General features: G+C 60.9%; 53 protein-coding genes, 4 tRNA genes and 1 riboswitch (1 of these 58 running past the window's edge). Of the genes, 43 read left to right on the forward strand and 14 right to left on the reverse strand.

Annotated elements, in window-relative coordinates; all coding sequences use genetic code 11:
- From VE092_RS14605 to VE092_RS14630, 6 genes are all read left to right on the forward strand, one after another.
- A protein-coding gene (locus VE092_RS14605) for a GGDEF domain-containing protein (protein ID WP_324877905.1) crosses the window boundary here: on the forward strand, positions 1–148 show its final stretch. It extends 815 nt beyond the left edge of the window; the window shows 148 of its 963 coding nt (coding positions 816–963); its start codon lies beyond the left edge, outside the window; it ends in the stop codon at positions 146–148.
- A gap of 288 nt (positions 149–436) precedes the next feature.
- Entirely contained in the window at positions 437–883 is a 447-nt protein-coding gene (locus tag VE092_RS14610) for a hypothetical protein (RefSeq protein WP_324877907.1), read from the forward strand.
- Positions 884–1,034: 151 nt separating this feature from the next.
- Positions 1,035–1,913, forward strand: a complete 879-nt coding sequence (gene htpX, locus VE092_RS14615) for a protease HtpX (RefSeq protein WP_324877909.1) — start codon at positions 1,035–1,037, stop codon at positions 1,911–1,913.
- A gap of 170 nt (positions 1,914–2,083) precedes the next feature.
- Positions 2,084–3,724 carry a YbaL family putative K(+) efflux transporter gene (ybaL, locus tag VE092_RS14620; RefSeq protein WP_324877911.1) on the forward strand — a complete coding sequence of 547 codons (1,641 nt, stop codon included), beginning with the start codon at positions 2,084–2,086 and terminating at the stop codon, positions 3,722–3,724.
- Between the two features lie 95 nt (positions 3,725–3,819).
- Positions 3,820–3,988, forward strand: a riboswitch (FMN riboswitch).
- A gap of 88 nt (positions 3,989–4,076) precedes the next feature.
- A complete protein-coding gene (locus VE092_RS14625; RefSeq protein ID WP_324877913.1) occupies positions 4,077–4,592 on the forward strand; it encodes a 6,7-dimethyl-8-ribityllumazine synthase in 516 nt (171 codons plus the stop codon).
- 162 nt (positions 4,593–4,754) lie between these two features.
- Positions 4,755–5,063 (forward strand): hypothetical protein, encoded by a 309-nt coding sequence (locus tag VE092_RS14630; protein WP_324877915.1) that lies wholly within the window; start codon positions 4,755–4,757, stop codon positions 5,061–5,063.
- Between the two features lie 134 nt (positions 5,064–5,197).
- On the opposite strand, the gene VE092_RS14635 is transcribed toward VE092_RS14630, so the two are convergent.
- Positions 5,198–5,761 carry a DUF2242 domain-containing protein gene (locus tag VE092_RS14635; protein ID WP_324877917.1) on the reverse strand — a complete coding sequence of 188 codons (564 nt, stop codon included), beginning with the start codon at positions 5,759–5,761 and terminating at the stop codon, positions 5,198–5,200.
- A gap of 357 nt (positions 5,762–6,118) precedes the next feature.
- Here VE092_RS14635 and VE092_RS14640 point away from each other — a divergent pair, with 357 nt between their 5' ends.
- The gene (locus tag VE092_RS14640; protein ID WP_233207655.1) at positions 6,119–6,262 is read left to right on the forward strand and encodes a hypothetical protein; all 144 of its coding nucleotides are present in this window, start codon (positions 6,119–6,121) and stop codon (positions 6,260–6,262) included.
- Between the two features lie 151 nt (positions 6,263–6,413).
- On the opposite strand, the gene VE092_RS14645 is transcribed toward VE092_RS14640, so the two are convergent.
- Positions 6,414–6,506 (reverse strand) — tRNA-Leu (locus VE092_RS14645).
- A 241-nt stretch (positions 6,507–6,747) separates the two neighbouring features.
- Here VE092_RS14645 and VE092_RS14650 point away from each other — a divergent pair.
- The 7 genes from VE092_RS14650 (at position 6,748) to VE092_RS14680 (ending at position 11,390) form a co-directional block, all read left to right on the forward strand.
- The gene (locus VE092_RS14650) at positions 6,748–7,614 is read left to right on the forward strand and encodes an alpha/beta hydrolase (protein WP_324877920.1); all 867 of its coding nucleotides are present in this window, start codon (positions 6,748–6,750) and stop codon (positions 7,612–7,614) included.
- Between the two features lie 77 nt (positions 7,615–7,691).
- Positions 7,692–8,042: a RidA family protein gene (locus VE092_RS14655; RefSeq protein ID WP_008328017.1), complete on the forward strand. Its 351-nt coding sequence runs from the start codon at positions 7,692–7,694 to the stop codon at positions 8,040–8,042.
- A 6-nt stretch (positions 8,043–8,048) separates the two neighbouring features.
- Positions 8,049–10,301: a bifunctional (p)ppGpp synthetase/guanosine-3',5'-bis(diphosphate) 3'-pyrophosphohydrolase gene (locus VE092_RS14660; protein ID WP_324877923.1), complete on the forward strand. Its 2,253-nt coding sequence runs from the start codon at positions 8,049–8,051 to the stop codon at positions 10,299–10,301.
- Between the two features lie 111 nt (positions 10,302–10,412).
- Positions 10,413–10,489: transfer RNA gene (locus VE092_RS14665), tRNA-Val, on the forward strand.
- A 102-nt stretch (positions 10,490–10,591) separates the two neighbouring features.
- Positions 10,592–10,668: transfer RNA gene (locus VE092_RS14670), tRNA-Val, on the forward strand.
- On the forward strand, positions 10,659–10,970 hold the full coding sequence (locus VE092_RS14675; protein WP_324877925.1) for a hypothetical protein: 312 nt from the start codon (positions 10,659–10,661) through the stop codon (positions 10,968–10,970). The genes VE092_RS14670 and VE092_RS14675 overlap by 10 nt, the downstream gene beginning before the upstream one ends.
- A 12-nt stretch (positions 10,971–10,982) precedes the next feature.
- Positions 10,983–11,390 carry a response regulator gene (locus tag VE092_RS14680; protein WP_324877927.1) on the forward strand — a complete coding sequence of 136 codons (408 nt, stop codon included), beginning with the start codon at positions 10,983–10,985 and terminating at the stop codon, positions 11,388–11,390.
- A gap of 81 nt (positions 11,391–11,471) precedes the next feature.
- Here the strand turns inward: VE092_RS14680 and VE092_RS14685 are convergent, their stop codons facing one another.
- Entirely contained in the window at positions 11,472–11,657 is a 186-nt protein-coding gene (locus tag VE092_RS14685) for a hypothetical protein (RefSeq protein ID WP_324877929.1), read from the reverse strand.
- A 367-nt stretch (positions 11,658–12,024) separates the two neighbouring features.
- Here VE092_RS14685 and thrS point away from each other — a divergent pair, with 367 nt between their 5' ends.
- From thrS to VE092_RS14735, 10 genes are all read left to right on the forward strand, one after another.
- Positions 12,025–13,932: a threonine--tRNA ligase gene (gene thrS / locus VE092_RS14690; RefSeq protein WP_039786292.1), complete on the forward strand. Its 1,908-nt coding sequence runs from the start codon at positions 12,025–12,027 to the stop codon at positions 13,930–13,932.
- Between the two features lie 73 nt (positions 13,933–14,005).
- Complete coding sequence (gene infC, locus VE092_RS14695; RefSeq protein WP_081584533.1) at positions 14,006–14,527, forward strand: translation initiation factor IF-3; 522 nt, start codon at positions 14,006–14,008, stop codon at positions 14,525–14,527.
- Between the two features lie 261 nt (positions 14,528–14,788).
- Positions 14,789–14,986, forward strand: a complete 198-nt coding sequence (gene rpmI, locus VE092_RS14700; RefSeq protein ID WP_006712688.1) for a 50S ribosomal protein L35 — start codon at positions 14,789–14,791, stop codon at positions 14,984–14,986.
- A gap of 24 nt (positions 14,987–15,010) precedes the next feature.
- A complete protein-coding gene (gene rplT / locus VE092_RS14705) occupies positions 15,011–15,373 on the forward strand; it encodes a 50S ribosomal protein L20 (protein WP_006712690.1) in 363 nt (120 codons plus the stop codon).
- A 184-nt stretch (positions 15,374–15,557) separates the two neighbouring features.
- The gene (gene pheS, locus VE092_RS14710) at positions 15,558–16,586 is read left to right on the forward strand and encodes a phenylalanine--tRNA ligase subunit alpha (protein WP_006712692.1); all 1,029 of its coding nucleotides are present in this window, start codon (positions 15,558–15,560) and stop codon (positions 16,584–16,586) included.
- 66 nt (positions 16,587–16,652) lie between these two features.
- The gene (gene pheT / locus VE092_RS14715; RefSeq protein WP_324877933.1) at positions 16,653–19,079 is read left to right on the forward strand and encodes a phenylalanine--tRNA ligase subunit beta; all 2,427 of its coding nucleotides are present in this window, start codon (positions 16,653–16,655) and stop codon (positions 19,077–19,079) included.
- 64 nt (positions 19,080–19,143) lie between these two features.
- Complete coding sequence (locus VE092_RS14720) at positions 19,144–19,557, forward strand: integration host factor subunit alpha (RefSeq protein ID WP_077237224.1); 414 nt, start codon at positions 19,144–19,146, stop codon at positions 19,555–19,557.
- Between the two features lie 3 nt (positions 19,558–19,560).
- Entirely contained in the window at positions 19,561–19,962 is a 402-nt protein-coding gene (locus VE092_RS14725) for a MerR family transcriptional regulator (protein WP_324877936.1), read from the forward strand.
- 167 nt (positions 19,963–20,129) lie between these two features.
- A complete protein-coding gene (locus tag VE092_RS14730; RefSeq protein ID WP_324877938.1) occupies positions 20,130–20,651 on the forward strand; it encodes a GNAT family N-acetyltransferase in 522 nt (173 codons plus the stop codon).
- Positions 20,652–20,884: 233 nt separating this feature from the next.
- Positions 20,885–21,967: a choice-of-anchor A family protein gene (locus VE092_RS14735; protein WP_324877940.1), complete on the forward strand. Its 1,083-nt coding sequence runs from the start codon at positions 20,885–20,887 to the stop codon at positions 21,965–21,967.
- Positions 21,968–22,068: 101 nt separating this feature from the next.
- Here VE092_RS14735 and VE092_RS14740 read toward each other — a convergent pair whose 3' ends face one another.
- Both VE092_RS14740 and VE092_RS14745 read right to left on the reverse strand, forming a co-directional pair.
- On the reverse strand, positions 22,069–22,671 hold the full coding sequence (locus tag VE092_RS14740; RefSeq protein WP_324877942.1) for a phosphatase PAP2 family protein: 603 nt from the start codon (positions 22,669–22,671) through the stop codon (positions 22,069–22,071).
- A gap of 230 nt (positions 22,672–22,901) precedes the next feature.
- Positions 22,902–23,141, reverse strand: coding sequence for a hypothetical protein (locus tag VE092_RS14745; RefSeq protein ID WP_324877944.1), 240 nt, complete (start codon positions 23,139–23,141; stop codon positions 22,902–22,904).
- 37 nt (positions 23,142–23,178) lie between these two features.
- Between VE092_RS14745 and epsL the strand changes: the two genes are divergently transcribed.
- From epsL to VE092_RS14785, 8 genes are all read left to right on the forward strand, one after another.
- On the forward strand, positions 23,179–24,309 hold the full coding sequence (gene epsL, locus VE092_RS14750; protein ID WP_324877946.1) for an XrtB/PEP-CTERM-associated polysaccharide biosynthesis outer membrane protein EpsL: 1,131 nt from the start codon (positions 23,179–23,181) through the stop codon (positions 24,307–24,309).
- 10 nt (positions 24,310–24,319) lie between these two features.
- Positions 24,320–25,729, forward strand: coding sequence for an undecaprenyl-phosphate glucose phosphotransferase (locus VE092_RS14755; RefSeq protein ID WP_324877948.1), 1,410 nt, complete (start codon positions 24,320–24,322; stop codon positions 25,727–25,729).
- Positions 25,730–25,810: 81 nt separating this feature from the next.
- A complete protein-coding gene (locus VE092_RS14760; protein WP_324877950.1) occupies positions 25,811–26,776 on the forward strand; it encodes an EpsD family peptidyl-prolyl cis-trans isomerase in 966 nt (321 codons plus the stop codon).
- Positions 26,777–26,846: 70 nt separating this feature from the next.
- Entirely contained in the window at positions 26,847–27,638 is a 792-nt protein-coding gene (epsE, locus tag VE092_RS14765) for a polysaccharide export protein EpsE (protein ID WP_414653498.1), read from the forward strand.
- 75 nt (positions 27,639–27,713) lie between these two features.
- Entirely contained in the window at positions 27,714–29,108 is a 1,395-nt protein-coding gene (epsF, locus tag VE092_RS14770; protein WP_324877952.1) for a chain length determinant protein EpsF, read from the forward strand.
- Positions 29,109–29,157: 49 nt separating this feature from the next.
- Positions 29,158–30,036, forward strand: coding sequence for a chain length determinant protein tyrosine kinase EpsG (gene epsG, locus VE092_RS14775; protein WP_324877954.1), 879 nt, complete (start codon positions 29,158–29,160; stop codon positions 30,034–30,036).
- Between the two features lie 27 nt (positions 30,037–30,063).
- A complete protein-coding gene (xrtB, locus tag VE092_RS14780) occupies positions 30,064–31,710 on the forward strand; it encodes an exosortase B (protein WP_324877956.1) in 1,647 nt (548 codons plus the stop codon).
- Positions 31,711–31,791: 81 nt separating this feature from the next.
- The gene (locus tag VE092_RS14785) at positions 31,792–33,204 is read left to right on the forward strand and encodes an O-antigen ligase family protein (protein ID WP_324877958.1); all 1,413 of its coding nucleotides are present in this window, start codon (positions 31,792–31,794) and stop codon (positions 33,202–33,204) included.
- A 67-nt stretch (positions 33,205–33,271) separates the two neighbouring features.
- On the opposite strand, the gene VE092_RS14790 is transcribed toward VE092_RS14785, so the two are convergent.
- A complete protein-coding gene (locus VE092_RS14790; protein ID WP_324877960.1) occupies positions 33,272–34,795 on the reverse strand; it encodes an Atrophin-1 multi-domain protein in 1,524 nt (507 codons plus the stop codon).
- A 312-nt stretch (positions 34,796–35,107) separates the two neighbouring features.
- On the opposite strand from VE092_RS14790, the gene VE092_RS14795 reads away from it, so the two are divergent.
- The 4 genes from VE092_RS14795 to VE092_RS14810 all read left to right on the forward strand — a co-directional run bounded on the left by VE092_RS14795 (position 35,108) and on the right by VE092_RS14810 (position 40,173).
- Positions 35,108–36,298, forward strand: a complete 1,191-nt coding sequence (locus VE092_RS14795; RefSeq protein ID WP_324878032.1) for a glycosyltransferase family 2 protein — start codon at positions 35,108–35,110, stop codon at positions 36,296–36,298.
- The gene (locus tag VE092_RS14800) at positions 36,285–37,481 is read left to right on the forward strand and encodes a WecB/TagA/CpsF family glycosyltransferase (protein ID WP_414653499.1); all 1,197 of its coding nucleotides are present in this window, start codon (positions 36,285–36,287) and stop codon (positions 37,479–37,481) included. Before VE092_RS14795 ends, VE092_RS14800 begins: the two co-directional genes overlap by 14 nt.
- A 128-nt stretch (positions 37,482–37,609) precedes the next feature.
- A complete protein-coding gene (locus VE092_RS14805) occupies positions 37,610–38,746 on the forward strand; it encodes an NDP-sugar synthase (protein WP_324878037.1) in 1,137 nt (378 codons plus the stop codon).
- Positions 38,746–40,173 carry a mannose-1-phosphate guanylyltransferase/mannose-6-phosphate isomerase gene (locus tag VE092_RS14810; RefSeq protein ID WP_324877962.1) on the forward strand — a complete coding sequence of 476 codons (1,428 nt, stop codon included), beginning with the start codon at positions 38,746–38,748 and terminating at the stop codon, positions 40,171–40,173. Before VE092_RS14805 ends, VE092_RS14810 begins: the two co-directional genes overlap by 1 nt.
- Before the next feature lie 86 nt (positions 40,174–40,259).
- Here the strand turns inward: VE092_RS14810 and VE092_RS14815 are convergent, their stop codons facing one another.
- From VE092_RS14815 to kdsB, 5 genes are all read right to left on the reverse strand, one after another.
- Positions 40,260–41,624 (reverse strand): capsular biosynthesis protein, encoded by a 1,365-nt coding sequence (locus tag VE092_RS14815; protein ID WP_324877964.1) that lies wholly within the window; start codon positions 41,622–41,624, stop codon positions 40,260–40,262.
- A gap of 25 nt (positions 41,625–41,649) precedes the next feature.
- Positions 41,650–43,080 carry a lipopolysaccharide biosynthesis protein gene (locus tag VE092_RS14820; RefSeq protein WP_324877966.1) on the reverse strand — a complete coding sequence of 477 codons (1,431 nt, stop codon included), beginning with the start codon at positions 43,078–43,080 and terminating at the stop codon, positions 41,650–41,652.
- 130 nt (positions 43,081–43,210) lie between these two features.
- A complete protein-coding gene (gene kdsA, locus VE092_RS14825) occupies positions 43,211–44,050 on the reverse strand; it encodes a 3-deoxy-8-phosphooctulonate synthase (RefSeq protein WP_324877968.1) in 840 nt (279 codons plus the stop codon).
- Positions 44,051–44,142: 92 nt separating this feature from the next.
- The gene (locus VE092_RS14830) at positions 44,143–45,090 is read right to left on the reverse strand and encodes a KpsF/GutQ family sugar-phosphate isomerase (protein ID WP_324877970.1); all 948 of its coding nucleotides are present in this window, start codon (positions 45,088–45,090) and stop codon (positions 44,143–44,145) included.
- A gap of 32 nt (positions 45,091–45,122) precedes the next feature.
- Complete coding sequence (gene kdsB / locus VE092_RS14835) at positions 45,123–46,403, reverse strand: 3-deoxy-manno-octulosonate cytidylyltransferase (protein WP_324877972.1); 1,281 nt, start codon at positions 46,401–46,403, stop codon at positions 45,123–45,125.
- A 639-nt stretch (positions 46,404–47,042) separates the two neighbouring features.
- On the opposite strand from kdsB, the gene VE092_RS14840 reads away from it, so the two are divergent.
- A complete protein-coding gene (locus VE092_RS14840; protein ID WP_324878039.1) occupies positions 47,043–47,573 on the forward strand; it encodes a serine acetyltransferase in 531 nt (176 codons plus the stop codon).
- A gap of 167 nt (positions 47,574–47,740) precedes the next feature.
- Here the strand turns inward: VE092_RS14840 and VE092_RS14845 are convergent, their stop codons facing one another.
- Positions 47,741–48,286 carry an FxDxF family PEP-CTERM protein gene (locus tag VE092_RS14845; protein ID WP_324877974.1) on the reverse strand — a complete coding sequence of 182 codons (546 nt, stop codon included), beginning with the start codon at positions 48,284–48,286 and terminating at the stop codon, positions 47,741–47,743.
- 1,087 nt (positions 48,287–49,373) lie between these two features.
- Here VE092_RS14845 and VE092_RS14850 point away from each other — a divergent pair.
- Entirely contained in the window at positions 49,374–50,456 is a 1,083-nt protein-coding gene (locus VE092_RS14850) for an acyltransferase (RefSeq protein WP_324877976.1), read from the forward strand.
- Positions 50,457–50,486: 30 nt separating this feature from the next.
- On the opposite strand, the gene VE092_RS14855 is transcribed toward VE092_RS14850, so the two are convergent.
- Complete coding sequence (locus VE092_RS14855) at positions 50,487–51,647, reverse strand: glycerate kinase (protein ID WP_324878041.1); 1,161 nt, start codon at positions 51,645–51,647, stop codon at positions 50,487–50,489.
- Between the two features lie 292 nt (positions 51,648–51,939).
- On the opposite strand from VE092_RS14855, the gene VE092_RS14860 reads away from it, so the two are divergent.
- From VE092_RS14860 to VE092_RS14870, 3 genes are all read left to right on the forward strand, one after another.
- The gene (locus VE092_RS14860; RefSeq protein ID WP_324877978.1) at positions 51,940–52,170 is read left to right on the forward strand and encodes a hypothetical protein; all 231 of its coding nucleotides are present in this window, start codon (positions 51,940–51,942) and stop codon (positions 52,168–52,170) included.
- A 209-nt stretch (positions 52,171–52,379) separates the two neighbouring features.
- Complete coding sequence (locus VE092_RS14865; protein WP_324877980.1) at positions 52,380–53,231, forward strand: hypothetical protein; 852 nt, start codon at positions 52,380–52,382, stop codon at positions 53,229–53,231.
- Between the two features lie 95 nt (positions 53,232–53,326).
- Positions 53,327–53,403, forward strand: a tRNA-Pro gene (locus VE092_RS14870).
- A 129-nt stretch (positions 53,404–53,532) separates the two neighbouring features.
- Here VE092_RS14870 and VE092_RS14875 read toward each other — a convergent pair.
- Positions 53,533–53,751 (reverse strand): hypothetical protein, encoded by a 219-nt coding sequence (locus VE092_RS14875; RefSeq protein WP_324877982.1) that lies wholly within the window; start codon positions 53,749–53,751, stop codon positions 53,533–53,535.
- Here VE092_RS14875 and VE092_RS14880 point away from each other — a divergent pair.
- Both VE092_RS14880 and VE092_RS14885 read left to right on the forward strand, forming a co-directional pair.
- Positions 53,746–54,837: an acyltransferase gene (locus tag VE092_RS14880; RefSeq protein ID WP_324877984.1), complete on the forward strand. Its 1,092-nt coding sequence runs from the start codon at positions 53,746–53,748 to the stop codon at positions 54,835–54,837. The two genes, VE092_RS14875 and VE092_RS14880, sit on opposite strands and share 6 nt — an antisense overlap.
- A gap of 262 nt (positions 54,838–55,099) precedes the next feature.
- On the forward strand, positions 55,100–56,098 hold the full coding sequence (locus VE092_RS14885; protein WP_324877986.1) for an NAD-dependent epimerase/dehydratase family protein: 999 nt from the start codon (positions 55,100–55,102) through the stop codon (positions 56,096–56,098).
- Positions 56,099–56,113: the final 15 nt, after the last annotated feature.

Consider the following 56,113-nt stretch of genomic DNA (forward strand, 5'->3'; position numbering starts at 1 on the left):
GGCCGAACGGCGCCTGACCGTCAGCGTCGGCGTCTGCACCCGCCAGGTGCATGAGGATCCCGACGGTCGCCTGTTGCTGGATACGGCCGATGCCGCGCTCTATCGCGCCAAGCTGGGTGGACGCAACAAGGTGGTGTCCAGCGCCTGAGCGGTGAGGCTGCAGCCAGGCAATTCCTTCACATTTGTGTAAAACAAGGGCAATTTATTGGAAACCCTTGCTCAGCAAGCATGTCAGAAATTGGCAGGATGTTTATCAACAGGCTTGTTCACAGCTTTTGTGGATAACTTCCGGCGCCGGGGCCATGCCGGGGAGGGCGGTCGCTGCGGGATGGCACCGATATTGCGTATAATGCCGGGCCGTCATGGCTGACAAAAGGCTGACGGTCGTTTCCGGTTTTCTCTGCTTCTTCTGCTTTTTCCATCCGACAAGGATTTGATGCGCCGCTTGCTGCTTCTGTTGCTGACTCTGCTGATCCCGCTGCAATTGCTGGCAGCCACGGGAGAGTCTCAACTGCGCGAGCAGCTGCGGGTCGAGCTGCAAGGCCCGGCGGCGGTGATCGGCGGGTCCTGCTCGCTGGCGGCATCAGGCCAGCCTGCCTGGCACGCCATGGCGGTAGGAGCGGTGGCCGAGGTGACCAAGGTGGCGGTGATGGCCGACCTGGCCGATAGCTTCAAGACGGTCGATCTTGACGCCGGTGATCCGCAGCAAGCGCCTGCCGATGACGATCGGACTTCGCTCCAAGGCGAGCTGGAAGACCCCACGCTGCCGACCCGCATCGCCACGCCGGAGCTGCACTGGTATCCGTTTCCCCACGCTTTCTCGGTCAGCCTGAACTGGTCCTCCTACCTGCGCGACCAGTTGCGTCCCCCACCATTGGTCTGAGCCGTCCGTGCGCCCGCTGTCAGGCCCTCCCGAGGGCCGTATCGCGGCGCGTAGCCTGGCCTTCATCCGAGCGCCCCGGGCGCTGCTTCCTTCTCTCAGTCTTGCCGGCCGGCCTGTCCGGGCGGTTCCATTTCGTTCCACAGGAAAAACCATGAAACGCATTGTTCTCTTCCTCGTTACCAACCTGGCCGTGATGCTGGTATTGAGCTTCACCGCCAGCCTGCTCGGCGTGAACCGTTACCTCACCGCCAATGGCCTTAACTTCGGCATGCTGCTCGTGTTCTGCGGCCTGATGGGCTTCGGGGGTTCCTTCATCTCGCTGTTCATGTCCAAGACCATCGCCAAGTGGTCCACCGGGGCCCGCGTGATCGAGCAGCCGCAGAATTCCACCGAACTGTGGCTGCTGCAGACCGTGCAGACCCTGGCGACCCGCGCCCAGCTGCCCATGCCCGAAGTGGCCGTGTATGACGGTCCGCCCAATGCCTTCGCCACGGGTGCAAGCAAGAGCAATTCGCTGGTGGCGGTGTCCACCGGCCTGCTGCAGGGCATGACCAAGGAAGAAGTGGAGGCCGTGCTGGCCCACGAGGTGGCGCACATTGCCAATGGCGACATGGTCACGCTGACCCTGATCCAGGGTGTGGTGAATACCTTTGTGATGTTCTTCGCCCGCATCGTCGGGTATTTCGTGGATTCCTTCCTGCGCCGTAACAACGAAGAAAATTCCGGCCCCGGGATCGGCTACATGGTCACCGTGTTCGTCTGCGAAATCGTGTTCGGCATCCTGGCCAGCGTGATCGTCATGTACTTCTCGCGGCAGCGTGAATATCGCGCCGATGCCGGTGCCGCCGCGCTCATGGGTTCCCGTGCGCCGATGATCAACGCCCTGCGCCGTCTGGGCGGCCTGCAATCCGACGGCCTGCCACAGAACCTGCAGGCGGCCGGCATCTCTGGTCGTGAGGCCTGGCTGGGGCTGTTCTCCAGCCACCCGCCGCTGGAGTCGCGTATCGCCGCCCTGCAGGCAGCACGCTGATTGTCCGTACCTCAAACCGGGGCCGGACCGGCGGCGTCGCGCCAAGCGCCGCGGTCCGCGCTCCCGGGCCGGCCGACGACCGTGTTAGTCTTGACCGATCGTCGGCGTGCTTCCTGCTTCATCTACAGTCATCTCCCACAGATCATCCACCTAGAAAGGAACCCTGACTGATGCCCCATCACACCCCCCTGATCGCCACCATTGTCGCAGGCCTGGTGCTGGCCTTTATCTTCGGCACCCTGGCCCATCGACTGAAGATGCCGCCGCTGATCGGTTACCTGGTCGCCGGTATCGCCATCGGCCCCTTTACGCCCGGTTTCGTCGGCGATGCCGACCTGGCCCAGGAACTGGCCGAGATCGGGGTGATCCTGCTGATGTTCGGCGTGGGGCTGCACTTCTCCCTCAAGGACCTGCTGTCGGTCAAGAATATCGCCATCCCCGGCGCGGTGGCGCAGATCGCCATCGCCACCTTGCTGGGCATGGGCCTGGGCTGGATACTGGGCTGGCCGGTGGGCGAAGGTTTCCTGTTCGGCCTGGCGCTGTCGGTGGCCAGTACCGTGGTGCTGCTCAAGGCCCTGCAGGAACGCCGCCTGGTGGAGACCCAGCGGGGGCGCATCGCGGTCGGCTGGCTGATCGTCGAGGATATCGCCATGGTGTTGGCCCTGGTGCTCATTCCGGCGCTCTCGGGCATCCTCGGCGGCAAGGGCGAGGCCCTGAGCGGCAATGCCGTGCTGCTCACCCTGGGCATCACGCTGGGCAAGGTAGTAGCCTTCGTGGCGGTGATGCTCATCGTCGGACGCCGGGTCATCCCCTGGATTCTCGAACGTATCGCCGATACCGGCTCGCGCGAGCTGTTCCGGCTGGCGGTGCTGGCCATCGCATTGGGCTTCGCGCTGGGTTCGGCCTATGTGTTCGGGGTTTCCTTCGCACTGGGCGCCTTCTTCGCCGGCATGATCCTGTCCGAATCGGAACTGAGCCATCGCGCCGCCGAGGAATCGCTGCCGCTGCGCGATGCGTTCTCGGTGCTGTTCTTCGTCTCGGTGGGGATGCTGTTCGATCCCTCCATTCTGGTACGGGAGCCGGTGCTGGTACTGGCCACGGTGCTCATCATCGTGGTCGGCAAGTCGCTGGCGGCCCTGATGATCGTGCGCGTCTTCGGTCACCCGAATTCCACGGCGCTGACGATCTCGGCCAGCCTGGCACAGATCGGTGAATTTTCCTTCATCCTGGCAACGCTGGGCCTGTCGCTGGATCTGCTCTCGCCGATGGCACGCGACCTCATCCTCGGCGGAGCCATCCTGTCCATCCTGCTCAATCCGCTGCTGTTCTCGTTGCTGGACCGCTACGAGGCGCGCCAGCCGCAGGAGCCGGACGCCGCCGATGTGCCGCCCACCGTCGATCTGCAGGATCACGTGGTGCTGGTCGGCTATGGTCGGGTGGGGCGCGGCATCGGCGAGCAGCTGCGCGCCGAGGGCCGGCCCTTCGTGGTCATTGAGGCGCAGCGCGACAATCTGGACGCGCTGCGCAGTGCAGGCGTTCCGGCCCTTTACGGCAATGCCGCCCAGAGCGAGCTGCTGAAGGCGGCGGCGGTGGAGCGCGCACGCTGGTTGCTGGTCGCCATTCCGGAAGTGTTCGAAGCCGGCCAGGTGATCGAAAATGCGCTGGAATTGAATGCTGGCCTGCAGGTGGTGGCGCGGGCGCATTCGGATGCCGAGATCGAGCATCTGGAAAAGCACGGTGCCCAGCGCGTCATCATGGGTGAGCGCGAGATTGCCCGCGGCATGCTGCAGATGGTGGGTGGGCGCGCATGATGAGGTGTGCGCCGGGGTGCCGGGCTGCAGCAATTTTCCGCGCGTGATAAAGTCCCGGCTGCTGTCGTAGCGGGCCAGGCGTTCGCTGCGCGGCAACACGTTCTCGGGGCGGGGTGCAATTCCCCACCGGCGGTAATCAGGCGGCGTCATCCGACGCCGCGTGTAGCCCGCGAGCGCCCGGCACGCCCTTGCGGCAGGCCGGGGTCAGCAGACCTGGTGCGATCCCGGGGCCGACGGTCACAGTCCGGATGAAAGAGAACGGCATGCAAGGCATTGCGCCGCTGTGCAGACAGCCGGCGCTCGGCCGCGCATGCCAACGCCCTGTTTATTCATCGAACAGGAGTCCTGAACCATGTCGCAAACGCATCTTTCCACAGTCCCTTCCCATCCCGCTCAACGTATCGCCTTCATCCAGGCCTGCTGGCACAAGGATATCGTCGACCAGTGCCGTATCGCCTTCACCGGGGAAATGAACCGTCTGGGCTGGCCGACTGCCAGCATCGACTTCTTCGAACTGCCCGGCGCCTTCGAAATTCCCCTGCATGCCAAGGTGCTGGCCAAGACCGGCAAGTATGCCGGTATCGTCGCCAGCGGCCTGGTGGTCGATGGTGGCATCTATCGTCACGACTTCGTGGCGCAATCGGTCATCTCGGCATTGATGCAGGTGCAGCTGGAGACCGAAGTGCCGGTCTTCTCCGCGGTCCTCACGCCGCATCACTTCCATTCCCACGACGAGCACCACAGCTACTTCCACGCGCATTTCCTGGTCAAGGGCAAGGAAGCCGCCCAGGCCTGCGCCACGACCGTGGCCAAGCTGGCCGAGCTGCGGGCGGGCGAGGCGGTGCAGCACAAGCGGAACGCCGCCTGAGCGGAGCAGCGCCGCCGGCCAGGGCCGGAATGGGATGTGCGCTTCACATTTGGCTTAACGATTGTGAAGCATTTGCTTACAACCCTTACGGCTTCGGCCTAGAGTTGTCAGGAAAGGCGGGCTATATTCACGCTACGTATTCCAGAACAACGAGGAGCTATCGTGAAGAAGTCGATTTCCATGATTGCCGGCATGGCCGTCTTTACCGCCGTCGCCGGTCTGTCGGCGGCCCCGGCGATGGCCGGACATGTCTCGATCGGTGTGAACATCGGCGTGCCGGGCGCATACGTGGCTCCGCAGCCGGTGTATGTGCAACCGGCGCCGGTGTACGCGCCGCCACCGGTGTATGTCCGACCTGCACCGGTGTATTACGGCCCGCCACCGGTCTATGTGGCGCCCAACTATTACCGCGGTCATCCCCACCGCCACTGGCATCGTCCGCCGCCGCCTCCGGGCTACTGGCGTCGTTGATGTGATGGTCTGGGGGGCGCGAGCGACGCACCGAATGCAGTAGTGAACAATGGCGGCCGAGGCCGCCATTGTTCATGGTTCATTGTTCATCGTTGCCAGGCAATTGCGCCGGAATCGGCCAGTCCGGCCAAGCGTCACTTCTTGGCCGGCGCGGTGTCGTCGTCGATATCGACCAGCAGGTAACGCTCGGCCGCACCGAAGAAGCGGTCGTAGAAGTCGGGGGAGCGGATGGTTTCGCTGGAGACCCGCACCATGGAGTCGTCGCTGGCGGCAAACGGCATCGAGACCGAACCCAGCACGCTCACGCCCAGGCTGGCCGAGCTGTTGCTCTTCTTGATGCCATAGCCATCCTGGGTGGCGCTGGCGAACATGGTCGAGCTCTTGCCGTTGCCGTTGGATGCGCACACCACATGGAAGGCGATTTCCATATGCTTGTCGCTGGCCGGCTGGAAGCTCTTGTTACCATCCAGGGTGTTGTCGGTAGCGCGGCTGATGACATAGCCCTGACCCAGCAAGGCCCGCCGCGCGGCCTCGCAGACCGCCTTTTCGCTACCGGGGAAGCTGCGCGAGAAGGCGCTGGTGTCGCTGAATTCCTCCTGGTGGTAGAACGCGGTCTTGCCGGTGGAGCAGGCCGCCAGGCCCAAGAGGCTGAGGGCGGTGATCAGGGTGAGCGGGACAGAAAGACTCGGGCGCGACATGCAGCGGATCTCCGGCGACAGAAAACGGTGGCCTGAATTGTAAAGGATTCACCCGTCGCAGGGTTTGGGCAGATGGTAAAGATCGGTAACAGAAGGCTTATCGTTGGGTGAGAACAGAGATGATCTCTGCCGCAACTCCGTTGCGGGAAGGTAAAATCACTTGTGAAATTGCCTGACTGAAAGTAATGTTAGACGATTCAAGGGAGTGGTCTTCCATCGGGACGATCATGAATCTGCGCAGCAAGCTGGGCAAATTCGTCTACGGCCTCGTCAAAGATAATGGATAAAAATCAAAAAGCGGAATTGGAGCGCATCCAGAAGGAACTGGTGGATGCACACAATAAGGCTGCGTGGCAGATGGCAGCCACGATCATCAAGGCCTCGCTGGTCAAGAATGGTATGGACCAGCCGCCCACGGCCGCCGAACTGGCCGACCTCAATGCCACCATCACCAACTTGCGCAGCGTGGCCGAGGATGCGCTGGAGTTGCTCAAGCGCTGACCGGTGACAGCCGCAGGAATGCCGCCCGCACGCAAGGCTGTCGCGCCAGGCTGATCACACGCATGACACAGCAATCGTTATTGGTTGCAGGAAATCGATGACTGAAGAGTGAGGTGAAGAACCGGCACGACGGGCTGTCGGCGCATTCTTCTGGTGCCTGAGGCCGGGGTCGAACCGGCACGCTCCCTTCCGGGTAGGCGGCGGATTTTAAGTCCGCTGTGTCTACCAATTTCACCACTCAGGCATGAGGATGCCGGCGAGGGTCGCCGGAAAAGGGACGCATTATAGCAGCGAGTTGCGCCGCGTCATCCGTTTTTCCTGCGGAAATTTGATGCACTTCCACGCTCTTTCCATGGGATGGCGCCGGCAAGCACCGTCGGGTTCCTCCTGAGAGCGTTTCAGCTCATCCTCGGGGTCTATTTCCGGCCGATATGCTGCCCCGAGATAGTAGAATGACGAATTCCTTCACCAGAAAAGCCGTCATCATGACTGAAGCCGTAGTCAAGACAGTGCAGTGCATCTCGCCCGCCGGGCTGCATACCATGGCCTACAAGGAGTGGGGCGATGCCCGCAATCCGAATGTGCTGGTGTGTGTGCACGGGGTGACCCGGGTCTCCGACGATTTCGACCGCATGGCCCGTGAGCTGTGCGACACCTATCGGGTGATCTGCCCTGATGTGGTGGGGCGTGGACGCTCGGGGCGCCTGGCCAATCCGCAGTTCTACACCGTGCCGCAATATGTCAGCGACATGGTCACGCTGCTGGCGCGCGCTGATGCCGAGATCGTGGACTGGTTCGGTACCTCCATGGGTGGCCTGATCGGCATGGCGCTGGCCTCCCTCCCGGGCAATCCGATCCGCCGCCTCGTGCTCAACGATATCGGGCCGTCCATCAATGCTGTCGCGCTGGCACGGATTGGTGACTATATTGGCCAGGACATGCGTTTCGACAGTTTCGAAGAAGCCGCGCAATACATCCGCACCATCTCCGCCAGTTTCGGACAGCACAGCGAGGAAGAGTGGCACAAGCTGGCGCGCGATGTGCTGCGCCAGAACGAGGACGGGCAGTGGGTGCGCCATTACGACCTGGCGCTGGCCGTGCCGTTCAAGTCGACCACGCCGGAAGCGGCCAGTGCCGCCGAGCAGATGCTGTGGGCCGCCTATGATGCGATCCGCTGTCCCACACTGGTGGTGCGTGGTGCCCAGTCCGACCTGCTGCTGCCCGAGGTGGCGCAGGAAATGACGCGCCGCGGCCCCAAGGCCAAGCTGGTGGAACTGCCCGAGGTCGGTCACGCACCGACCTTCATGCATGCCCCGCAGATCGAGGTGGCGCGTCAGTTCCTGCTGGATTGAATGAATCCCCGATCAGGCAATTTTTTGTCATACCGCCGGCGCCGTCTGGAGCCGGGACTCACGAATAAGGAAATTCCATGTCTGTACAACGCCTGCACGTCGGCAAGCGCCTCTCCGAAGTCGCCATCCATAATGGCACCGTCTATCTGGCCGGCCAGATCGCCGAGGATGCCACCCAGAACATCGAAGGTCAGACCCGCGAAGTGCTGGGGCATATCGATCGCCTGCTGGCCGAAGCCGGGAGCGACAAGACCAAGATCCTGTCGTGCCAGATTTTCCTGTCCGATGTGAAGGATTTCGCCGGCATGAACGCGGTCTGGGACGAGTGGGTCGCCCCCGGCAACGCGCCGCCGCGCGCCACCGTCGAAGCCAAGCTGGCCCGTCCCGAACTGCTGGTGGAAATCATCATCGTCGCTGCACAGAAGTAATCGTTTATGGTTTCGGTAGCAAGTACACAGGGCGAAGGCCTGGCGGCGATCACCGCCGGCCTCGGTCCTGATGATGTGACACGGGTCGAGCAGGCCTTGGCCGCACTCGAACCGCTGTATGCCGACAGGCAGATCCTGTCCGGGCAGAATGCCCTGCAGTTCGCGGTTTCGGTGGCCACCGTGCTGACCGCGCTCAATGTCGATGCGGCCACCCGCATCGCCGGCCTGGCCTTCGAGGCACAGATGCTGCATCCCGAGCTGGACGAGAAGCTGGAAGAACGTTTCGGCAAGGAGATTGCCGATCTGGTGGGCAACGTGCGCCAGCTGATGCGTTTCCACAGCCTGAGCTTCCAGCCGCAGAACCAGGAGGTCCTGCGCGGCAAGAACGCTGCCCAGCAGGCGGCGGCCCAGGTGGAGACACTGCGCAAGATGTTGCTGGCCATGGCCACCGACATGCGGGCGGTGCTGGTGCGGCTGGCCTCGCGCGTGGCCACCTTGCGCTATTTCGCCGAAACCAAGCAGGAAAACGAAGCCAGCGCCCAGTATGCGCGCCAGACCTTCGAACTCTATGCGCCGCTGGCCAACCGGCTGGGCATCTGGCAGCTGAAGTGGGAGCTGGAGGATCTGTCGTTCCGCTTCCTGGAGCCGCAGACCTACAAGCGCATCGCCAAGATGCTGGAAGAGAAGCGCCTCGAACGGGAGGCTTTCGTGGCCAGCGCGATCGCGCGGCTGCGCGCCGAAATGGCGGCTCAGGACATCCGCGCCGAGGTCAGCGGGCGCCCCAAGCACATCTACAGCATCTGGAACAAGATGCGCGGCAAGGCCATCGATTTTTCCGAGCTTTATGATGTGCGTGCCTTCCGGGTCATCGTCGATGACGTCAAGACCTGCTACGCGGTGCTGGGCATCGTGCACGATATCTGGACGCCAATTCCGGAAGAGTTCGACGACTACATCTCGCGCCCCAAGCAGAACGGCTACCAGTCCCTGCATACGGTGGTGATGGCAGAGGACGGCCGCGCGCTGGAAGTGCAGATCCGCACCCATGAGATGCATCATTTCGCCGAATACGGTGTGGCCGCGCACTGGCGCTACAAGGAAAGTGGCGGTTCCAATTTCTCGGCGCAGAAATATGACGAGAAGATCGCCTGGTTGCGTCAGTTGCTGGCGTGGAAAAATGAAGTCACCGATGCCGTCGTGGATCAGGAAGAGGTGCGCCGCGACTGGGTCCAGAAGCTCAAGTCGGCCACCCTGGACGAGCGCATCTATGTGCTCACGCCGCAGGCGCGGGTAATCGAACTGCCCAGCGGCGCTACGCCTATCGACTTCGCCTATCACCTGCACAGCGATGTCGGTCACCGCTGCCGTGGCGCACGAGTGGACGGCGTCATGGTGCCGTTGAATACCGTGCTCAAGAACGGCCAGACGGTGGAGATCATCACGGCCAAGAGCGGCGCCGGCGTGGGGCCTTCGCGTGACTGGCTCAGTCCTGGTTATGCCGCCAGCTCGCGTACGCGCTCCAAGATTCGCGCCTGGTTCAATGCGATCGAACAGCAGGAAACCCTGTCGGTCGGCCGTGGCTTGCTGGAAAAGACCCTGCAGCGTGAGGGCAAGACTGCCGTCAACCTGGAAGAGCTGGCGCAGAAGCTGGGCTTCGCCAAGGTCGATGACCTGTGCCTGTCGCTGGCCAAGGAAGAGTTCAGTCTGCGTCACGTCGAGCAGGCCTTGCATGAAGGACAGGACAAGAAACCCGAGATCGACGACGAAGCGCTGATCACCCGCAAGAGTCGCGCTTCCAGCATCGTGCAGGGGGCCAAGTCGGGCGTGCTGGTGGTCGGTACCGATGGCCTGCTTACGCAACTGGCGCGCTGCTGCAAGCCGGCGCCGCCGGATGTGATCGCCGGCTTCGTCACGCGCGGCAAAGGGGTGTCCATCCATCGGGTGAGCTGCAAGAATTTCGCCGAGATGGCTTTGCATGCGCCTGAACGGGTGATCCAGACCACCTGGGGAGCCCCGGCGAGGGATACTGTCTACCCGGTCGATATCTTCGTGCTGGCCAGCGATCGCCAGGGCTTGTTGCGCGACATTTCCGATATCTTCCTGCGCGACAAGATCAATGTGATCGGCGTGAGCACACAAAGCGTCAAGGGCCACGCGCGCATGGCCTTCACCGCCGAGATCGGTTCGACCGAGCAATTGCAGAAGGCGCTGACGGTGATCCGAGAGGTGAAGGGCGTGATCGAGGCCAAGCGGCAATAGTCGGCAGGGCGGTCAGCTCGGGGGAGCAAGAGATATGGTAAAAATTTTACTTTTTCATCATTTACCCCTTGGCAAATTTTGAAAAGCCTCCTATACTCTCGCTTCTTCGTTAGGCGCGTAGCTCAGCTGGTTAGAGCACTACCTTGACATGGTAGGGGTCGTTGGTTCGAGTCCAATCGTGCCTACCAATTCTTCTTTCCCGTGCGGGAAGGTCGGGTTGGGGCGAAGCCAACTGAAAAGGAGGCGCATCATGGCTTCCTTTTTTGTTTTTTCATCGGTCATTCTTCGATAGGCGCGTAGCTCAGCTGGTTAGAGCACTACCTTGACATGGTAGGGGTCGTTGGTTCGAGTCCAATCGTGCCTACCAATTCTTCTGTTCAGTACGAAGCGGACGAGTTGGCGAAGATAACAACGCAAAAGGAAGCGCATCGGCGGCTTCCTTTTTTGCTTTCCGGCTCCATTTCCTGTGCTTTCATTTTTCTTGTCGTTCCCGTCATGCGGGAGGTGGCGGCGTATCTCCTGGGGTGGATGCGGTCGCTGGCCGGGTGCCGATGGGTGTTTTTGCGCAAGGATGCGCGAGATGTTTCGCGGAAGCATCTAAAAATGCTTTACACTTGCGTCGAATTTTTTGTGAGTTTGCTCCTCAAACTCATGTTCTCACACAGATGAATGAATTTTCCTATGGCGGCAGATGATCAATATTTCCTCGTGGTAGATGACTTTTCGACGATGCGTCGGATTGTCAGCGGCCTCTTGAAGGAACTTGAATACACCAAGATGGTGGAGGCCGATGATGGCACCTCCGCCCTGAAGATCCTGGAGGCGGGTGCCTTGCCGGTCAATTTCGTGCTGACCGACTGGAACATGCCGGGCATGGATGGCTTGACGTTGCTCAAGAAGATCCGCGCCACGCCGTCGCTGGCCCATCTGCCGGTGTTGATGATCACCGCCGAAGCCAAGAAGGAAAACATCGTCGAGGCCGCCCAGTCCGGTGCCGATGGTTACATCGTCAAGCCCTTCAATGCGGCGACCCTGAAGGAAAAGATCGAAAAGATCCTGGCGCGGCGCGCCAACCTGGCCAAGGCTTGATGCCCGGCATGCTGGCTGTGCGGGGAAGACGGCATCTGCGGATGCCGTTTTTCATGGTGGAGTGGGGCAGGGCAGGGTGGCTCAGGAAAGCCCGAAATAGCGGGCCACGTCGCCGCGCGTCCAGGACTTGATGATCTGGCCGTCCAGCAGCACGCGGTATTCTTCGTGGCGCTCGCCGTTATCCAGTTCCACGGTGCGGCTCTGCAGCGTGTATTCGCGGTTGTTGATCACTGTCTGGTGCTCGGTGCAGTTCTTGGCGTCCGACATGATGCTGGTCTCCCTCTATGGAATTCGATGCTAGCACGGCAGCGGCAATCTGCGCGCAGCTGTGGCCAACTTGTGCAGATGAACCGGGGAAATTTGCTATAATGCATGGCTAAGGCATGAAATCGCCTCCGTGGCGGTCTCCGAATTTCATTGCATTGTTGCATCCCTATATCTGTAAGAGCGAGAAAGGCAATCCGGTTATGACACCGCGAACTACCACCGAGGTTTTCACGCGACGCTAGTCGGGTTCTTTTTCGTCCTTTGAAAAAGCGCGGCTGGTCCGCGTTTTTTTTCGTCCGTCTTTTCGGTATCACCTTCAATTACCCCCAACAGGCAAGGCAGCGCGGCTGCCGACATGGAGTGCAAAATGGTTTCAGTTCGTCTTCCCGATGGTTCGCAACGCCAGTTCGACAACCCGGTCACGGTAGCGCAGGTCGCCGCCAACATCGGCACCGGTCTGGCCAAGGCGGCCCTGGCCGGCCGTGTCGATGGCAAGCTGGTCGATACCTCCTACCTGATCGACAAGGATGCCGACCTGGCCATCATCACCGACAAGGACCCCGATGGCCTGGAGGTGATCCGTCACTCCACCGCCCACCTGCTGGCCTATGCGGTCAAGGAACTGTTCCCGGAGGCCCAAGTCACCATCGGTCCGGTCATCGACAACGGTTTCTACTACGACTTTTCGTACAAGCGTCCCTTCACTCCGGAAGACCTGCAGGCCATCGAAAAGAAGATGGCGGAGCTGGCCAAGAAGGATGAGCCGGTGACCCGCAAGGTGCTGCCGCGCGACGAAGCGGTGGCCTATTTCAAGTCCATCGGCGAAGCCTACAAGGCCGAGATCATCGCTTCCATTCCGCAGAACGAGGATGTCTCGCTCTACACCGAAGGCAGCTTCACCGACCTGTGCCGCGGTCCGCACGTACCTTCTACCGGCAAGCTCAAGGTGTTCAAGCTGATGAAACTGGCCGGCGCCTACTGGCGCGGCGATTCCAACAACGAGATGCTGCAGCGGGTCTATGGCACCGCCTGGGCCAAGAAGGAAGACCAGGAAGCCTACCTGCACATGCTGGAAGAGGCGGAAAAGCGCGACCACCGCAAGCTGGGCCGGGCGCTGGACTTGTTCCACTTCCAGGATGAGGCGCCGGGCCTGATCTTCTGGCACCCCAAGGGCTGGACCATCTGGCAGCAGGTCGAGCAATACATGCGTCGCGTCTACCAGGACAACGGCTATCAGGAAGTGAAGGCGCCGCAGATCCTGGACCGCTCGCTGTGGGAAAAGACCGGTCACTGGGAAAACTATCGTGAAAACATGTTCACGACCGAGTCGGAAAACCGCGCCTACGCGCTCAAGCCGATGAACTGCCCGGGCCACATCCAAATCTTCAATTCCGGTCTGCACAGCTATCGCGACCTGCCGCTGCGCTATGGCGAATTCGGGCAGTGCCACCGCAACGAGCCCTCGGGTGCGCTGCACGGGATGATGCGTGTGCGCGGCTTCACCCAGGACGATGGTCACATCTTCTGTACCGAAGACCAGATCCAGGAGGAAGTGGCTGCCTTCAACCGCGTGGTGCGCGAAGTCTACGATTGCTTCGGTTTCAAGGAGGTGGCGGTGAAGCTCGCCCTGCGCCCGGAAAAGCGCATCGGTGCCGAGGAAGTCTGGGACAAGGCCGAGAACGCCCTGCGTGAAGCCATCCGTGCCTCCGGTTCCGAGTGGGAAGAGCTGCCGGGCGAGGGTGCTTTCTATGGTCCCAAGATCGAATACCACCTGAAGGATTCCATCGGTCGTTCCTGGCAGTGCGGCACCATGCAGGTGGACTTCTCGATGCCGGCACGCCTGGGCGCCGAGTATGTCACCGAAGACAACAACCGCAAGGTGCCCGTGATGTTGCACCGGGCCATCGTCGGTTCGCTGGAGCGTTTCATCGCCATCCTGATCGAAAACCACGCTGGTGCGATGCCCTTGTGGCTGGCGCCAACACAAGTTGTCATCCTGAATATTTCCGACGCGCAAGCGGATTATGTGCAAAACGTTGCACAAACGCTGAAAAAACAAGGGTTTAGGGTCGAGACCGATTTGCGCAACGAAAAGATTACCTATAAAATACGGCAGCATTCTATTCAGAAGCCGCCCTATATCCTGGTTGTCGGCGATAAAGAACGGGATGCAAACACTGTGGCCGTGCGTGCGCGGGGCAATGTCGATTTGGGCGTCATGTCCATCGACACCTTGGTGGAGCGCCTCAAGGATGAGGTTGCCGCCAAAGCCTGAGTTGGGGAAGCCTAGGGCTTCCTCCCAGCGCAAGAGCACGGCTTAATTTATTGGATTTTAAAAGGAAACTGCAATAGCTACTGACAAGTCGCATCGCCTCAATCGCGAGATCACTGCGCCGGAAGTACGCCTTTCGGGTGTCGACAACGAGCCTCTGGGCATCGTCAGCCTGGCCGAAGCCTTACGTCTTTCCGAAGAGGCTGAAGTCGATCTGGTCGAGATTGCGCCCACCGCGCAACCTCCGGTCTGCCGCCTGATGGACTACGGCAAGTTCAAGTACCAGGAGCAGAAGAAGGCGCACGAGGCCAAGCTCAAGCAGAAGGTCATCCAGGTCAAGGAAGTGAAGTTCCGTCCGGGTACCGATGATGGCGATTACAACATCAAGCTGCGCAACCTCACCAAGTTCCTGGAAGAGGGTGACAAGACCAAGATCACGCTGCGTTTCCGCGGTCGTGAAATGGCTCACCAGGAAATCGGCATGCGCATGCTGGAGCGCCTGAAGGCAGATCTGGAACCGTATGGCCAGGTCGAGCAGTTTCCCAAGATGGAAGGTCGCCAGATGATCATGGTGCTGGCGCCCAAGAAAAAGAAATAAATCGTTTATCTCTTTTTCGGTTTTCCAGATTTCAAGCAGTTAGCCGTATCAGGACGACATCTCTGTGGTGTCGTCCATGTCGCGAAAGCCGCGGCAGCGTAGGGCCGACAAAGGATTTGCAAGGCGCAGGCGACTGCGCCGGGCAAAAGCAGCGGGACTACCCGCTGTCAAATAAGTGAGAGCAGGCATCAAAGAGCAGCGAGTATTTGTTGCCACCTGCAATCATCAAAAAATGGAGCTGTCCGGAAGGACAGAGTTGCTATGCCTAAGATGAAATCGAAGAGCAGCGCGAAGAAACGTTTTCGCGTGCGCCCGGGCGGTACCGTCAAGCGCGGTCAAGCCTTCAAGCGTCACATCCTGACCAAGAAGACCACCAAGAACAAGCGTCAACTGCGCGGTACCGAGGGCGTCCATGAGACGAACCTGAATTCCGTTCGCGCAATGCTGCCGTTCGCTTAACCTCACCTACACTAAGGAGCTACTATGCCTAGAGTCAAACGTGGGGTAACAGCACGTGCCCGCCACAAGAAAGTCCTCGCACTCGCCAAGGGTTACCGCGGCCGTCGCAAAAACGTCTACCGTATCGCCAAGCAAGCAGTCATGCGTGCTGGTCAGTACGCGTACCGTGACCGTCGTAACAAGAAGCGCGTGTTCCGCGCACTGTGGATCGCCCGTATCAACGCCGCTGCGCGTTCGCATGGCGTGACCTACAGCGTGTTCATGAACGGCCTGAAGAAGGCTGCGATCGAACTGGATCGTAAGGTCCTGGCCGATATGGCTGTCACCGACAAGGCTGCTTTCGCCGCCATCGTCAACCAGGTGAAGGCCAACATCGCTGCCGCTTAATCGACAGCGTATGTGCGGTAGCCGGTCGCAGGTCCAGCAATAGTCAGACCAGCAGCCGGCGCTGCAAAATCCTGCGGGGCAGAGGGTCACACCGATGCCCCGTATGTTTTTGATCCACGGTTTCGTGGATTTTTTTCCTTTTCGACTTCGTCGTCGGATTTTCGATTGGAGCGAGACTTACCGCATGAATCCCCTAGACCAACTCCTGGGCCAACTGGTCACCCAGGCGCAGGCTGATTTCGCCGCCGCGCCGGACGCCGCCGCACTGGAAAACGCCAAGGCCAAGTACCTCGGCAAGACCGGCCAGATCACCGAGCAGATGAAGGGGCTGGGCAAGCTGGCGCCGGAAGAGCGCAAGGTACAAGGGGCGATCATCAACGTCGCCAAGGAACAGATCGAAAACGCGCTGACCGCACGCCGCGATGCTCTGGCCAATGCCCAGATGCAGGCGCGCCTGAATGCGGAAGCCATCGACGTCACCCTGCCGGGCCGTGGTCGCGGCGTAGGTGGCATCCACCCGGTGATGCGCTCCTGGCAGCGCGTGGAAGAGATCTTCCGCTCCATCGGTTTCGACGTCGCCGACGGTCCCGAGATTGAGACCGACTGGACCAATTTCACCGCATTGAACAGCCCCGAGAACCATCCGGCTCGTTCGATGCAGGACACCTTCTACATCGAAGGTCACGACACCCAGGGCAAGCCCCTGCTGCTGCGTACCCACACCAGCCCGATGCAGGTGCGCTACGCCCGCATGAACAAGCCGCCCATCAAGGTGATCGCGCCGGGCCGCACCTACCGCGTGGACAGCGATGCCACCCACTCGCCGATGTTCCACCAGGTCGAAGGCCTGTGGATCGCCGAGGACATCAGCTTCGCCGACTTGAAGGGCGTCTACCTCAACTTCGTCAAGGCCTTCTTCGAGACCGACGACCTGCAGGTACGTTTCCGTCCTTCCTATTTCCCCTTTACCGAACCCTCGGCCGAGATCGACATCGCCTTCGGCAGCGGTCCCCTCAAGGGGCGCTGGCTGGAAGTCTCCGGCGCTGGCCAGGTGCACCCGACGGTGGTGCGCAACATGGGACTGGACCCCGAGCAGTACATCGGTTTCGCGTTCGGCTCCGGCCTTGAGCGCCTGACCATGCTGCGTTATGGCATCAATGACCTGCGCCTGTTCTACGAAGGCGACCTGCGCTTCCTGAAGCAATTCAATTAATCCGATCAAGAAGGGCGCCGCGCCATGTCGCGACGCGCCTCTGGCTGATAGCTGAAAGTCTGAATCATGCAATTCTCTGAAAACTGGCTGCGTACCATGGTCAATCCGACCATGACCTCGGATGAACTGTCGCATCTGCTGACCATGTCCGGCCTGGAAGTCGAGGAAGTCGAACCGGTCGCGCCTCCGTTCACCAATGTGGTGGTGGGTGAAGTGCTGGAAGTGACCAAGCACCCGGATGCGGACCGCCTGAACGTATGCCGCGTCAACGTGCACACCGGCACCATCCTCAACATCGTCTGCGGCGCGCCCAACGTGCGTGCGGGCCTGAAGGTCCCTTGCGCGATGGTGGGCGCAGTGCTGCCTCCGGGCGCTGATGGCAAGCCCTTCGAGATCAAGGTCGGCAAGCTGCGCGGCGTGGAATCGCAGGGCATGCTGTGCTCCGCGCGCGAACTGAAGCTGTCGGAAGATCACGGCGGTCTGCTCGAGCTGCCCGATGACGCTCCGGTGGGCCAGAATTTCCGTGACTATCTGCAACTGAATGATCTGAAGTTCACCATCAAGCTCACCCCCAACAAGGCGGACTGCCTGTCGGTGCTGGGCGTGGCGCGTGAAGTGTCGGCCCTGACCGGGACACCTCTGAAGGCGCCGGTGTATCAGGCTGCGGCGGTCAATCTCGACGAGAAACTGCCCGTGCGCATTTCCGCGCCTGAGTTGTGCGGCCGTTTCGCAGGTCGCGTCATCCGCGGTCTCAATGCCAAGGCCGCCACGCCGCAATGGATGAAGCAGCGCCTGGAACGTAGCGGCCAGCGCTCGATCTCGGCGCTGGTGGATATCTCCAACTACGTGATGCTGGAGCTGGGTCGTCCTTCGCACGTGTTCGACCTGGACAAGATCCATGGCGGCCTGGATGTGCGCTGGGGGCGCAAGGGCGAGTCGCTCAAGCTCCTCAACGGCAACACGGTGGAAGTCGATGAGTGGGTGGGCGTGATCTCCGACGACAAGGAAATCGAATCCCTGGCCGGCATCATGGGCGGCGACGCCACTGCAGTCTCGCTGGAGACCAGCAACATCTACCTGGAAGCCGCCTTCTGGTTCCCGCAGGCGATCCAGGGCCGGGCACGTCGCTACAACTTCTCCACCGATGCGGCGCATCGCTTCGAACGTGGTGTCGACTTCGCCACCGTGGTCGATCACATCGAACGCATTACTGCGCTGCTGCTGGAAATCTGTGGCACCAGCGACACCCGCGTCGGCCCCATCGACGACCAGATCGTCAATCTGCCCAAGCGCGAGCCTGTCACGCTGCGCACTGCGCGCGCGGCCAAGGTGATCGGCGTGGAGATCACCGATGAGATGGTGTCGGACATCTTCAAGCGCCTGGGCCTGTCCTTCGACTACCAGCCTGGCCTGTTCTCGGTCACACCGCCGTCCTATCGCTTCGACATCGAGATCGAGGAAGACCTGATCGAGGAAGTCGCGCGCGTCTATGGCTTCGAGAACATTCCGGCGCTGCCGCCGGTGGCCGCCAATGCCATGCGCATCGCGCCCGAGAACACCCGCTCGCTGTTCGCCATCCGCCGCCTGCTGGCGGACCAGGACTACCAGGAAGTGGTCAATTTCAGCTTCGTCGATAGCGCCTGGGAAGCCGACTTCGGCGGCAACGCCGATCCGATCAAGCTGCTCAATCCCATCGCCAGCCAGATGAGCGTCATGCGCTCTTCGCTGATCGCCGGGCTGGTGGCCAATGCGCGCTACAACGTCAACCGCAAGGCGTCGCGCATCCGCGTCTTCGAAGTTGGTGCGGTCTTCCGCAAGAATGCCGATATCGCCGATGGACCGCTGGCGGTGGCCGGTTTCGAGCAACCCAAGCGCATCGCCGCGCTGGCCTATGGCCCGGTGGCCGAGGAGCAATGGGGGCAGGCTACCCGCAATGTCGATTACTTCGACGTCAAGGCCGACCTGGAAGCCCTGTTCGCGCCGCGCGTGCTGCGTTTCGCCAAGGCCGAACATCCGGCCCTGCATCCCGGTCGCACCGCCCACGTGCTGTTGGGGGACAAGGTGATCGGCGTGATCGGCGAACTGCATCCGAAGTGGCAGCAGAAGTACGAGCTGCCATTGGCGCCGGTGGTCTTCGAAGTCGATGCCGATGCGCTGCAGCAGCGCGACCTGCCGGTCTACACCGAGATTTCCAAGTTCCCGGCCGTCAGCCGTGACATCGCACTGGTGGTCAGGCAGTCGATCGGCGCCCAGCAATTGCTGGACGTCTTCGCTGCCGAAAAGCAGGCCAATCCGGATTGCGCCATCTTGCAAGCCCTTGTTTTATTTGATGAATATCAAGGCAAGGGTCTGGAAAGCGACGAAAAAAGCCTTGCGTTCCGCTGCACCTTGCAAGATACTCAAAACACCCTTCAGGATGACAAGGTCGACCTTGCGGTGAATGCCCTGGTGGCCGCTGCGAGCGCCAAGCTCGGCGCCAGGTTGCGTGCCTGATGTGATGTCCGAGAGCGAAAATAATTACAGACCGGAATCGGTTGAGGCCCAGTCATTCATCGCCATGAACAACGTGAATTCGAACGAATTTCAATCCGTGCTGGACGCCGACCTGCATCGTGCCGTGATGGAATCGCAGGCACGCTCGCAGGCCGACAAGAACCTGCCGACGCTGACCAAGGCCGAGCTGGCCGAACTTTTGTTCGAGCAGGTCGGTCTGAACAAGCGCGAAGCCAAGGACATGGTGGAAACCTTCTTTGACGAGATCCGCAACGCACTTGAGCGTGGCGAGGCCGTCAAGCTGTCCGGCTTCGGTAATTTCCAGTTGCGCGACAAGCCGCAACGGCCTGGCCGCAATCCCAAGACAGGCGAGGAAATCCCGATCACGGCGCGCCGCGTGGTGACCTTCCATGCCAGCCAGAAATTGAAGGAAATGGTGGAACTCTCCAGCGGTAGCACCGTTGAAATGTCCGTCTAATCTATGAACGATCGTGTCAACAAGCCGGCGGCCATCGTGCTGCCGCCCATCCCGGCCAAGCGTTATTTCACGATAGGTGAGGTCAGCGAACTGTGCGGCGTGAAACCGCACGTGCTGCGTTACTGGGAGCAGGAATTCACGCAGTTGAAGCCGGTGAAGCGACGTGGCAACCGTCGTTATTACCAGCATCACGAAGTGCTTCTGATCCGTCGTATCCGTGAACTGCTCTACGAGCAGGGCTTCACCATCAGTGGCGCCCGCAACAAGCTCGATGGCACCCACGAGGTCGAGCAACCGGAAGAGCCGCAACCGCCCGCCATCAGCCTGGACGAAGCTGCCATCGACAATCTGCGCGCGGAACTGCTGGCCGTGCTGGAGAGCCTGAAGCCAGGCGCCACCGCCTGAGCGGCGGCCAGGGCGCTGCTTCCGCCGGGGGGCCCCGTTCCAACCTCTTTCAAGCATCTGCGCCGTACGCTGGTCTGTTCCGACCGTCGTGCGGCGTCTTCCTTTCGAGGCGACGATGTCCGCGATGGACATGGCGACCATGATTCCGAGGGCAGGGTAGAGCAGCAATGAACCGTTACCAATGGCGACCGATGACGGTAGAGGATCTCGCGTACGTGATGCAGATCGCGGCCCAGGTCCACGCCGGTTACTATGAAGCGTTGGAGGTCTTTGCCGAGCGACTGGCGCTGTTCCCGCAGGGCTGTCGCATCGCCACCTGCCTCTATGCGGATGGAGCGGAGCAGATCATCGGCTACGCCTTCTTGCATCCGACCCGCCATGGCCATCCTCCCGCCCTCAACCGCTTGCTGCAGGCCATCGATGGCGCGGCTGACTGCCTGCACCTGCATGACGTCGCCCTGCTCATGTCGGCGCGGGGTTCCGGTCTGGGTCGTCTGCTGGTCACCGACCTGCGCCAGATAGCCCGCGACGCCAGGTTGGTGCGCGCCACTCTGGTGGCCGTACATGATTCCGCTGCCTACTGGCGCGCGGCCGGATTCGATGACGACGGGCAATTGTCGCCTCCCGGTCGGCAAGCCTTGGCCGGTTACGGCGACGCGGCCCGCTACATGTCGATGGCGCTGCGTTAGCTGGCTACCTGCTTGCCACCGTGCGAGAAACTTGATTATTGTCAATGTGGCAAATTTTTCACATTGCCTGCGTGCGACCGTTTTGAGCTTGATCAAATGACAACTAAGCCTTTAGAATTGATAAAAAATTTACAACTGTTCATGTAGATTTACGCGGCCTTGCCGCAATCAATTCGTGACTGCGCAACGCCGGAGCGTGACGCGGACATCACTTCATCGAAATGGGGGTTTCAATGCTTGGTCGTTCCAGGTCGCTCATGGCGGGCTTTGCCGTCGCACCGCTGCTGTCTCTCGGATTTTCCAGCGCCGCGCAGGCGGCTACGACACCGCTGACGGGCGCCGAAGCCCTGCAGCAATTCAATCTGGTGGTCCTGGGCAGCGTCACATCCAATTCCCACGTCGATGGTCGTGCGTGGATTGGCGGCTCGGTGACCGGTGGTGACTACGTGCAGCACGTCAATGACACCCCGGCATCCAACTATGCCGGCCTCACGGTGATGGGTAGTGCCACCAACGTGCACGTCAATGGCCTGGGTTCCACCATTGGCGGTTCCTTCACCAATGCCACCGTCAACAGCGGTTCCAGCTACATCGGCGGCGCGGTCAGCAACAGCAATCTGAATGGTCCGGCGTATGTGGCGGGCGGCAGCAGTGGCAGCAATTTCAATGGTGGTCATCTGTCGACCCCCTCGCCACTGATGCAGACCAACCTGGATGCCTCGGGCTCCACCAATTTCGGCAGTACGCTCGGCGCCCTGTCCAGCACCCTCAAGAACGCGGCCGCCAACAGCACTGTCTCGCTCAGCGGCAACAAGGCTACGTTCAACGCTGTAGCCAATGCCAAGGGGGTGGCGGTCTTCAATCTGGACAATGCCAGCAGTGCCTCGGTGTTCTCAGCCGGCGAGTTCTCCTTCGCCGCCAATGGCGCCAGCACCATCATCATCAATTCCAGCGTGAGTTCGGCCGTGATCGGCGCCAACTTCCTGGGTGGCCAGGCGCAATCGCTGGGCAAGTCGATCGTCTGGAACTTCTACAACGCTAGCAGCCTGACCATCAACAACCAGTTCGGTGGCTCCATCCTGGCGACCCACGCCAGCCTGACCAACAATCAGAACATCGAAGGCGGCGTGTTCGTCAACAGCCTGACCCAGAACGGCGAACTGCACCTGCAGCCTTTCTCCGGCAATCTCGCGGCCGTGGCCCCGGTGCCGGAGCCCGAGCAATACCTGATGATGCTGGCCGGCCTGGCCATCGTGGTCGGTGTGGCGGCCCTGCGTCGCAGGCGTGTCCCGGCGCCGGCCCTGATGGCAGCCTGAAGCCGAGGTTACACCCGCCCGGAATGCAGAAATGCCGTTCAGCGCAGTGCTGAACGGCATTTTTCATGAGGGCCGGAATGGTGGATGCAGAGCCAGCGCCCTTAGAGGGGCTGGTGGCGGAAGTAGACCTCCGGTCGTCCCGACAGGTTCTTGGCGATTTCCTGCAGGAAGCTTTGGGTCGGGGCCGGCTTGTCGAAGCCGGTCATCAGCAGAGCGGCCGCCAGGCCCAACGGTAGCAGCAGGTGGCGCCACGGCGGCGAAGCCTGCTGCAGCGACAGGCTGAACACCCAGGCCGCCAGCGCGCCGAGCAGCAATCCGAGCAGCACCTCCGACTCGGAGTGGACCTTGATCATCAGGCGCGAGACGCCGATGGCGGTCACCGCCGCCGCCGTCAATGCGAGTACCAGCAGGCGGCGCGGGCGGCTGATGCCTTGCGTGAGGACCAGAGCGATGGACAGGTACAGCGCGCTCGAGGAGGCAGTGTGACCGCTGAAGCCGGTGAAATTGAGCATGGGCGGAGCGATGTTCCAACCCATGAACAGCAGTTTGCTGATGACGACGATGAACATGGCTGTGCCAAAACAGGCCAGCCATGCCAGCATCGGCCGCCACATCTTGTTGAGGGCGAGCCACAGTGCCAGGATGCAGGCGGCGGGAATGGTGATCGCGCTGTCGCCGAAGAAGGTGATGGTGTGCCAGTTCATGAAGGAGGAGGAAGATTTGCAGAGGTGTTGCGCAGAGGATCTTATCCGCTTGTGAGGGACCGCGAAAGCGTTCGGACTCTTGTCGCAAGATAAACGTTCAGTTTTTGTTGCGTCGCGAGATAAATAGTTTGCGGATTTCTGGATTTATGTTAATTGAGAGACAACTTCCCGTTTGTCCTACAAAGGCATCGGCCATTGTCTGATTGCCCGTTTTATAGGGGTGCGTATCCTTACCGCATTGTTTTCTGAGTGGCAATCTTTTGCATATTTTTTTGCCTAAAGATCAAAAATGATGCATGATAATCTCTAAATTTTTCGTGTTGCGGCGCAGCAATCCAAGTATCAAATCTTGTCATTGTTTTAAAAGTAAAACTAAAAAAGAAAGGGCGCTGATTCGTGATGCCACGGCAGTTTCGCAATAGCGGCAAGCGCAAGACCCGGGTGCGGATGTGCGCTCTGCTGGTGTCCATGACTTGCCCTCTGGCATACGCGGCAGACCCCGGTCAGGTGGTTGTTCCGTATGTGCAGTACACCTATCTGCATGACGATAACCTGTTGCGCCTGAGTAGCCCCGAGGCGGCGCAGGCGGCACTGGGATCGAGCAAGCTGTCCGATAACGTGCAGAGCAAGGTGGGTGGCCTCCGTTTCGACCGGATGATCAGTCGCCAGCACGTCATGCTGGATGCGAGTGCGACCAAGAATACGTTTGACTATTTCAGGCAGTTCGACAACGACGGGCGGGATCTGAAGGCTGACTGGGCATGGGTGCTGGGTGAGCGTTTCTCCGGCAACGTGGGCTATATCTATTCCCGGTCGCTGACGCCGTTTCAAAACCTACGTGTGCTGCAGACGAATATCCGAACCATGGACACCAAATACGCCAACGCCGCATGGCAATTGCATCCGGACTGGACCGTGCGGGTTCAGGCCTCGCAATTCGGGCTGTCCTATGATCTGCCGACACTGCAGCCGAACAATTTCACCCAGAACCTGGCCGAAGTCGGGTTGGACTACACGGCGCGCAGCGGCAGTATCGCCGGTGTACAGGCGCGTCGTACCACCGGCCGCTATCCCTTCGACGTCGTCGTGGGTGCCGGTTCGCTCAACAACTCCTTCACCCAGGAAGACTACAAGGCCAAGATCGTCTGGCTCTACAGCGGCAAGACCAAGTTGCAGTTCCTTGGCGGCCTGACCCAGCGTGAACGTAACTCCGCAGCGAGCGGGAATGGCTTCCGGGGTTTCAATGCCCGTGTGATTGCCGACTGGACACCCACCGGCAAGACCGCCTTCAAGGCCAACCTGTGGCGTGAGATCGGTGGCGTCAACGACGTCGATGCGAACTTTGCACTGACCACCGGCGCTAGCGTGGCGGCTGTGTACCTGCCCACGGCCAAGCTGCGGGTGGATGGCCTGGTCGACTACGAACGTCGCAACTACAACGGCGCTTCCATCATCACAGGCATCACGCCCTCCGGCCGCCGTGACGACTACGAGAAGGCCAGCCTGAGCCTGACCTATTCGCCGACCACGTCGCTGTCACTGGTACTGGCGGTGTCGCGCGAGAAACTGCAATCCAACATCGCCAATTTCAGCTATCTCTCCAACGGCATTTCACTGACTTCGCGCTATGAATTCTGAGGCCCCCAAAATGAGTGACCTGCACGATGGCCTGCCGTTGGGCAACGTCAAGCCCAATACCATCACCATGGTGTTCAAGCGCTTCGTCGAGCCGGCGCTGATCGTGGCCTACCTGTGGGTGCTGGTGCGCCTGCTCGGCCACAACTTCACCGGCGACTACTGGGTGCTGGCCATCATGGCGTTCTTCCTGTCCTCCTATTTCTTCACCGAATTGCACGAACGCCGCCTGCGCCGCAATCCCAAGGGGCCCTCGATGCTTTCGCCGGTGCTGGACTGGCTTGCGGTCGCGGCGGTGCTGGTGCTGGTGGCCTATATCTGCGAGTTCTACCAGAGCTTCGCGCTGCGGGCGATCTTCTTCTGGGTGGTGACCACGCCCATTGGCCTGATGATTTCGCAGCACGTGCAATCGCGCGTGATGCGTGACCTGCATACCAAGGGTGAAGTGCGCAAGGCCATCATCATCGGGGTCAATCCGGCCGCACTGAAACTGGCCGATCGCATGGAGAAATATCCCTCCCTGATGATCAAGCTGATGGGTTTCTTCGATGACCGTGAACTGAATCGTCAACCGGCCGGTACCTATACGCCGCTGCACGGCAAGATGTCCGATGTGGCCGCCTACGTGCGCCAGAACAATATCAACATGGTCTACATCAGCATGCCGATCTCGGCGCAGCCGCGCGTACTGCAGATGATCGACGAGCTGCAGGACACCACGGCGTCGATCTACTTCATCCCGGACATCTATATCTTCAACCTGATCCAGGCGCGCTTCGACTACGTCGGCGGGATGGCGGTGATGGCCATCTGCGAGACTCCCTTTACCGGTACCAACAATGTGGTCAAGCGCATGAGCGACCTGGTCCTGGCCTCGGTCATCCTGCTCATGCTGTTGCCGGTGATGATGGTCATCGCCATCTGCGTCAAGCTGACCTCGCCCGGACCGATCATCTTCAAGCAGCGCCGCTACGGCCTCGACGGCGAAGAGATCGTGGTCTACAAATTCCGCTCGATGACCGTGATGGAAGATGGTGGCAAGGTTACCCAGGCCACCAAGGGCGATATGCGCCTGACCAAGATCGGCGGTTTCCTGCGCTCCAGTTCGTTGGACGAATTGCCGCAGTTCTTCAACGTCCTGCAGGGGCGCATGAGCATCGTCGGTCCACGTCCGCACGCGGTCGCCCACAACGAGCTGTACCGCAAGCAGATCAAGGGCTACATGCTGCGTCACAAGGTCAAGCCGGGTATCACTGGCTGGGCCCAGGTCAACGGTCTGCGCGGCGAGACCGAGACGCTGGACAAGATGAAGGCCCGTATCGAATTCGATCTGGAATATCTGCGTCGCTGGTCGCTGGTGTTCGATCTGTGGATCATCTTCCAGACCGTGCGCATGGTGCTCAAGCGCGACAACGCTTACTGAGGGAGGGCCTCTGCAGAGGGGCCATATGCATCGGCCGCGCTGGCCGGTAACAAGTGATAGAGAAAAAGAGAGCTTGGTCAAATGAAAATCGGGAAGGCAGCAGTTCGACAACATCACACTGTCGCGACCAGGGCCCTGGTCGCGTCCATGCTCCTGCTGGCGCTGGCCGCCTGCGGAGAAAAGAAGTCTTCTACCGGTTCCAGTCAGGTGGTAGCCAGCGTGGATGGTCAGGAGATCACCATCCACCAGGTCAACAACGAACTGGCAAAGAGTGGCGGTCGCGAAGTGACCAAGCAGTTGCTCGACGGCCTGGTGGCACGGCAGTTGCTCGTCAACGCGGCCAAGAAGGACAAGCTCGATACCGATCCGGCCGTGCTGGCCGATATGGAGCGTGCACGCAATCTGGTGCTGGCGCAGAGCTACGTGGCCGCCAAGATCAAGCCGCCGGCGCGTCCGCTGGATCAGGAGGTCGAAGACCTGTATCGCAAGAACCCGGACTGGTTCGCCCAGCGGAAGCAATATGAGTTCGGCCAGCTGGTCATCGCCGCCGCGAGCATGACGCCGGAGCTCAATGCACTCATGGAGCGTCCGGGCAAGAAGCTGGATGACGTGGCGGCATGGCTGGATCTGCATCGCATCCAGTACGCCCGTCAGAGCGTGGTCAAGACCTCGGCGGATCTACCTCCGCAGATGAACGACAGCCTCAAGAACATGGAGCGTGGCACCCTGTTCGTGGTGACGGAAGGGCCCACGGCCATCCTGACCACCCTGCTGGATGTCAAGAGTTCGCCACTGTCGCTGGCCGTGGCTACGCCCCAGATCATCCAGTACCTGGTGACCCAGCGGCAGAACCAGGCTTCCGAACAACTGGTGGATCGTCTGAAGCGGGAAGCCAAGATCGAATATTCGGATCAGGCTCGCTCGTTCAAGGACCTGACAGCGCCGGCTGCCAATCCTGCTGCCGCCAAGGGCGCAGATGCTGCGGCCAAGGACGGCGAGAACGCCCGCAACGAAGCCATCTCGCGTGGCGTGGCCGGTTTCAAGTAAGCACCTGTTGATCAATACCCGGGCGCCCCGCGCCTGAATCAAGAACCTGATGTACTGCGGAGTAATGACAATGATGAGAAAAATGGTATTCCTGTTGGTTGGCCTGATGCTCGCCAGTTGGAGTTTGTTGGCCCAGGCGGATGACATCCTGCTGGGTGCAGGCGACGTCATCCGGGTCAAGGTCTATGGCAGCGAGGACCTGTCGCTGGAAACCCGGATCAGCGAAGCCGGCGTGATCAGCTACCCCCTGATCGGCGAGGTCAAGATCGGTGGCCTGTCCACCGCGCAGGCCGAAAGCAAGATCGCCGGCCTGCTCAAGAAGGGCGGCTACCTGCTCAATCCGCAAGTCAACATTCTGGTTACCGTGCCGCAAAGCCAGATGGTCTCGGTACTGGGCCAGGTCAACAAGCCCGGACGCTACTCACTGGACGGCAAGCGCAACGTGGCGGACGTCATTGCGCTGGCCGGCGGGGTCACCCCGGACGGCGGTGATGTCCTCACCATCGTGCATAACGACGGCAAGTCCGTCACCAAGCAAATGGTCGACATCTACGCCATCACCCACAGCGGCGATACCTCGGCGCTGCCCGAAGTCACGGCCAACGACGTGGTCTATGTCGAGCGTGCCCTGCGCTTCTATATCTACGGTGAAGTGCAGCGCCCTGGGATGTACCGGCTCGAACGCGGGACCACGGTATTGCAGGCCCTGTCGGTGGGCGGCGGGCTGACCCAGCGCGGCACCGAGCGTGGCCTGATGGTCAAGCGCCGGGACGCGGACGGCAACCTGCAGGAGATCACCGTCAAGAAGGATGACCTGCTGCAGGCCGATGACATCGTCTACGTCAAGGAAAGCTGGTTCTGATCGGTAGGCCGCAGAGCGCGCAATCCATGTTTTTTCGTTTAGCTGTTGAAGACGCCAACCAGGAGGCGTAAACCAATGAACCTATCTCAATTTATTCTGATTCTCCAGGCACATCGCAAGGTGATCACGCTCATCCTCTCGATCACGGTGGTGGTGGCTCTGGCGGTGAGCCTGGTGCTGCCCAAGCAATACAAGGCGACCTCCTCGGTGGTGCTCAACTACAAGGCTTCCGATCCGGTGACCGGACTGGTGGTCGCTCCTCAGGCCTTGCCGGGTTTCATGCCGACCCAGGTGGCCATCATCAACAGCCCCTCGGTAGCACTGGGCGTGGTTGACGCGCTGCGCCTGGTGGATCAGCAGGAAGTCAAGGATGCCTATGCCGACGACGATCACGGCGACCTGGATATCCGCAACTGGCTGGCTGCGCTGCTGCTCAAGAAACTCGATGCCGTGGCGTCCAAGGAAAGCAGCGTCATCGACATCACCTTCAAGGCCCAGGACCCGCAATTCGCGGCACTGGTGGCCAATGCCTTCGCGGCTTCGTACCAGAAGGTCAGCATGCAGCTGAAGCTGGACCCGACCCGCAAGGCGTCTTCCTACTTCAATGATCAGGTCAAGGTCTTGCGCGATGCCTACGAGCAGGCGCAGGCCAAGCTCTCGAAATACCAGGAAGAGCACGGTATCACCAATATCGACAACCGTACCGACGTCGAGACCAACCGTCTCAATGACTTGTCGACCCAGCTGGTGATGGCGCAGGCCGCCATGTCCGAAGCAGAGTCGCGCCGGCGCCAGGCCGCCGCAGGTGGCGGTACCGAATCGCCGGACGTCAACTCGAACGCCCTGATCCAGACGCTCAAGTCCAACCTGGCCGCCTCCGAAGCGCGCTTCGAGCAGGCCTCCAAGCGTCTGGGCGTGAACCATCCGGATTATCTCTCGGCCAAGGCAGAGCGCGATGGCCTGCGCGCGCAACTCAATGCAGCGACGGCCTCGATCTCGTCCTCGGTGGGGACCAACGCCACCATCCTGGCCAAGCGCGAGGCGGAAATCCGTGCCGAGTTCGAAGCGCAGAAGCGCAAGGTACTGGAGATGAACCGTACCCGTGACGAGCTGGCCGTGCTCAGCCGTGAGCTCGATAGTGCTCAACGCGCCTACGAACTGACCTCCCAGCGTTTCGCCCAGACCAATCTGGAAGGCCAGTCCAACCAGTCTGACATTTCCCTGTTGTCGGCAGCGGTGCCGCCGGCGCAGCCGTCCAGCCCGCGGATCTTCCTCAACCTGATTTTGGCGATCTTCGTAGGCGGCATCCTGGGTGTGATGGCCGCGGTCGCGCTGGAACTGACCAATCGTCGTGTCCGCTCCGAGCACGACCTGGTGGACGAACTGGGTCTGCCGGTGCTGGGATCGATCAGCCGCCCGGTCACCGCCCAACGCCGCCGTTTCTGGTTCCGACGTGCCAAGCCGGCCTGAGTCCAGGCCAGTCTCCATCGCCAATAAAAATAGGATTCCCGGGAATAACATGACTACAGCAACGTTGACATTCACTGAAGGCACGGCCTTGCCGAACCGTTCCATCGGCGCCATCCTGGTCGATAGTGGCAAGCTTTCCACCGAGAATGCCGAACGCATTCTGCGCCTGCAGCGTGAGCGCGGGCTGCGCTTCGGTGATGCGGCGATCCAGTTGGGATTGCTGACCCAGTCCGATATCGATCAGGCCCTCTCGCGCCAGTTCGACTACCCCTATCTGCTCAAGGGCGAAAGCAAGGTCAGCGAAAAGGTGGTGGCGGCCTACAACCCCTTCAGCAAGCAGGTCGAGGCCTTGCGTGCGTTGCGCAGTCAGCTGATGGTGCGCTGGTTCGATGTGGACGGCAAGCACAAGTCGCTGTCCATCGTCAGTCCGGAAAGCGCGGAGGGGCGCAGCTTCATCGCCTCCAATCTGGCGGTGGTGTTTTCCCAGCTTGGGGAGCGTACTCTGCTGATCGACGCGGACATGCGTCATCCCTGTCAGCATGAATTGTTCGGTCTGGACAACCGCAATGGCCTGTCGGGCGTGATTGCCGGGCGCTGCGCGGCGAGTGACGCGATCCAGCGTGTGCCTGACCTGCTCGACCTGTCGGTATTGCCGGCCGGTCCGACACCGCCCAATCCGCAGGAACTGCTGGGCCGACCGAATTTCACGCAGCTGCTGGGCGACCTGGTTCAGGATTTCGACATCATCCTGGTCGATACGCCATCCGGCGGTCAATATGCCGATGGCAACATGATCTCGGCGCGTACCGGCGCCAGCCTGGTCGTGGTCCGCACCAACATGACCCATCTTTCGGCGGTGCGTGCACTGACCGAAAAGCTGACCAGTGCGCATGTGGCGGTCGTCGGCAGCGTGGTCAACGAGTTCTGACGAGGCAGGTTTTCCGAGAGTGATGAAATGACTGCCGAAACGATACGCCCGACGATGCCGCAACAGCGTTTTTCCGGTCTGCCCTGGCTGATCGTGGCAGCGGGCCTGGCGGCCATGTACATTCCGAGCTTCATCGACCTGTTCCATGGCGTGTGGGGTACCGAGCGCAACGCGCATGGCCCGATCGTGCTGGCGGTCGCCTGTTGCTACCTGTTTGTCAGGATCAGGCAACTGCGCGAAGACGGGCTCATCGAACGGCGTCCGGCGCCGTTGCTGGGCAGCCTGTTCGTGTTGCTGGGCTTGCTGTGCTTCGTGCTGGGGCGGTCGCAGACGGTGCTGTTCCTGGAAGCCGGATCGCTCATCCCCGTGCTGGTGGGGATCGTGCTGCTGCAGTTTGGGGCGCGTACCTGTCGGCGTCTCTGGTTCGCATTCTTCTTCATGCTGTTCATGGTGCCGCTGCCGGCCTCGGTGGTGGATCTGCTGACCCTGCCGCTGAAGATCGGCGTGTCCTATGCCTCGGAACTGATCCTGCGGGAACTCGGCTATCCCGTCGCGCGCAGCGGGGTGATCATCTATATCGGCCCCTATCAACTGCTGGTCGCCGATGCCTGCGCCGGCCTCAATTCCCTCTTCACGCTGGAGGCACTGGGGTTGTTGTACATGAACCTGGTGCGGCACCAGTCGCTGCTGCGCAATTTCCTGCTGGCCGTGCTGATCGTGCCCATTTCCTTTACCGCCAATACCGTACGGGTGATGGTTCTGGCGCTGATCACCTTTTATCTGGGTGACGCGGCCGGTCAGGGTTTCCTGCACGGCTTCGCGGGCATGCTGCTGTTCCTGGTGGCGCTGGGGCTGATCATCGGCCTGGATGGGCTATTGCGCTGGATCGCGGTGCGGCATGCGAAATGGCGCGGTATCGCAATACCGGAGGCACTGCAGCGCCAGCGCCAGGGGGTGAAGCCACAGGATGGGGTCAAGTTCCGGATGAACCTCCGCCTGGCCGCGATGCTGGCCGTGTTCATGGTGGCATCGGTCGCGGTGGTACAGCTGCTGGTGCCGCATGAGGCCGCGGTCGTGAAGAAGGGCAAGTTCAACGACATCATTCCTGCCCGCTTTGGCGACTGGCGGGAAGTGCCTTCGCCCTTCCTGCAGGTCAATGTCAGCATCGAAGACGGTACTGATCGCAGTTCGGACCAGCCCTATGATGATGTGCTGGCGCGCACCTACGTCAACAGTCGGGGGCAGATGGTGATGCTGGCACTGGCCTACGCCAACGAGCAGACGCAGGACGTGAAGATCCATCTTCCGGACGTCTGCTATGTGGCGCAAGGTTTCAATCTGAGAGACCGGAAGCGGGTGGCGTTGCCGATGCATGGTCAACAGCAGAATGTCATGGGCTCGCAATTCGTGGCAGTGCTTCAGAATCGCGTCGAGGCGGTGACCTACTGGGTGCGTATCGGAGATGGCTTCCCCGATGGCGGACTGGCCGCCCGTCTCAAGATTTTCGAAGATGGCATGAGCGGTCGAATCGCCGATGGCATCCTGGTGCGGGCGTCCAGCCTGCTCCAGGAAAACGACAGGCAGTCCGATGCCTTCGCCTTGCAGCATCGCTTTCTCGAGGACCTGCAGTCGGCGGTGCAGGCTGGTAATCCGGGCCTGCTGGTGCCTGCATGATACGCCCTCAGGTGGTGCGCAGTGCGTTCTGCCGTCGCGTATGCGAAAGCCTAAGATCGGCACGCTGCCGAGGACAATGATATGAAAAAAAGTAGTCTGGATTCATCGCAGATGCTGGTCATCGGAGCCGCTGTCATGGTGGCTGCCCTGGTCGGCCTCATCCTGCCCGTGGTGGCAGGTCTGCTCGGCGACAGTTATGCGCGCCTGGCCGCGCTGCCGGTGCTGTTCATCCTGGGCGGCATCTTCCTCTTCAACAAGCGCTTGCTGCTGGTTCTCGTGCTGCTGTTGCGTGCCTCGGGCGATATCGTGCTCGAATCCACCCGCGTTGGTTCCACCGGTGCCTCAGCCGGCCTGGGCGGTGCGATCAATGCATTGATCATCCTGATTGCCTTGCTTTTCTTCATTGAGAAGCCGCGCCTGTTGCCCCCCAAGGCCGCTCTGGTCTGGCTCGTCCTGCTGGCCATCGAGACATTCGGCGTGGTGGTCTCTCCCAATCCGGGCAGTGGCATCAAGACTGCGCTGGCGATGTGCTCCTATTTCGCGGTCTTCGTGTGCGCGTTCTACGTGGTACGCACACAGGAGGATTTTCGCTCCATGGTGCGCCTCATCATCGCCTCATCCATCATCCCGGTGCTCTACGGTATCGTCAGCCTCGGCCTCAATGCAGGGGGCGGTTTCAGTAATTTCCGTCTGCAGAGTACCTTTACCCACCCCAATATCTTTGCCTTCTATCTGACGCTGGTCATTTCGCTCGGCCTGTACGTGCTGAAGAGTCCGACATTCGTATTGAGTCCGTTGCAGCGATATGGCTTTACCGCCTATGTGGGTGTGCTGTTCATGCTGCTGCTTCTCACGCAGACGCGCAGCGCCTGGGCCGCCTGCTTCCTGCTGTTCATCCTGTACGGCATCATGTTCGAGAGACGCTATCTGGTCTACATCCTGGTGCTGTGCTGTCTGGCACTGTTGATTCCGAGCGTGCAGCAGCGGCTGCTGGATCTCGACGCGGGTAACACTGTGAGTACCTATTCGAGACTCAACTCGTTCGCCTGGCGGGTTTATCTCTGGGAGTCGGCCCTGAACTGGATGTCCCCCGCGCGATATCTCACAGGCTATGGAGTGGAATCATTCGGCTACTACGCCAATGTCTTCTTCCCCCTCGCCGGAAACGTCGAATGGAAAGCGCACAATGTGTTCGTTCAACTGTTCTTCGACGTCGGTCTGGTCGGGCTACTGGCCTATCTCGCCGTGTTCTACCAGTGTTTCCGGGCGCTTGTGAAGCTGTATCCGAAAGACAGGCTGGGGGCGGGAATCCTGATCTGCGCATTGGTCGACTATCTGGTGGTCTGCGCCTCTGACAACATGTTGAGTTACCTGGCATTCAACTGGTATTTCTGGATCGCCATGGGTATGGGTTGGTCCTTGTATCTGAGCCAGGAAAAGAAGGAACGGCAGGAGGCCATGGACAAGGCCGGACTGGTGCAGGCGGGACGATAGGACACAGCGCATGGGCTGCAAGGCGCTCTTCCGGTCCCACATGGAAGAGCGCGACACTGGAACAACCTCAGTTTGCCTTCAGCAGTTCTGCACGTACCGAAGAGGTTTCTCCGCCACTCTGCGCATAAATGATCAGACGCGGCGAGTTTGCGTTCCAGGTGAAGGTCGTGCTTTGACCATCACCAAGGTAACCGCTGTCGGTGACGACCTTGCCGATCATTTGGTCGTAGATCGTCATGCGCAGCTTGGCGCCACCGGTGGCATGTGCCGTCAGTTTGTAGCTTCCGCCGACCACCGGTTTGGCCCAGTTGACGGTTTGCATGCCTCGGTTCGAGTAGTTGACCGCTACCGAATTGGCACTGCTGTTGGTGAAGACCACGGCCTGGTCCCATGAACTGAATTTGGCCTGACCGCTACCGGACTGCACCGCCCAGGCGCCGCGCATGGACAGCAGATTGAGGTTCTGGTTGGGCGTGAAGCTGTTGCCGTTGCCATCGACCCAACTGCTGGCACCGGTCACCCGACGCAAGGCAGCGCGGATCGTCTGCAGCTCATTGCCCACCGTCGCGTTCCATCCATTGGGCGCCGGATTGGCAGTTGAACCGATTTCCGCGTAGATCGCGAAGGGTGTGCCGCGATTTGCATCGACCACGTAGGCGCCGTAGCGCTTGAGGGTTTCGGCGATACGGCGCAGTTCATCATTGGTGATCTTGCTGGTATCGAAAGATGGTGGAAGCATCATCAATGCTCCTTCCGGAATGTTGCCCGTATTGAGTTTGGCTGCGTGGGCATCGGCGGAAGTGGACGGGAACACATAGGCGGGATTCGCCGCCAGGGCGTTGAAGGTCAGGGACATGGCCAGCGCATGAGGGTAGAAGGCCGGCTTGGCCGCAGCCTCATGGGTCCGGATCAGGCCGGCTGCAGCTGGAATGCCGGTCGCCCGTGCGCCCTGATAGTAATGCGCGGGATCTGGCCAGCCGCGGCCGTCCAGCCGGGTCCAGGCATAAAGTCGGGCGGTCCATTTGCCGTCCTGCTGGGCCAGACCCCAGAAGGAATGGATGATGCCGGTGGTCGGGTCGGCAATGTCGGCGTGGGCGTCGCCGCCGGGAGCTGGCTTCGTTGCCGCCGGCCAGTGGGGAATCGTGATGTCGTGGAAAGCCTCTTCATCGACGATCTTCAGGCTGTTGCTGCCCGTCGGACCGCTGACAGTGACTGGTGGGTCATTGGGGCTGGCAAGGAAAATGCCGGTGGAATAACTGCTGTTGGTAACCAGCGGGTAGTAATCCGAAGTCGGAATGACGTCATCGGAAAACGTGGGATTGACCGGCCGGCTGTTCCATAGCGAATCGGCTGCAAACGGCTTGAGGTAGCTGCCCCATTCTTGCGCCCAGGTGGGTGCCGAGGAGAGCAGGGCGGTCACCGCGAGGGTGAGTTGCAGACGCCGTAGCGAGGTAGGTAGCTGTTGCATGGGCAGTTCCTGTGAAGTGGGAATAAGCGATGATCGGAACGGGCGCATTAAGTTCTGTGCGCCGTGGCTAATCAGTTGCGTAGCCAGATCGTGAAAAGTATAGCGAGCATTGCGAGCAAGCATGGGAAAAAGTATGCTGCTGAGGATGATTTTTCTTGCAATTCCGCTAAGAAAGGATCTTTTTGGTCGTTGTCGTGACAAATATTGGCGCAATGCAGCAAATGGCGGCGCAACTGTCGCATAATGGAGTCATCATAGGGGCGACGAGCACCCGGTCCGGGTCCTGGGAGGCGGGTGGAAGCGACTGCAGCGCACGCGCGGACACGATTTTCCCGGCTCCTTCCCGGTATCAATAAGAGCTTGTTGCGAGCTGGTAAAAATGCGAGTGAATTTCCTCGCGGCACTCCCTGCAGTCATTTGGAAATGGATATGGCAATGATCATCGTACTGGTGCAGACATTGATGTGGTTGGGATTGGGATTGCTGGCCGTCCCGGTGATGGTGCTGCTGGTGCAAGTGCTGGCCGCGCGCTGGGCTGCTGCGCGCAAGACACAGCTGCAGGGCGAACGTCCCCGTATGGCGGTGCTGGTGCCGGCCCACAACGAGGCCGGTGGCATCGCGGATGTGGTGGCCGGTATCCGTTCCCAGCTGCTCGCTGGTGATCGCGTGCTGGTGGTGGCCGACAATTGCCGCGACGAGACGGCGCAGTTTGCCCGCGAGGCCGGCGCCGAGGTGACCGAGCGTTTCCATGACACCTTGCGCGGCAAGGGTTACGCACTGGATCACGGCGTGCGCCACCTGGCGGCCGATGCGCCGGAGGTGGTGATCATCGTGGACGCCGATTGCTATCTGGGGCCGGGCGCGCTGGATACCGTGGCCCGTCTGTGCAGGCAGACCGGACGTCCGGTGCAGGCCCTGTATCTGATGCATACACCGGAAGGCGGCAGCCCGATGCGCAAGATCGCCGAGTTTGCCTGGCTGGTCAAGAATCTGGTGCGACCATTGGGCTTTCAGAAACTGGGGCTGCCCTGCCAGTTGATGGGCACCGGCATGGCCTTCACCTGGCAGCAGATCAGCGCGGCCGATCTGGCCACCGGCCATATCGTCGAAGACATGAAGCTGGGCGTGGATCTGGCGGAGGCGGGCCAGCCCCCGCTGTTCTGTCCCGAGGCGATGGTCTACAGCTTCTTCCCGACCAGCGACAGCGGTGCCAGCACCCAGCGTACACGCTGGGAACATGGCCACCTTAGTGTGATCCAGTCCTACGTACCGCGCCTGCTGGGCGGCGCCCTGCGCCGTGGCAATCTGGCGCTGGCCGCACTGGCGCTGGACCTGAGTGTTCCGCCGTTGGCGCTGCTGGTGATGCTGGTGGTGGCTGTCTGGTCCCTGAGCGCCGTGGTCTGGCTGGTCCTTGGCCTGGTATGGCCCTTGCTGACGGCCAGCTTGCTGGTGGCTTCGATCGGTGTGTCCGTGTTGCTGGGCTGGGCCGGTTTTGGCCGCCAGGTCATCAGCCTGGCTGAATTGCTGGGCGCCTTCGGCTACGTGGCCCGCAAGCTGCCTTTGTATTTCAAATTCCTTTTCAATCGCCAGGTGGCGTGGGTAAGGTCCAAACGTGACTCAGAATAACGCTTATCCGATCTCTTCCGAGTCGTTGACGTCGACGCTGGAATTCCCCAGGGCGGTGCCGGCCGTACGCCTGCCCGACTTCAATCGCGATGTCTTCTGCATCCTGGGGCTGCCCTTCGATAGGGTCAACCTGGCCGACGCCGGGCGCATCACGCGCGCTGCGGTGGAACGGCGGCAGCGCTGCTTCCTGTCGACCCCCAATCTGAACTTTGCGATTGCCTGCATGGAGGACGAGCAATTCCGCCTCTCCGTCATTCAGAGCGATCTTTCCGTCGCCGATGGCATGCCGCTGATCTGGATTGCCCGCGCGACCGGGCTGCCGATCAACGAGCGGGTGGCCGGCTCATCCCTGTTCCAGTCTTTGCGCCATGCGGTATTGCCTGCTGGCGCGCAGCCCATGCGGATCTATTTCTTCGGCGGGCCGCCAGGGGTGGCGCAGACTGCCAGCGAAAAACTGAACGCCTCACCGTCCGCCATGACGGCCGTCGGTTTTGACAGCCCCGGCTTCGGGACCATCGAAGAGATGAGCGATGCAGATACCCTGGATCGTATCAACACCAGCGGCGCCGATTTCCTGGTAGTGGCGCTGGGCGCCAAGAAGGGCCAGGCCTGGATCCAGCACAATCTTTCCCGGCTGCGTGTACCGCTGGTCAGTCACCTGGGCGCGGTAGTCAATTTCGTGGCGGGTACGGTATCGCGCGCGCCGGTCTGGGCGCAGAAGACCGGGCTGGAATGGCTCTGGAGAATCAAGGAAGAACCCAAGCTGTGGCGTCGCTACTGGGCTGACGGCGTCGGCCTGCTCACGCTGCTGGTGGACAAGATCATCCCGCTGGCGCTGGCCGCCCGTCGCGGCCGTCCCGACATCAGTCACTTCGATGCGGCGGTGATGCAGGTGCATGAGGATGGCGGCGATTGCGTGATGACGCTGTCGGGCGCGCTGGGTGAGCCCAACATCGTACGCCTGCGCGACGTACTGCCGGCTGCAGCGCGCTCTGGGCGGCCGATGGTACTCGATTGCAGCGGGCTGAGCCATATCGACAGTGCGGCATTGGCCTCGTTGATGTTGTTGTACGGCGCCTGCCGGGCGGCGGGGCGCCCCTGGGCCGTCCTGGGGATCAATCCGGGCGTGCGCAGGCAGTTCGAGCTGCATTGTGCGCAGTATTTGTTGCAAGCATTGGCCTGAGCCGACCGCAGAAGCTGGCAGGAGGAAGACATCGCTCACGCAGGTGCTGACACTTGCGAAGCGGAGTTGCCGGTAGTTCCTGCCGGTTCAGATCACATTTCGACCATAAAGAGGCGTTCATGAAAGCAATGATTCTGGCAGCGGGCAAGGGGACCCGCGTTCGGCCCCTGACCTATGCGCTGCCCAAGCCGATGATTCCCATCCTGGGCAAGCCGGTGATGGAATACCTGATCGAACACCTGGTGAAGTTCGGTATCCAGGACATCATGGTCAACGTCAGCTATCTGCATGACCGTATCGAAAACTATTTCGGCGAAGGGCAGCGCTTTGGTGCGCGGATCGGTTATTCCTTCGAAGGCTATGTGGATGATGATGGCCAGGTCTTTCCCAATCCCATCGGCTCGGCCGGCGGCATGAAGAAGATCCAGGAATTCGGCGGCTTCTTCGACGAGACCACGCTGGTCATCTGCGGCGATGCCCTGATCGACCTGGATCTGCATTCCGCGCTGTTCGAACATCGCCGCAAGGGCGCGCTGGTGAGCGTGATCACCAAGGAAGTACCTATGGAGCAGGTCTCCAGCTACGGCATCGTGGTGGCCGAGCCGGACGGCAAGGTCAAGTCGTTCCAGGAAAAGCCCACGCAGCAAGAGGCGCTGTCCAATCTGGCCAGTACTGGCATCTACATCATGGAGCCGGCGGCGCTGGATCTGATCCCCAAGGACAAGTTCTTCGACATCGGTGCCGACCTGTTCCCGCTGCTGGTGGAGAAGCAACTGCCGTTCTATGCCCAGAAGCGCTTCTTCAACTGGATCGATATCGGTAACGTGACCGATTTCTGGTCGGTACTGCAGAGCGTGCTCAAGGGCGAAGTCGCGCAGATGTATGTGCCCGGCACCCAGATCCAGGAAGGTGTCTGGGTCGGCCTGAATACCCGTATCGACTGGGAGGGTAGCACGATCGAAGGGCCGGTCTATATCGGTGCCGGGAGCCATGTCGAAGCCGGCGTTACTATCGTGGGACCGGCCTGGATCGGGCATGGCAGCCACATTTGCAGTGGTGCAAAAGTGATTCGCAGCGTCCTGTTCGAGTATACTCGCGTTGCCCAGGGCACTGTCTTCGAAGACAGCGTCGTCTATGGTGCTTACAGCGTCACTCACAATGGCGAGATGAAACATACGTCCGATCAGCCGGACGAGCAGTGGAACGATGCACGGGATCGACGGCTCAAACCGCGCAGTGCCATTCAGGAAATCAGGAGTGCTTAATGTCTAATACTAAAATCTATCCCGTCATCTTGTCCGGCGGTTCGGGCACCCGCTTGTGGCCGTTGTCACGGGCAGCTTATCCCAAGCAATTACTGCCGCTGGTGAGCGAGCAGACCATGCTCCAGGAAACCGTTGCTCGTGTTGGCTCCTGGCCGGAGGTACAGGCGCCGCTCGTCGTCTGCGGCAACGAGCACCGCTTCATGATTGCCGAGCAGCTGCGTGAGATCGGTGTGCGCCCCTTGGGCATCATGCTTGAGCCGCAGGGTCGCAACACCGCACCGGCAGTGGCGGCAGCGGCATTGCACCTGCAACGCCTGGATCCGGAAGCGGTCATGCTGGTGCTGCCTGCCGACCATGTGATCACCGATGTGCTGGCCTTCCATGAGGCGGTGCGTCGCGCTCTGGTCTCGGTGCAGCAAGGTGCGCTGGCGACTTTTGGCATCGAGCCGACTCAACCCGAAACCGGCTACGGCTATATTCTGCGCGGCGATACGCACGGTACTGAGACCGGCAATTTTCTGGTCGAGCGTTTCGTCGAGAAGCCGAACCTGGCTACTGCCACCGCCTTCCTGCAGCAAGGCGGCTATTACTGGAACAGCGGTATGTTCCTCTTCAAGGCGCGTGACTATCTGGCCGAACTGGATGCGCACCGTCCGCTCATCGGTGCTGCCGTCAAGGAGGCTGTGTCCAAGGCCTACACCGATCTGGATTTCTGCCGCCTCGACGATGCTGCGTTCGCAGCGTCGCCGTCCGAGTCGATCGACTATGCCGTCATGGAAAACACCTCGCGCGCGGTGGTGGTTCCTGCCAGCATGGGCTGGAGCGACGTAGGCTCTTGGAGTGCGCTGCATGAAGTGCTGCCGGCCGACGCCGAGGGCAACGTGGTGCGCGGTGACGTGCACCTGAATCAGGTCAAGAATACTTTGGTGCGAGCTGAGAGCCGCTTGGTCGCGGTGCTGGGCGTGGAAGACCTGGTCGTGGTGGAGACGGACGACGCCGTGCTGGTGGCGCATCGCGACAAGGTGCAGGACGTCAAGTCGTTCGTGGACACGCTCAAGAGTGCCAAGCGCACCGAACACGTCCATCACAAGCGCGTCTTCCGCCCCTGGGGCAGCTACGAAAGCGTCGATTCGGGCGAGCGCTTCCAGGTCAAGCGCATCATCGTCAAGCCGGGCGAGAAGCTGTCGCTGCAGATGCATTACCATCGCGCCGAACACTGGGTCGTGGTGAGCGGATCGGCTCTGGTCACACGTGGCGAAGAGCAGACCCTGCTGAGCGAAAACGAATCGATCTACCTGCCCATCGGCGTCACCCATCGCCTAGAAAACCCGGGCAAGCTGCCGCTGCACCTGATTGAGGTGCAGTCGGGCAGTTACCTGGGCGAGGATGATATCGTGCGATTCGATGACGTCTATAAGCGTGCTTGAGGTATCAGCCGCGCAATGAAAAAGGAGAGCAGCCGTGCTCTCCTTTTTTTCGTTCGCGTCACCCGCGTTGCCTGTGGCGGGCCGATTCAACTGTTGGCAACGGACCTGCTGGGCACGGCCTTTGCACTTGCGCCCGCACCGCCGGCATACAGTGCCAGCAGCCGCTCTGCCAGCGCTGGCCCGGCCTGGAGGCAGGCTGGATACTTCCATGTGCCTTTCACGAAGAGGGTGCGATCCAGTGCTTCCAGGAAGCGATCGATACGTACCGACATCATTTCGTCCACCCCGGTGGCGGCGCGCTGGACGTTGGCATCAAGCTGGGACAGGTCCTTGACCACGAAAGCGATTTCCGGCTTGGAGTAGAAGGACTCGCCCAGCACCACGGTCGGTTTCTTGCGGCGCACGGCCTGCAAGCCCACTGAAGAGTTGATCACGAATACCATGGTGGCGCGATCCAGCAGCAATTCGATGTCGAACTTGCGCAGCCAGATCACATCCGGGTATTTCTGGCGCAGTTCACTGTAGTCGTAGCGTCCCAAGTCTTCCGGGTGTTCCTTGACGATGATGGGATAGTCCGGTCCGCAGGTCCGGCGAATGGCGGCATGTACGGTCTCGAAGAACTCCTCCACCGAATGCACCAGCCTGGAATTGAGCAGCACCTGGGTATCGTCGTGGACCTGCAGGGGGACGAAAGCGAAGTGCTCGGGCAGCGTGACCTGGTCGTTCGGGATGGCAGTGCGTTCACGCTTGATCTGCCAGGTCTTGATGCGGCTGGAACCGCGTTGTTCCGGATACTGGGTGTAGTAGGCGAGATTGGTGCGATGAGCCAGCGCGATGGCCGCCAGTTGCGTGCGGGTCAGAGGACGGATCTCGAGGGCCGGGGCTGGCTGACTCTCGGCGCCGGAAGGTGGCTGCGATTGGGCTTGTGCAAGCACGGCATCGTAGTCCAGCGCCGCCAATGTGGCCGAGGCGTTCACGCCGGCCAGGTCGGCCTGGAGCGTGTTGGCGAAGTAGCCGTTTTCCAGGTAGACCACCGGGATGTGCTTGCGCTGGCACAGCACGCTGATGACCTGGCCGATGTGGTCCTGGCCGTTCCATACCACGAACAGCTCAGGTGCCTGCTCATCGATGAAGCGCTGGAGATAACGCGCTACCGCATTGACCCGCCCATGCCATTCCTGCAGGCTGCCACCATGCTTGAGCTGCATGAAGTTGACCATGCCTTGCACCTCATCCTGGGCGAACAGAATCTTTTCTTCCCGGGCGCTGCCGTCCAGCGTTTCCAGATTGCGCGGATAGAGCTGCTCAGTGTTCTTGGCAAGCAGCTTGTGGTCATGCGGCAGGAAATTCAGGTAGCGCACCTGGTGACCATGGCGCTGTTCCAGGCTGTGACCGGTGCTGAGCATCAGCGGCACGAACATGTCGGCCAGCACAAAGATGGCAATTTTCATCGTGGAGAGCCCTTGGTAAGGTGGTTCATTTCTTGATCCGTTTGAAGGCCAGGCGGAAGAACTCTCTGGCGGCGGCACGCTGGAACAGGGCGACCGTGATCAGCCAGAAGAGGGCTCCGGCGCCGGCCAGCAGCGCGAAGAGCAGGGTCCCGGTCGCCGGGACGCGGTGGCGGCAGAACATGACGAAGAGCATCATGCCTACCCCCGAGAGCAGCGATGGCAACAGCGCGACCAGGAAATCCTTGAGCCCCACGGCGATGAGTCGACAGGCGAAATAGAAGGTCGGGAAGGCCATCACCACCGACACCGCCAGGTAGCCCAGCGCCAAGCCCTGCACGCCACCCTGGCGCGCCCCGAGCACGTAGGCCAGCACATAGAGCGGTGTGCCGATCAATGACAGCCGCAGCATCCAGCCGGTCTTGCCCAGTGCCATGAAGACCGGGGCGGCCACGCTGGTGATCACCTGCAGGTAACCGACCAGTCCGAGGAAAAGAAGGATATCGCCCACCAAGGCCCACTTGGGTCCGAGGAAGACCGCCACGAACAGGTCCGACAGGCTGGCGACTCCGAACATCATCGGCGCGGCTACGAAGGAAATCAGGCTCAGGGAGCGCAGCGTCAGGCTGGACAGGTAGGCCTGGTCGTCCTGGCGCCGGCTCATCACCGGGAACAGCGAACGCACTGCCACCCACGAGATGTTCTGCACCGGGAACAGCATGAGCTTGTAGGCCAGCGAATAATTGCCCAACACGGTGGCGCCCAGCATCTTGCCGACCACGAAGCTGTCGGCATTGCGGAATACATAGGCTGCCATCTGGTTTCCGGCCATCGCGCCGCTGAAGGAGAAGACACTGCGAATCGATGCCCGATCGAAGATCATCTTCGGACGCCATGGAGAATAGCGCCACAGCAGCAGCGTGGTGCAGACCGCAGTGATCACCGCCTGTGCCGTCAGGCTCCACACCCCGGCGCCCTGGAACGCCATGAGCAGCGCGATCACCAGCGACAGCAGCGAGGCTGCCGATTCGATGCCGGCGATCAGGCGGAAGCGCGACACCCGCTCCAGCAGCGCCTGATGCACCATGGAACTGGCTGCTACCGGGAAGGTGATGGCCAGGACCCACAGCACCTGCGTCAGGCGCGGTTCGGAAAAGGTCGCCGACATGCCGGGAGCCACTGCCCACAGCAGCAGCATCAGCACCAGGCCGCCGATCATGTTCAGCCAGAATACAGAGGAGCTATCGTTGTCGTGCAGTTCGGCTTTCTGGATGATGGCCGCGGCGGTGCCCATGTCACGCAGGATGAAGGCCAGGTTGGTCGCGATGCCGGCCATGGCCATCAGGCCGTATTCGGAAGGCGGGATCAGGCGCGTCAACACGAACATGTTGACCAACTGGGAGCCGATCTTGACGAACTGCGTCAAGGCGATCCAGCGGACGTTGGACGCGGCGCTCATGTCCGTCCTCGCCACGTTGCGTCAAGCGCGGCACTGGGGGGGCGCCTCCACAAAGGCGAGCACCCGACAGGGCCGCTCTGGGCAGGTTCGCCCCGGACAGGCCCGCCCGCCGCGATGGAAGCAGCCGTGCTCAATTCGTATCCAGCTCGGGCAGATTCTTGACCAGGTCATCCACCGCCTTCACCTGTTCCAGGAAAGGCTTGAGCTGCGACAGGCGCAGGGCGCTGGGGCCATCGCACAAGGCTTTGCTCGGATCGGGATGCGCCTCCAGGAACAAGCCTGCCAGACCCAGCGCCATGCCTGCACGGGCCAGTTCGGTGACCTGGCCGCGACGACCGCCCGAGGCAGCTGCGCCGGATTCGCGCTGTTGCAGCGCATGGGTCACGTCGAAGATCACCGGCTTGTTGCCGCTGACCTGCTTCATCACGCCAAAGCCCAGCATGTCCACCACCAGGTTGTCGTAGCCAAACTGGGCGCCGCGATCACACAGCATGACGTTGGTGTTGCCACCTTCCTCGAACTTCTCGACGATGTTCTTCATCTGCGGCGGGCTGACGAATTGTGGCTTCTTGATGTTGATCACCTTGCCGGTCTTGGCCAGCGCGATCACCAGGTCGGTCTGGCGTGCCAGGAAGGCGGGCAGTTGCAGCACGTCGCAGACGCTGGCCACTTCGGCGGCCTGGTAGGGCTCGTGCACATCGGTCAGCACCGCCACACCGTGTGCCTTCTTGACGGCTTCGAAGATCTTCAGGCCGGCGTCCAGGCCCGGGCCGCGGTAGCTCTTGATCGAGGAGCGGTTGGCCTTGTCGAAGGAGGCCTTGAACACATAGGGAATGCCCAGTTCCTTGGTGACGCGCACGTATTCACCGCAGACATCGACGGCGAATTGTTCGGATTCCAGCACGTTGATGCCGCCAAAAAGGACGAAGGGCAGTTCGTTTCCAACCTCGATATCAAAGATCTTGATCATGTTCCGTTTCCTCATGCAGGAGGTGATTGTTCAATTTACGGCGTCGACCGGGTCGCGCCTGGAGGGGGAGAATACTTCGGTTTGCGCCGAAATCACAGACGCTTGGCGTCCAGCAACTTGAGTACGCCGACCACGTGCTGTTCCTGGTTCAGTGCCACCAGGGCAGTGATGTTCAGTTCCAGCATCTTGGCTTCGGCGTCGACGAACATCTCGTTTTCCGGGACGGTCTTGGGCGAGCGGTTCATCAGGTCGGCGGCGGTGATGTGATAGATGTCCTTGCGGGCCGCCAGGGCGCGGCGCAAGTCACCGTCGGTGATCACGCCGCTGAGTGTCTGGCGCTTGCCGTCGGCGCTGACCAGGGCCATGCCCAGGCCACCTTCGGTCATCTGGCCGATCACATCGATGAGGGGGGTGTCTTGCATGACCCAGGGCACCTGGGTGTGCATGACGTCCTTGACGCGGGTGAGCAGGCGCTTGCCCAGGCTGCCGCCCGGGTGGAAGCGGGCGAAGTCGTTGGGCTTGAAGTCACGCTTCTCGATCAGCGCCACGGCCAGGGCATCGCCCATCACCAGGGTGGCGGTAGTGGACGTGGTCGGGGCCAGGTTGTTGGGGCAGGCTTCACGCGGCACCGATACATCCAGAACCACATCCGCATTCTTGCCCAGGGTCGAATTGCGCTTGCCGACGATGGCGATGATGCGCAGACCGAAGTGGCGCAGGGAGGGAATCAGGCGGATCACCTCTTCGGTCTCGCCGCTATAGGAGATGAGGATGGCGGTATCGGCCTCGGTAAACATGCCCAGGTCGCCATGATAGGCCTCGCCCGGGTGCACGAAGAAGGACGATGTGCCGGTGGAGGCGAGGGTGGCGGCGATCTTGCTGCCGATGATGCCCGACTTGCCCATGCCCGAGACGATCACCCGACCGCGGGTGTCGTACATCAGATCGACGGCCTGTTCGAATTCATCGGCCAGGCGCTCGGCGATCATGTTCAGGGCTTGCGCCTGTTCCTGGAATACCCGGATACCGGTTTTTCTCATGGTGTGCTCACTTGTTTCTGTAAGGGGGCGGGTCACTGCGTCATGCGGCTCATGGCCTGGGCATAACCGGCAACGCTGTCATAGATGGCAGAACGGTTCTGCGCGTTCAATACACTGTCGGAAAATTCACGGAAGGCGCCATGGCCACCGGGTTTGGCCAGCACGATGCGGGCATGGCGCTTGACGTAGTCGGGTGCATCTCCGACGGCCACCGGCCAGTCGCAGACGGCGAAGCCGGGCAGGTCGATGCTGTCGTCGCCGATCATGGCCGTGGCTTCGCGAGCGACGCCGTATTGCGCCATGATGTCCTGGCAGGCGGCGGCCTTGTCCTTGGCCCCGAGGTGGAATACGGTGATGCCCAGGTCGGCCAGGCGCCGGCGCAGGGTGGCCGAATCGCGCCCGGAGATCACGGCCACGTTGACGCCGGCTTCCTGCAGCATCTTGATGCCCATGCCGTCGCGCACGTGGAAGCGCTTGAGGCATTCGCCGCTGTCGTCGTACCAGATGCCGCCGTCGGTGAGAACTCCGTCGATATCGGTGATCACCAGCTTCAGGTCTGCCAGGCTGCCGGCTTTGAGCGCAGGATCGGGCAGGCCGGCCATCAGGGCGCGTACGCGTTCCAGGCAGGCCGGCGTATCCACGCCCGTGGCGGCGTGATCGACTTCGATGACGCGGATCTGCCAGCCGGCATCCATGATGCGCAGCTGTTCCAGCATTTCCGCGCGCTCCAGCTCGCTGGCCGGCAATTCCGGGAAAGCCGCCAGCAGCTCGGCACGATAGGCGTAGACCCCGATATGCTTGAAGTAGCGCGTCTTGCCGGTGGACTCGCGTTCGAAGGGAATGCGTGCGCGGCTGAAATACAGCGCGTCACCCGCACGATTGCGTACGACCTTGACGGTATTGGGGTTCTCCGCCTCGCTGGCACTGATCGGATGGCAGAGCGTGCCGACCTGCACTTGCGGTGCGCCCAGCATGGCTTGCAGCAGGCTGCGCAGGTGCGCCGGATTGACCAGCGGTTCGTCACCTTGCACGTTGAGATAGAGGTCGGCCGGATGGTGTTGCATGACTTCGCGCAGACGATCGGTACCGGAAGGATGGTCGGGCGAAGTCAGGACGGCCTTGCCCCCGAAGGCGGTGACCGCCGCCACGATGCGTTCATCATCGGTAGCCACCACCACATCGGCCAGTTCTTCCAGCGTCTTCACGCGTTCGTAGACATGCTGGATCATGGGCTTGCCCAGAATGTCGGCCAGCGGTTTGCCGGGCAGGCGGCTGGAGCCGAAGCGGGCCGGAATGACAGCGATACAGCGCATGCGGGACCTCAGCCGAGAGTCGCCGGGCGGGGTGCCAGCGTGTTCGTCATGTCGGGGCGGTGCGATACGGTGGTCATGGAAGTGCTTTCAGGTGAGAGAATTTGGTACGCCTTCGGTGTCGGCACTTGCCGTGCGGCGATGCGATCCTGGGGTGCAGCTATGCTTCAGTTGCGGTGCAGATGTCCTGCCAGCTGCCATTGGCCTTGAACGGAGTTGCTGCAACGGCGGACAGGTCGGCGACATCGGTACGACAGTTTCGGCTGGCGGCATTTGCTCTTGTCATGGGTGGACGTCGGAACGTCTGGTCACGTGTCCATGTTCTCTGCCCGAGGCAGAGCGCGAGGAACGGTGATGTTCTTATCTGGCCAGGTGCAAAGATTCAAATGTGAAGGAAAAAGTTCCACAAGAATTTGCTGAGTGGAAATTTCCCTGCATTTGCTTGCAGTTGCTGGCTTGTTCGACAAATTTATCATATTGTTGCGCTGCACAGTCGCATTTTTGCCTGAAATGCTGTGTCTGCTAAGGACATCATTTCTGTTGTCATCCAGTGAACTTTTGATGGAAAAAGATGACAAGACGTCAAGATGGCGCCGGATGCCGAGAGAAGATTGAACATTGAACGATTTTGAGAGGAAAAAGATGTCGCGGGACCCTGACTGGCTGGCTGATCTGGAGCGCTACAACCTGCGCCGTCCGTTTTTGAAAGAACAATCGATCTGGGCCATCTGGGTCTATCGCTGGGGACGGCGTATCGAGGCGAGCCCGCCCGGTATCGTTCGCAAGCTGCAAAACGCACTGTATTGGCCGCTGTTCCGGCTGACCGAAACCGCTTTCGGTATCAGTCTGCCGCGTGGCGCCAGGATCGGTCCAGGCCTGCGTATCTGGCACTTCGGTAACATCTTCATCAATGAGCAGGCCGTCATTGGCGCGCGCTGCACCTTGCGACAGGGCGTGACCATCGGGAATCGCCATGTAGGCGGCCCTTCGCCGGTGATCGGGGATGATGTGGAGTTCGGCGCCTATGCCCAGGTGCTGGGTGGTATCCGTCTCGGAGATGGGTGCAAGATAGGGGCCATGTCAGTGGTGTTGCATGACGTTCCCGCAGGTGCCACGGTCGTGGGGGCGCCGGCGCGGATAGTGTCGACAGCAGTGAAGACCGACGAACTTTAAGCGCTCTCGTTATTGCTGTTCGTTACGCCGGGCCCGCACGTCATGCGGGCTTTTTTTTGAGCCTGACGGGTCCGGCATGACTTTGGCCCGCAGACCTGCGAAGTATGGTCCCAAATGAAAAACGCCCGATTGCTCGGGCGTTTTCGTGCCTACTGTTTCGCTGCTGATCAGGCGGCAGTCATGCCCATGGGCATGGACAGCTTCTGGTCGCCGCGGCGACGGCGCCATGCCATCATGCCCACGAAGGCCAGGCCGCCCAGCATCATGGCGCTGGTGGAGACTTCGGGGACAGACGAGGTCAGAGTCAGGTTGCCGCCGTAGGTACCCTTGCCGGTCAGGTTCAGGGAGTAGTTGCCAGCGGTCAGCTTAGAAGCATCAACGCTGAAGGTGATGACGGTGTTCTTGCCCGACGGCGAGCTGGAGGAGAGGCCAGTGGCGATTAGCGAGTTGGTGGTGGTGTTGAACAGGGTGTAGCTGGTCAGGCCACCGCCATTCTTGGTGTTGAAAGTGGCGGTCACCGCCGAAGACAGATCGGTCAGGCTGGTGATGGTGAAGGTATAGCTGTCGCTGAAGGACTCGGTGGCAGCGTATTTCGGCGAGCCGATGCTGGCGGTGCCGCCGGTCGTATCCAGAGCGAAGGTGGTTGCGTGGGCGGCAGTGCCGGCCATGGACAGTGCCAGGGCGACAGCGGAAGCGGCGAGAAGTTTTTTCATGGGATCAATCCTTTAAGTTCAGACTATTTATGAAGAGGATTGCGCGTGGCGCTCTCCAATCAAAAGCAAATCAACTCACTTTGATGCTGGGATTGCCCTGTGACACCGCGTCGCAGTCAATCTTTTTATTGCCAAAAGTACAATCTACTTCTGACAAATTCTGACACCTGTTACAAAACATGCGTTGATGTCGGAACTATAACATTCTGTTTCACGCATGAGCAACAAAAATCAGCACTAAAAGGCCTCCTTTCGTCATTTTCTTATCGGCTTGAAACCCGCACCAGTAAAGGATTTCGACAATTTCCGCCGAGCACTACTGATCAGTAGTGCAGTGCGGAAATGAACTGATCCGTACGGCAATAAAATTGTCGTTCTAATAATCAACTTTTGCCGATTTTGTTGGTAAAAATGAAATAAAATGCCTATCTGCTGACCCTGCAATAAAGGGGGGGAGCAAATGTTCTTTACATTCTTGACGGGCGGAAGAGTGATTGCCAAAGACCAGGCTTGACTCGGGCGATATTCACCTCAGGCGATCAGGTCGTGGCAAGGGGGGTTGCTGATCTACTGTGCAGACTGGCTCTCCCAAGAGCTGGGATATCCAGGCTCGGACCTTGGATTTGTATTGTTTTTTTGCCATGCTGCAACGCGCAAATAAAATTCGACAAAGCGTGGTGCTTAAAATATAGTAAACAAAAAAAGCATGGATTTGACAGCTTATAGACCAATCTTATTGGTTTATATCTACATTTCCGATAATCAAGATTTTTGTTTCAATGCCGCAAGTGGCGCTGAAAATTTGTGCGTACAGTGATTCAATGGGGGAGGCAGCGCATCAGGGGTAACGCGTTGCCAGCCATCGGGCGGGGATCATTTTCAAATCATCGACGGAATTTCATTTTTGCAACTCTTGTTGCAGGGCGGAGTGTCGCCTGTCGATCCGCGCCCTCTGGGCAGTCAGAGCGGTTTGCTCCTTCATTTCCACTGTTCACCCGGTTTCTTGCGATACAGCGTGGTACGGGTACGGACCCCGGTGAGCTCACCGTGCGGCCGTGTTGAGGTTTTTTCTCGTGGGGGGGAAATTATGCTGACGACGTCTGGCAGTCATCTATTGGGGGTGCAGTTCTTGCGTTGTGTCGCTGCCGGCCTGGTGGTCGCACAACACGCCGCGCTGGAGCTGCGGGCGCGTACCGGGCAGGCCGATCTGCTGGCGTATTGGCATGATATGGGCGGGGTGGGCGTCGATATTTTCTTTGTGATCAGTGGGTTGGTCATGTATCTTTCCACGCGCCGCATCCCCGCGCCAGCGGATGCTACGGTCACCGCCGGACTGTTCTTCCGGCGGCGCATAATCCGCATCGTCCCCATGTACTGGTTCTACACCATGCTCAAGGTGAGCATCGTTCTATTCATTGGCTCCAAGGCGTTCATCGACGGCCTGCCACTGCTCTATGTGCTGGGTTCGCTGCTGTTCTATCCGATGGTCTCTCCGGCCAGCGGCGATATCCTGCCCCTGGTGGAATCTGGCTGGACGCTGGGCTTCGAAATGCTGTTCTATGCGGTGCTGGCCATGGCGATCGCGCTGCGCCTGCCGCGCCTGAAGACTGCGACGCTGGTGCTCGCGCTTATCTTCCTGGTCGCCCAGCTGTGGCCCGATAGCGTGGTGTTGCGCTTCTTCGGGCGTACGGTGCTCTTCGAGTTTCTGCTGGGCATGGTCGTGGCGCGCCTGTGGATGCAGCGCCGGGAGGTCCCGCTGTGGATACCGGCTTGCCTGATCGTGGTCGCGCTGGTCGCCTTGTTCGTCTATCGGCCGCACCTCGACCGCTTCATCGGCCTGGGCATTCCTTCCGCCATGCTGGTGCTGGGCGTGGCCTGGATGGAAAAGGTGGAGTGGGTCAGGGCGCTGGCCGCGAAAGTGAGCCTGCTGGGGGACGCGTCGTATTCGACCTATCTGGCGCACGGCTTCGTCATGCCGGTGGCGGTTATCCTGGGGATGAAACTGAGCGCCCGTGGCTTCGGCTTCACCTGCCTGATGGCGGTACTGGCATCGACCGCAGTCGGATGCCTGTCCTATCTGTTGCTGGAGCAGCCGATGACGAAATGGCTCAATGCCCGCTTTGGCGGCGCCAGGCCGCTTGCGTCCCCGGAAACTGCGGCGCCGGTCTAGGCGCGCGGCCGGCAGGAAGGGGTGTCTGGTCTAGCCTTTTGCGGCAGCCAGCCACAGGCGGGCAAGTTGCTCGCCGCTGTCGCGCAATAGTCCTGGCGCTTGGGCGATCGCATCCTGCAGTGGCAGCGGGCCGAAGGTGATAGAGAAACAGCCGGAAAAGCTCTGCTGGAGCTTGCCCAGGGAGGCGCGGTCGATGCCGCCGGAAAGCAGGGTGGTCGGTACCCCCGCACGGCGCGCGCGCTGGCTGGCGATGAACGGCGCCTTGCCGTGCAGGGTCTGGGCATCGCTGCGGCCTTCGCCGGTGATCAGCCAGTCGGCGCCGGCCAGCGCGTCATCCAGGCCGATGTGATCGGCCACGGTCTCCGCGCCCGAGCGGAACTGTGCCCCCAGCATCAGCAGGGCATACCCCAGCCCCCCGGCTGCGCCGGCGCCTGGCCGTTCGGCAGCGCTGCGGCCCAGGGCCCGTTCCAGCACCTGGGCGAAATGGGCCAGCGAACGATCGAGTTGTTCCACTTGTGGCGGCGTTACACCCTTTTGCGGACCGAATACTGCGGTCGCGCCTTCCGCACCGCATAGTGGATTGTCGACGTCCGACATCGCCACGAATGCCGCCTCGGCGACGCGCGCATCCAGGCCTGACGTATCTACCCGCACGACGCGGTGCAACTGGGCGGGCAGGGGGGGGACGACCTCGCCGGCGGCGTCCAGGAATACCATCCCCAGCCCGGCCAGCAGCCCGGCGCCGCCATCATTGGTGCTGCTTCCTCCCAGGGCCACCAGAAAACGGCGCGCACCCTGGTCCAGCAGGCTGCGGATGGCATCGCCCACGCCCAGCGTGCTGCGCTGCTCTACCGGGACGGCGGTGCCGGCATCATCGGTCAATCCGACGATGGCGGCGGATTCGACCACCGCGCTGCCATCCTTGAGTATTCCCACCGGCGCGCGCACAGCTTGGCCGGCGGCATTGCGGCAATCGATGGTCAGTCGTTGTCCGCCGGCATGCATCAGGGCGTCAAGCGTCCCTTCGCCACCGTCGGCGATCGGGCACAGGCGGATCTGCGCCGCCGGCAGGGCGGCCTGGATTCCGGCGCCGATGGCCGCGGCGACTTCTTCGGCAGAAAGTGAGCCCTTGAACGAATCGGGCGCGATGACGACGACGGGAGCGTGCTGAGCGGGGCTGGCAATGGTCATGGTGGGCAAGGAGTGCGGCACCGCGCGGCGGGCGGCGCTTTGGGTGGGGTCTCGTGGTTGTTGTGGGTGCGGACCGGAGCGCTGAGGCTGCAGTCCGCGGCGCCATTATATAAGCAGGGCCGTGATCGGCTATGCTTCATCGCCTATACACGGTAGCGATGCAAGCTGAAGGTTTGCTCATGCTACAAAGCGTAGAGCTGAACTGCGTAACAAAAGGTAAGGGCGATGGCCGGCGCGGCCGGGCTGGAAGATAGTGTCATATTGGCCGTTGTGCGCCTGAGGAGTAAAGATCATGAAGGCCCGTCTCTATCTGGCTGTGCTGCCCGCAGCGATGCTGCTGGGGGGGTGCGTCGCGGTTCCTGTGTCGCCCTATGACGGGGCGGCGGTCTATCCCGCGCAGCCGGTCTATTCACCCTATTACGCCTATCCTTCCTACCCTGCCTATCCGGCTTACAGTTATCCGTCGTCTTCCCTCTACTTCGGCTACAGCAGTGGTTGGGGGCGGCATGGCCGCTGGCGGTGAGCGGCAGCTGCGCGGGCGGCGCAAATGTGCGTATCGCGCGGGCGGCATTGCGATAAAAACAGCTAAAATGTCGCCTTTCTCGATAGCAGTGCATGGCGACGCGGAGGTGAGCAGGGGTGCATGGGGCGCCGCTGCGGCCGAGGAGCAGCGATGACTGCTGCACCGGCCAACTGCAGGGGCCGTCACAAGGTATGAGTTTTTTGCTTGCGTTGAACCGACCAGATGTCCTTTTTCGCTCCCGCCGCCGTGCCGTGCTGGGGGTGTTGTCGTCCGTGCTGGTGCACGTGGCGGTATTTCTATTCGTGCGTACCAAGCTCGATGAGGCAGCACCCAAGTTCGATCAGCCGGGACGCCCGGATGCACCCTTGCAAGTCAGTTTCATCCGTCCGCCAGCCCCCGCTCCGGTAGCGCAGCCGGAACCGCCCAAGGCCGCTCCCGAGCCACCGCGCAAGCAGCCCGCCCCGGCCAGAAAGCCGGTGGCCAAGCCAGTCGTCCGTCCGCATGCGGCGCCTTCGCATCGGGCGGCCCCGCAGCGCCCGGCGGCCGTGACCACGCCTGCACCGGCCAGCCCGCCGGTGGCCAGCACCCAGGCGGCGCCCGCTGATGATTTCATGACCTTCACCAATCGCAACCGTCAGAAACGGGAGGCAGCCGAACAGGAAGCCGCCCAGGAGAACGCGGCCGCGCGGGCAGCGGAGAATCCTTCTGCCAACGACATCGCGCGCGCCAACATCGCCTTCCAGGACCGGCGCGGGCGCGGTACCAATGGCGTGTTCCAGATCATCAGCATGGGGCCGCGGGTGGCGCAATACAGTTTCCGCGGCTGGACCACCGACCAGCGCCGCAGCCAGAACCAGCTGATCGAAGTGGATGCCGGCTTCGGCGGCAATGTGCAACTGGCCGTGGTGGACAGCATGATTGCGCTGATCCGCAAATACTATAAGGGCGATTTCAATTTCGACTCGCAGCGCCTGGGCAGGGTAGTGACCCTATCGGCCAGGCTGGAAGACACCAAGGGTCTGCAGAATTTCCTTCTCAACGAGTTCTTCGGCGGTCGCTAGAGTGGGCAGCGGCAGAGCAGCAGGACGGGGCGAAAATGTTTTGCAGAAACAGTTGAATTAAAAACATAATTGCTGCTATAATCTTTTTCTTCAGTCGGGGCGTAGCGCAGCCTGGTAGCGTACTTGCATGGGGTGCAAGGGGTCGTGTGTTCGAATCACACCGTCCCGACCAAAAAAACAAAACATGTGGCAAAAGCCCTGTGTTCAGACGGCGTCAATATTGGATTTCCAGTATTGGCGCTGTTTTCATTTGTGCCGCCGGCTTTGGCTGTGCAGCCCTTTCACTGGTCATGCCATTGGTTCATGACCAGGCTCCCCACGAACTTTTCCAGCCGGCTTCTTTGCTGAACTGGGCGGTTTCTTTTTGCTCCTCGCCGACGCTGTAGATGGCGCATGCCTGCAAAATTCCGATGCTGATCAGGATGTTTTGCCAGATCGCGCGGAACGCGCTACCGCAAGTCAAGTCTGAGTTATCGCTTTTGTTGTGATTTTTAACATAAAAAATGCGATCACCATGCACACGCCACTCCCCTCAGGCCCGTCCGCTCATCGTCGTTACCACGACATCGATCTCCTACGATTCCTAGCCGCCGTGAGCGTCATGCTCCTGCACTATCTGGTGCGCGGGTTCGCCGACGGAGACATCTATTCTCCGGTCTTCTATGGAACAGCTGCCAATTTCGTCAAATACAACTATCTTGCCGTCAATCTGTTCTTCATGATTTCAGGATTCGTCATCCTGATGACGGCCGAAGACGGTACTGCCTGGTCTTTCCTGCGCTCGCGCCTGCTGCGCCTGTATCCGGCCTACTGGTTCTGCTGCACGGTCAGTTTCGTGCTGACCTATCTCTTCATCAATCACATCTTTACGCTGACCGTTCCGAGATACGTGTTCAATCTCACCATGCTCAATGGATTTTTCGGTATCGGCTTCATTGATGGGGTCTACTGGACACTTCTGGTGGAATTGAAATTCTATCTCCTGGTGCTCTGCATTCTGCTGTTGCGAAAGATGCCGCAGATCGAATATTTCCTCGCGGGCTGGCTGCTGATCTGCGTGTTCCAGGTCTTTTATCGGATCCCTCTGGTTGAAAAGTATCTGATTACCAACTACGCCAGCTTCTTCATCGCCGGCTGCCTGTTCTATCGGCTGTCGAAACGGGGTTTCTCCTGGTTCAGGGTGGGGATGCTGGCTGTTACCGTGCCAGTAGGCCTTTATTTCGAAGTGAGCGATCTTGCCGTGCGCGCAGCTCACTACAACAAGCTCAGTTTCCATGGCGAGATGGTGGCCGCGATCTGCCTGGCCTTCTATGTCGTGTTTTTCGTCGTCATCCTGCGGCGTTCCACATCGCCTGGCTATGCCAAGATGGCCACCCGCCTGGGCAGCCTTTCCTATCCGCTTTACCTGATCCACTTGAACGTGGGCATGGTGATCTTCAACCTGGTCGGCGCAAAGATCGACAAGTGGCTGCTTCTCGCGCTGGTCTGCCTGGGCATGCTCGCCTTTGCGTATTGCATCAACAAATACGTGGAAGTGCCTTTGGCTGGATTCCTCAAGCGAAAATTGCCGAAGTCACCGGCGCCGGCAGCGGCCTCTCCGGTGTGATCCTGGCTGGCAGGGAGGCGCTCGTAGGCGGCTCTTGGCAGCCTGCGCGAGCCGTTCCATTGCCGGGCGGTATCGTTCCCGGTGCTTTCCTCTGACTCGTATTGCTCACCCATTGTCGGCCGTGTAATATTGGCATTATTGCATGATGCAGCGCAAAAAAACCTTGATGCGCTTGCCGTAAGATCGTTGTCGAATCCCTACGTGGCCGTACTTTGCCCGGTGGCAGATACGTACTTTTTTAAGATCTGTAACAGGAGCCTATGTGAGAGTTCTTGTACTCGGCGCAACCGGGTTTATCGGCCAGCGTCTGGTCGCGCAGTTGTGTGACAGCGGCTGGGCCACGCCGGTGCTCGCGGGCCGGCGGCGACCGGCCAGTCTTGCGGGGACGCTGGAATTCCGTCAGGTCGATACGCTGGATGCCGAGAGCCTGCGGCGCGCGCTGGGCGATATCGATGCAGTGGTCAACAGCGTGGCCGGTGACGGCGATGCGATCTCCCAGGGCGCCCGCCTGCTGGTGGAGGCCGCCTTGCAGACCTCGCGCCCGCGCATCGTGCATATGAGTTCCATGGCGGTGTATGGCCGCCAGGAAGGCTGCCTGCGCGAAGACAGTCCGCTCGACCCGGGGGCCAGTTGGTACGCGCAAGCCAAGTGCGAGGCGGAGCGGCATATGACGGCCTACGAGGCTGCCGGTGAGCGTCTGGTCATGCTGCGTCCAGGTTGCGTCCACGGTCCTGGCAGCGACATGTGGGTGGGGCAGATCGCCCGCCTGCTGGTCGCGGGGCGTCTGGGGGAGATCGGCGCCTGGGGCGAGGGCTGGTCCAATCTCGTCCATGTCGATGATGTTTGCGCCGCGGTGCTGCTGGCGCTGCGCCATGAGCCCGTGGGCAGCGGGCCGGCCATCTTCAATCTGGCGGGGCAGGACAGTCCCCGCTGGAACCCTTACTTCCGCGATCTGGCGCAGGCCATTGGCGTCGGGCCGGTGAGGACCCTCTCGACGACGCGCCTGCAGCTCGATGCCCGTCTGGGCACACCCTTGATCCGCATCCTGCAACGCGTGGCGCGCAAGACCGGCCGTCCGTCGCAGGGTCTGCCGGTGGCGCTGTCGCCGTCGTTCCTGCGCCTGTGGCGGCAGGCGCTGCGTATCGATGTCGAGCGTGCGCATAGCCAGTTGCAGTTCGTGCCGCGCAGCTATGCGCAAGGCCTTGCCGAGTCGGCGCAGTGGGCGTTGAGTGAAGGGATAGGAACTGCGCGCAGCCCCTGACGATCAATGCTTGCA

The organism is Herbaspirillum sp., from assembly GCF_035644555.1.
GTDB lineage: Bacteria > Pseudomonadota > Gammaproteobacteria > Burkholderiales > Burkholderiaceae_D > Herbaspirillum.

What these genes read in the sequence shown, in the direction of transcription:
- thrS (WP_039786292.1), top strand. Translation starts at nt 12,025, where the DNA reads ATGGTTTCAGTTCGTCTTCCCGATGGTTCGCAACGCCAGTTCGACAAC.
- rpmI (WP_006712688.1), top strand. Translation starts at nt 14,789, where the DNA reads ATGCCTAAGATGAAATCGAAGAGCAGCGCGAAGAAACGTTTTCGCGTG.
- VE092_RS14725 (WP_324877936.1), top strand. Translation starts at nt 19,561, where the DNA reads ATGAACGATCGTGTCAACAAGCCGGCGGCCATCGTGCTGCCGCCCATC.
- pheT (WP_324877933.1), top strand. Translation starts at nt 16,653, where the DNA reads ATGCAATTCTCTGAAAACTGGCTGCGTACCATGGTCAATCCGACCATG.
- VE092_RS14635 (WP_324877917.1), bottom strand. Translation starts at nt 5,761, where the DNA reads ATGTCGCGCCCGAGTCTTTCTGTCCCGCTCACCCTGATCACCGCCCTC.
- VE092_RS14880 (WP_324877984.1), top strand. Translation starts at nt 53,746, where the DNA reads ATGCACACGCCACTCCCCTCAGGCCCGTCCGCTCATCGTCGTTACCAC.
- VE092_RS14625 (WP_324877913.1), top strand. Translation starts at nt 4,077, where the DNA reads ATGTCGCAAACGCATCTTTCCACAGTCCCTTCCCATCCCGCTCAACGT.
- VE092_RS14815 (WP_324877964.1), bottom strand. Translation starts at nt 41,624, where the DNA reads ATGAAAATTGCCATCTTTGTGCTGGCCGACATGTTCGTGCCGCTGATG.
- VE092_RS14655 (WP_008328017.1), top strand. Translation starts at nt 7,692, where the DNA reads ATGTCTGTACAACGCCTGCACGTCGGCAAGCGCCTCTCCGAAGTCGCC.
- VE092_RS14720 (WP_077237224.1), top strand. Translation starts at nt 19,144, where the DNA reads ATGAACAACGTGAATTCGAACGAATTTCAATCCGTGCTGGACGCCGAC.
- VE092_RS14820 (WP_324877966.1), bottom strand. Translation starts at nt 43,080, where the DNA reads ATGAGCGCCGCGTCCAACGTCCGCTGGATCGCCTTGACGCAGTTCGTC.
- pheS (WP_006712692.1), top strand. Translation starts at nt 15,558, where the DNA reads ATGAATCCCCTAGACCAACTCCTGGGCCAACTGGTCACCCAGGCGCAG.
- VE092_RS14740 (WP_324877942.1), bottom strand. Translation starts at nt 22,671, where the DNA reads ATGAACTGGCACACCATCACCTTCTTCGGCGACAGCGCGATCACCATT.
- VE092_RS14860 (WP_324877978.1), top strand. Translation starts at nt 51,940, where the DNA reads ATGAAGGCCCGTCTCTATCTGGCTGTGCTGCCCGCAGCGATGCTGCTG.
- VE092_RS14805 (WP_324878037.1), top strand. Translation starts at nt 37,610, where the DNA reads ATGATTCTGGCAGCGGGCAAGGGGACCCGCGTTCGGCCCCTGACCTAT.
- kdsB (WP_324877972.1), bottom strand. Translation starts at nt 46,403, where the DNA reads ATGCGCTGTATCGCTGTCATTCCGGCCCGCTTCGGCTCCAGCCGCCTG.
- VE092_RS14830 (WP_324877970.1), bottom strand. Translation starts at nt 45,090, where the DNA reads ATGAGAAAAACCGGTATCCGGGTATTCCAGGAACAGGCGCAAGCCCTG.
- VE092_RS14610 (WP_324877907.1), top strand. Translation starts at nt 437, where the DNA reads ATGCGCCGCTTGCTGCTTCTGTTGCTGACTCTGCTGATCCCGCTGCAA.
- VE092_RS14755 (WP_324877948.1), top strand. Translation starts at nt 24,320, where the DNA reads ATGAGTGACCTGCACGATGGCCTGCCGTTGGGCAACGTCAAGCCCAAT.
- VE092_RS14735 (WP_324877940.1), top strand. Translation starts at nt 20,885, where the DNA reads ATGCTTGGTCGTTCCAGGTCGCTCATGGCGGGCTTTGCCGTCGCACCG.
- VE092_RS14685 (WP_324877929.1), bottom strand. Translation starts at nt 11,657, where the DNA reads ATGTCGGACGCCAAGAACTGCACCGAGCACCAGACAGTGATCAACAAC.
- VE092_RS14785 (WP_324877958.1), top strand. Translation starts at nt 31,792, where the DNA reads ATGAAAAAAAGTAGTCTGGATTCATCGCAGATGCTGGTCATCGGAGCC.
- VE092_RS14850 (WP_324877976.1), top strand. Translation starts at nt 49,374, where the DNA reads ATGCTGACGACGTCTGGCAGTCATCTATTGGGGGTGCAGTTCTTGCGT.
- VE092_RS14650 (WP_324877920.1), top strand. Translation starts at nt 6,748, where the DNA reads ATGACTGAAGCCGTAGTCAAGACAGTGCAGTGCATCTCGCCCGCCGGG.
- VE092_RS14730 (WP_324877938.1), top strand. Translation starts at nt 20,130, where the DNA reads ATGAACCGTTACCAATGGCGACCGATGACGGTAGAGGATCTCGCGTAC.
- VE092_RS14680 (WP_324877927.1), top strand. Translation starts at nt 10,983, where the DNA reads ATGGCGGCAGATGATCAATATTTCCTCGTGGTAGATGACTTTTCGACG.
- VE092_RS14810 (WP_324877962.1), top strand. Translation starts at nt 38,746, where the DNA reads ATGTCTAATACTAAAATCTATCCCGTCATCTTGTCCGGCGGTTCGGGC.
- epsE (WP_414653498.1), top strand. Translation starts at nt 26,847, where the DNA reads ATGATGAGAAAAATGGTATTCCTGTTGGTTGGCCTGATGCTCGCCAGT.
- htpX (WP_324877909.1), top strand. Translation starts at nt 1,035, where the DNA reads ATGAAACGCATTGTTCTCTTCCTCGTTACCAACCTGGCCGTGATGCTG.
- VE092_RS14845 (WP_324877974.1), bottom strand. Translation starts at nt 48,286, where the DNA reads ATGAAAAAACTTCTCGCCGCTTCCGCTGTCGCCCTGGCACTGTCCATG.
- VE092_RS14745 (WP_324877944.1), bottom strand. Translation starts at nt 23,141, where the DNA reads ATGGACACCAGCAGAGCGCACATCCGCACCCGGGTCTTGCGCTTGCCG.
- rplT (WP_006712690.1), top strand. Translation starts at nt 15,011, where the DNA reads ATGCCTAGAGTCAAACGTGGGGTAACAGCACGTGCCCGCCACAAGAAA.
- VE092_RS14790 (WP_324877960.1), bottom strand. Translation starts at nt 34,795, where the DNA reads ATGCTTGCTCGCAATGCTCGCTATACTTTTCACGATCTGGCTACGCAA.
- epsG (WP_324877954.1), top strand. Translation starts at nt 29,158, where the DNA reads ATGACTACAGCAACGTTGACATTCACTGAAGGCACGGCCTTGCCGAAC.
- VE092_RS14660 (WP_324877923.1), top strand. Translation starts at nt 8,049, where the DNA reads ATGGTTTCGGTAGCAAGTACACAGGGCGAAGGCCTGGCGGCGATCACC.
- epsF (WP_324877952.1), top strand. Translation starts at nt 27,714, where the DNA reads ATGAACCTATCTCAATTTATTCTGATTCTCCAGGCACATCGCAAGGTG.
- VE092_RS14640 (WP_233207655.1), top strand. Translation starts at nt 6,119, where the DNA reads ATGGCAGCCACGATCATCAAGGCCTCGCTGGTCAAGAATGGTATGGAC.
- ybaL (WP_324877911.1), top strand. Translation starts at nt 2,084, where the DNA reads ATGCCCCATCACACCCCCCTGATCGCCACCATTGTCGCAGGCCTGGTG.
- VE092_RS14840 (WP_324878039.1), top strand. Translation starts at nt 47,043, where the DNA reads ATGTCGCGGGACCCTGACTGGCTGGCTGATCTGGAGCGCTACAACCTG.
- xrtB (WP_324877956.1), top strand. Translation starts at nt 30,064, where the DNA reads ATGACTGCCGAAACGATACGCCCGACGATGCCGCAACAGCGTTTTTCC.
- VE092_RS14855 (WP_324878041.1), bottom strand. Translation starts at nt 51,647, where the DNA reads ATGACCATTGCCAGCCCCGCTCAGCACGCTCCCGTCGTCGTCATCGCG.
- VE092_RS14760 (WP_324877950.1), top strand. Translation starts at nt 25,811, where the DNA reads ATGAAAATCGGGAAGGCAGCAGTTCGACAACATCACACTGTCGCGACC.
- VE092_RS14795 (WP_324878032.1), top strand. Translation starts at nt 35,108, where the DNA reads ATGATCATCGTACTGGTGCAGACATTGATGTGGTTGGGATTGGGATTG.
- kdsA (WP_324877968.1), bottom strand. Translation starts at nt 44,050, where the DNA reads ATGATCAAGATCTTTGATATCGAGGTTGGAAACGAACTGCCCTTCGTC.